A 57,671-nucleotide genomic window follows, 5' to 3' on the forward strand; every position below is an offset into this window, starting at 1 on the left:
TGGGTGAAGACATTCAATTTATAAAAGTTGGCAATGGTAGATTGAGGATATTAATGTGGTCGCAAATGCATGGCAATGAAAGTACAACAACTAAGGCCTTGTTTGATTTGCTAAACGTTTTGTCAGATAATCAAGATGTGTTTGTTGAAGATTTACTAAATAAGATCACGATTGGAATCATTCCGATGTTGAACCCTGACGGATCAAGAGCGTATACACGGCTTAATGCCAATCACGTCGATTTGAATAGAGATGCCCAGGATTTGACTCAGCCAGAAAGCAGAGTGTTAAGATCATGTTTTAACAGTTTTAAGCCTGATTATTGTTTTAATCTTCACGGTCAACGCACCATTTTTAGTGCTGGTATACGAAACAAGCCAGCAACTGTGTCTTTCTTATCGCCCGCACAGGATAAAGAGCGTAGTGTAACTGTCACTCGAAGAAGGGCTATGGATGTCATTGTCAAGATGAATAGTACGCTTCAGGAGGTCATACCGGGACAGGTGGGGATTTATGATGATGCGTTCAATATTAATTGTGTTGGAGACACGTTTCAGTCGATGAATGTGCCTACAGTGTTGTTTGAGGCTGGCCATTATGAGAATGATTATAATAGGGAAGTGGTTAGAGGCTTGATGTTTCAGTCTTTATGGACGTCGATAGTTCAGCTTGGTTTTGAAGCTATTCCTGGAAACCTTGAAAGTGCCTATTCTGCAATCCCTAAAAACGAAAAATTGTTTTATGATATCATCATCAGAAATGTAAAGTTAGAAATTGCAGGAAATGAGAAAATTTTAGATTTAGGCATTCAATATGAAGAACGATTGGAGCAAAATCAGATTGTTTTCGTGCCTCGAATAATAAAAATTGCCGACTTGTCTAATTTCTATGGACATAGAGAATTGGATGCACAACAAAAGACCGTTGAGATTGGTAAATTTAAAGCGATAAAAGAGGGTGTCGAAATCGATTTCGTAATCCTAAATAACGAAAAACACTCACTAAATGTGGAAATAAAGTAGAATTTGGTGTATTATCTTTAATAAATTTCTATTATTTTTGTAAAAAATATAATAATACACTAAAAATGGGAAAGTTCAAATTAGATGAAATAGATCATCAAATTTTAGACATGTTAATAGATAATACCCGAATTCCATTTACGGATATTGCTAAAAAATTAGTAATTTCTGCTGGAACAGTCCATGTAAGGGTTAAAAAGATGGAAGAAGCGGGCATTATTCAAGGGTCATCATTAACTTTAGATTATAAAAAGCTTGGTTATTCATTTATTGCGTATGTTGGGGTTTTTCTGAATAATACCTCACAAACAAAATTTGTTTTAGAGCGCATCAACGAAATTCCGTTTGTTACTGTGGCTCATATCACCACTGGCAAGTTTAATATATTTTGCAAGGTAAGAGCTAGAAACACTTCTCATGCAAAGGATATTATTTTCATGTTAGACGATATTGAAGGTATTTACAGAACTGAAACTATGATTTCTTTGGAAGAAAGTATCAACGATAAAAAACGATTGATGCATTCTATATTTAACGAATTGTAGAATCATATATTTTATAAGGAAATACCCTTTGTTGAGAGCTCAATAAAGGGTATTTTTATGATGTTTATTGATATGACAAGAATGATTAGTACAGATTTAAGTGCCAGTGAATACAGTCCCTATTATCAGCCCTATATTGACCGGGTTGGCGCTGGGGATGTACTAGAAATTCTTAAGGTCAACTGTGAAGCAATTGATGCGTTCATGAGGACTATCCCTGATGATAGGCTTAGTTTTCAATACGTTGAAGGCAAATGGACTATCAAGCAAATTTTGCTTCATATGATTGATACAGAGCGCGTAATGTGTTATAGGGCGCTATGTATTGCAAGAATGGATCAGATAGAACTGTTAGGATTTGATCATGATGCTTATGTGGATTCTAGTCACGCTAAGAAGAGAAGCATGAAAAGTCTACTTAACGAATATAAAGCCGTTAGATCAGCTACGGTTGCGCTGTATGCAAGTTTTAATGAACAGGCTTGGTTGCGCAAGGGTAAGGCGAGTGGCTCCTCTGTTTCGGTCCGTGCCTTAGCGTTTATTATCGCAGGGCATGAAAAGCACCATGTTGAACTTATCAGATCTCTTTATTTATGATTGATAATAATCGAATGCTTTGATTATCAAGTTGTTTTCGACTAAACAATCAATTTTAGGTTTCCCAATGTCTTCCAAAAGCACAAAATTTATATTGCCATGCTCATTCTTTTTGTCATATTTTAATAACTCCATTATGGCGCCGTGGTCTGAATCGTCAATGGATACCTTGTCAAAAATATTGAGGAAGGTTTGTTTGATCACTTCTAATTGATCTTTTGGAAACCCTAATAATTCTGACGATATATAAGTTTCCATAATCATTCCTATAGCAATGGCTTCTCCATGCAACAATTCTTCCTTATTTGCGTGACTTAGAAAATAGGATTCAATGGCGTGCCCCAGGGTGTGTCCAAAATTTAATGTTTTACGTAATCCGTTTTCATTTGGATCTTCTGTAACAATGGCATTTTTAATTTCAACTGATTGATGAATCAAAATGTCTAAATCATTTAAGGTTAAGGTGTTTAAGTTTAAAAATTTTCCCCAATATGAGGGGTCATAAATTAGACCATGTTTTAACATTTCTGCCAATCCACTTTTCAATTGGTTTGTAGGAAGTGTCTCTAAATAGTCAGTGTCCACTAAAACCATATCACCAGAAGAGATCACACCAACTTGGTTTTTTAGTGCGCCTAAATCAACACCGGTTTTCCCACCAACAGAGGCGTCTACCATAGCCAAGAGTGAAGTTGGTACATTTACATATTTCAACCCCCGCTTGAAGGTGCATGCTACAAATCCCCCAAGATCAGTCACTACACCACCCCCAAGATTGATTACAAGACCTTTTCTGTCGGCTTCCAACTCTGATAATGCGTTCCATACACCTACACATGTATCAATATTCTTGTGGCTTTCCCCAGCTTCTATCTCTATGATTTCGTATGCCAAATCAGTCTCTAACTTTGACATGAATTTGGGTAAACAATAGGTGTGTGTATTGGTATCTACAACAATAAATAATTTTGAAAAAGAATTGGTTTTAAGGTAGTTATTAAGTTTTGTATAACCGTCAGCATTGAAATGGACGGTGTATGTATCGTTGGTAATTGAGGTCATTATAACAAAGGCTTTTAATAAAGGATGAAAATTAGCAGTTTTTAATCAAATTATAGCGAATGAATAAATATATTTGCCATTATTTTTCCACAATGACTACATCAAACATTTTTGAAAACACAGAAGTTGCTTTTAGTCTTAAAAGTGATTCAGAGTTAGAGCGTGCATATTTTTTGTTTAAGATGATATCTTATGAACCTTTGGTTAGAATAGGTACTGCAGCTACCAATTTTGCTTTAAAAGCGCACTTGCCTGTTGAAGGCTTAATACGATCCACTGTATTTGATCATTTTTGTGGAGGGGTAAGTGAAGAGGATTGCCTACCTGTGATTGACAGAATGTATGACAAACATGTGAGTTCTGTATTAGACTTTTCGGTTGAAGGGAAAGAGACTGAATCGCATTTTGATGCAGCCATGGAAAAAACACTTAAAATCATAAACTTCGCAGATGAAAAAAAGTCAATGCCAATAGCTGTATTTAAGCCTACGGGATTTGGTCGTTTTCATCTTTATCAGAAAAAGGGAGAGGGAAAACCATTCACTGACAAGGAACAAGAAGAATGGGATAGAGTGGTGGCACGTTTTGATGCTGTCTGTAAATTGGCAAAACAAAAGGATGTAGAAATATTAATTGACGCCGAAGAAAGCTGGATGCAAGATGCTGCTGACGAACTCTGTGAAGACATGATGCGAAAATACAATACAAGTATTCCTGTTGTGTATAATACGCTACAGCTTTATAGATGGGATCGACTAGATTATCTCAAAAAATTACATCAACGCGCGAATGAAGAAGGATTTACCATAGGCGTTAAAATTGTACGTGGGGCTTACATGGAAAAAGAACGCGAAAGAGCTGAAGAAAAAGGTTATGAATCTCCAATTTGTGCAACAAAGGAAGCCACGGATGTGAACTTTGACGAGACTTTAGAATATATACTGAATAATTTAGACACCATTTCATTATTTATAGGCACTCATAACGAACGAAGCAGTTATTTGGCTATGCAGATGATGAAAGATTTAAAAATAGATAAAAGTGACAACCGTGTTTGGTTTGGGCAATTATATGGCATGAGTGATCATATTAGTTTTAATTTAGCTGCCAACGGTTACAATGTAGCTAAATATGTGCCATTTGGGCCCGTAAAGGATGTGATGCCTTATTTAATTAGACGAGCGGAAGAAAATACCTCTGTTGCTGGGCAAACGAGCAGGGAACTTATGCTGATAAAGGCAGAAAGAAAACGGCGGAAATTATAAATTTATTTGTAGATTCAAATAAACAACTTATTCATGAAATCTAATCCATTTACTAGTGCGATCTACGAAAATATTTGGTTAAAGCATTATGGTAAAGGCCAAAAAGCATCAAAGTTTAATTTTCTAAATGGTGTTAAATTTATTGAGGGAAAGTTGCCTAGATACTATACGAACATCGGTGAAAATTATACTAGTGGATTATTCTATCGCATAGATCAAAGCAAGTCAGATTATGAAGGTAAGGTTTGTGTTATCTTTGATGTACCAGAATATTTGCACAGTAAACTCAATTTAGATTGTTCGAATCTCAAAATTCTTAAAATACAACAATATAAGGGGTTGTACGTAAATTTGAAAAATTACAAATCCCTTGATGAAGTAATTTTTAACTGTTATAATTCTGGCAAAAGCAGGTATAATTTTAGAAGGTCACTTAAACAACTTCATAAAAATCATGATATCAGTAAAAAAATGTTTTTTGGTCAGATTTCAGAAGATGAATATATTGGTTTAATCCATGAGTTCAAAAGAATTCTTGAAACGAGATTTACTGCACTGAATACTCACAATACGGTGCTTCCGATGTGGGACTTTTACAAGGAAGTTCTTTTTCCATTAATTAATGATAAACACGTGGCTCTTTTTGTTATCTACGATGCTGAGCAGCCTATTGCTATGTCATTTAATTTTGTATATGGTGATAACTTAGTTGTAGCTCTAAGAACTTTTGATATTAAATATAATAGAATTGGACTAGGGAATATTGAAATATACTATTTAATTGAATGGTGTCTCGAAAATAATATAAACATATTAGATTTTTCTAAAGGCGAAAGTGATTACAAGGAGCGTTGGTGTGATACCGAATACCGCTATCAACATCATATAATTTATGATTCTAAATCTGGAAAAGCTACTGCAGTTGCCATATTTATGGCATATTATTACAGGTTAAAACAATTTTTAAGAGATCAAAATATAAATTCACGAGTTACCAAATTGCAGTTTAGACTTAAAAAATGGAATGTGTCCGATTGAGAATATAAAACCTCATGAATTGATATTGGAAAAATTTTCATTTCCATAGCGAAAAAGAATTAAATCTCAATTTTTTATTTTAATATACATTATAATAAAAACGGTAAATTTTATTTCAATTAGATTCTCAGTATTTGAACGTAAACAGTGTTCCATTAATAAAATTAATTTAAATATAGTTATTTGATGATGGAACACACCTAGTTAGCTTTTGTCCAAAATTGCATCGACACTACCCCTAGAGAGCAAAATGTTATATTTTCAGGAAACTATACCATTTTTTATTTTTTAAAGGTTCTTTACCATATCCATACCCGTAACCATACCCTTTTTTATCGAAGTTTGTACCATTTAACAACAAATTTAACTTGGGTAGTCTACCGTCTTCAAATAATGGTTTGGCTATAGCAACTAAATGTCTTTTATCAATATTGTTTGCGCTCACTACATATATGAACATATCAGCATATTTTGATACGAGAAGGGTATCACTTACCAGCCCTACTGCTGAGGCGTCAACTATTATGTAGTCATATTTATCTTCAAAATATTTAAAAAGCTCTTCTACTTTTGGGCTCATCAATAGTTCAGAAGGGTTAGGAGGTATTGTGCCTGAAGGAATAATATCTAGGAATTTATTATATGGCAGTTTGGTTAAAATGTCATCAGGTTTCAATTCTTTATCAGCCAAATAATCTGATAAACCAGCGTTAGTTGATGGTTGTTCGTTCAACGATTTAAGTACAGTGGGAACACGAATATCCATTTCTATTAACAATACTTTTTTTTCAGAAAATGAAATAGAGGATGCTAGGTTGGTACTAGTGTGTGATTTGCCTTCCTGTGCTCTTGTTGAAGTAATAAAGATTTTTTTAGTAGTTGATCTTTGATCTTTTAATATAAAATCTATATTGGAACGAATAATTCTGAAAGCTTCAGCTTTAGGCGAATAATCAACACGATTAATTAGTTTTGTTTTTTTACTAGTTAAAGGAATGTCCCCAATATATGGTATTTCTAGCAGATTGATTAAGTCGTTTTTATCATAAACTTTTGTATCGAGCAAATCTGTTACGTAAATTAAACCGATAGGTAGCATTAGTCCTAATATTAAGGCCGCTAAATATGTTATTGATTTTTTAGGTGCTACAGGTGAATAATTTGAATAGGCTGTGTCAATTATCTTAGCATTTGGCGAAAACATTCCCAGGCTAATAGCAGATTCTTCACGTTTTTCCAATAAATATAAATAAAGAGACTCCTTAATACTTTGTTGTCGCTCAATATCTCGCAATTGCCTTTGTTTTGTTGGTGCCGAATAGAGTTGCCCCCTAATTCTTGCATCTTCTCTAGTGAGATTGTTTAGAGTGATCTGACTTGTCTTTTTCATATTCTCCAATGAATTCTCCAAATTGGCTTTTAAGGAATTAATTTCATTATTGAGGCTAATAACCACAGGGTTGATTTCAGTGGAATTTTTTAAGATTCGATCACGTTGTGCTACCAGTTCATTATAGTTTTTAGTAACCTGATTAACATTAGGATCTGCAATACCCAGGTTTGAAGGCAAATAGTCAGAGCTCTTGCTTTCATCTTTTATTTCTTGTTGTAAGTAATCGATTAACTGAATTGTATTTGCAGTATTGTTGATCTGAATCTCATTTTGTTTTTCACTTTCTAGATAGATGTTGGCTTGAGAACCTAATGCTGTTAAATTATTTTTTTTCTGAATTTGTTCGGCGGAAAAGTCCACCTCTTCTAATTCTTTAAACACAAGTTCAAGACGGTTGTTTATAAAATCAGAAGTCACCCTAACAACCTCTTCCTTATCTTTGATTACGTCGTTATTATATTCCCGAATCACTTGGTTTAAAATATCAATGGCTTTATGGGGAATGTTATCTCTAAGTGACATTTTTACGACACTCGACCCTTCATCTAAATAAGTTTGGATGCTCGATTGATATTTATTAACTACTGAGGTTACTGGGCTGATTTTAGCTTTTAAATTGCTGCCAACGATTGGTGCATATTCACCAACATTAGGAACTATCATGATATCTCCAAAACTTGTTTTTATTCGATCGCCAAATGAAAGTAATTTCCCTTCATTTTCGTCTCTATTGATAATGGATTTACCATCGTCTTTAAACATTAAAAATTTTGAAGGAGAGGTGACTTTGATGTAAAGAGTTGTGTCAATATTGTATATAATTGAGTCTCTAGTGAAGAAGTTTATTCGAATCGGTGGGTTTTCATAAATTTCTTGTTCCTTAATCTTGCCTTGTTCGAAGTAACTTACATTAAGTTTTAAGTTTTTAACAATATTGGAAATTATCGTCCGAGAAGTCATAACTGCAATTTCATCCTTTATTTTGTTTCCTCCGTCTGAAAAAAGCCCACCTTTACCCATGTCAGCTATGGTCGGTAATTTTTGCGATTGTTTCTCATCTTTAATCTTAATGGTTGCAAAGGCTTCATACTGATAAGTTGAATAGCGAAGATAACCATAGGCGATAATCAAGGCAACTATAGCAGATAATACGATCAATTTCCATTTTGACAGATATAAGTCAAAAATCTTTCTAATTTCATTGGTTGATGTCGTATCCATGGGATTTAAAAGAAATTTAATTAACACTTCTTATTTAATTAAAAATACAGCGACTATTGTAGTTAGCGTACCAATAGCTGAAATCAGAATAGCGTTATTTTCATTGTAATTAGATGAGCGAATTCTGGAATTATTCGGTTCAACAACCAGTACGTCATTCTGTTGCAAATAATAAAGAGGAGAACTTATGGAGTTAACTGAAGTCAAATCTATCTTAGCAAATCTCTTTTTACCATCAACTTCTCGTATTAACAGGACATTATTTCTATGACCATAAATGGTAAGATCGTTTGCAAGACCTAAAGCCTCCAATAAACTGACACGTTCGTTTTGTATTGTAAATGTTCCAGGATTTGACACCTCGCCCAAAATTGTAACTGTAAAATTTACCAGCCTAATATTTATTATAGGGTCTTTTGCATAGGCGCTAATTTTCTCTTTTAACATTTCCGTTAGTTGAATTCTTGTCATACCCGCAATGTGCAAAGTTCCTAAAACAGGGAATTCTATATTGCCATTATAATCAATAAGATAACTCTGAATTCTTCTATTATTATTGGTCATTACCAAATCTTCAGTATCAGATACAATTGCGAGATTAAAAGGTTGGGCAGCTATGGGGTCGGCAGCTGTTACTGTAATTGTTAAGATATCGTTTGGTTTGTAAGTTAATTGTTCAGGTGAAGAGTCAATATAGCCACCGCTCAGTGGTTCATCTTGAAAATATATAAAGTCTTTTCGAGAAGCACAGGACGACACCATAGTTAAGGCTATTATTAAAATAATTAAAAAACGTATATTCATCTATATTGATTTTAAGTTAAAATTTTCGAGTAATTAGTTTTTTTTATCCAAAACCTCATATGTAGAGTTGTTCGATTTATATTCTGGAATTAGTAATTTGAGGGATGATACAATTACAAGAGGTTGCGTACTGGAATTTAACGTGGTGATATTGTTTATAGCATTTTCTACATGTTCCATATCGATATGTCGTGATTTTGCAATCATGATTTTTTCATGATACGTTTTTTTCGTGTTTTCACCATCCGCCAATAGTTCTTCATAAATTTTCTCTCCTGGCCTTAATCCAGTAATTTTTATATCAATATCTTCAGGGTAGCGTAAACCAGATAGCATGATCATGTTTGTGGCAAGATTAAATATTTTAATTGGCTCACCCATGTCAAAAACAAATATCTCACCGCCATTACCCATTGCTGCTGCCTCTAAAACCAACTGGCAAGCTTCTGGAATCGTCATGAAATAGCGTGTAATATCTTTGTGTGTCACTGTAATGGGGCCCCCTTTTTCAATTTGTTTTTTAAATAATGGAATTACGGACCCATTTGACCCCAACACATTACCAAACCTTGTGGTAATGAACTTGGTTTTACCTTTTTCTTTAAGGCAAGTTACGTAAAGCTCTGCCACGCGTTTCGTGGCCCCCATTACATTTGTTGGATTTACTGCCTTATCTGTAGATATAAAGACAAATTTCTCTACACCATGTTTTACAGAAATATCGGTGACGTTTTTCGTGCCTCCAACATTTACACTAACGGCTTCATAAGGGTTGTTTTCCATTAATGGAACATGCTTATAGGCAGCAGCGTGAAAAACTATTTTTGGTTTATGCAAATTGAAAACTTGGTCCATCCTAGTCCTATTTCGAACATCCGCAACAATAATTTCAATGTTTTCAAGGCCCTGAGATTTGAACTCTTGCTGAATATCATATAACGCAGATTCTGAGTTGTCTAAAAGGACCAATTTTTTGTATTTATATATCCCAATTTTTCTACATATTTCACTACCTATAGATCCTGCAGCACCTGTAATTAGAATAACTTTATTCTCATATTCATTAACTAGGGTCGGGTTGATAATGGAAATAGGTTCTCTGCCTAGTAAATCCTCGATTTTAATATTCTTGATTTGGCCTATACTTAGATCGCCATCAATCCAGTTTTGTATTGGAGGAACAATTTTAACATGAAGACCTAAATCAAAGAGGTGGCCAGTAATATTAAGTAAGCGTGTTGGATCAATATTTTGAATTGAAACGATAACCTCTTCAAGCTTATTTTTTTCAATCAGTTCTGCAGTTATATGTTTAAGGTTATAAACTGGCAGAAGGTCAATCTTTTTTCCTACTTTGCCTTCATTGTCGTCAATAAACCCAGTCACAATATAGCTGTTTTTAGGGTCATTACTAATGGCGTCATAGGTAATCATACCGTAATTTCCCGCACCAAAAATTAGCACTTTTTTAGTTGGTACAAAGTCGTTGGTAAGCGTATTATACATTGATTTAATGAATAATTTAAAACCTATCAGCAAGAATATGTTAAGTAAAAGGTGTATGTAAATAATAGAGCCGGGAATATCAAAAACTTCATTAAACTCGTATTTTCTGCTAAAGTATGTGGATATTATTAATAATGTGGCCATAATGTTGGCTCCAATGATGATGTTAATAACATCTTTAAAACCCGTAAAACGAACCACACCTTTATGAGAACCAACAGCTAAAAAGCTTAAGATGGCCGCAGCCATTACAAAAGGAATTTGGATTAACATGGCGCTAATGTCAAATTCAAATTGAAAATTGTATCTTATTATATAAGCTAAGAAAAAGGTAAATCCAACAATAATCAAATCAACCAGCAGTACCAACCATTTGGAGGCATATTTTTGTGATATATTATGTAAAATTTTATAATACATTAATTAAAAAATTGCTTTACAGTTGTAATAACTCTTTTAATTTGCTCTTCCGTCAAATTAGAACCACTTGGGAGGCATAATCCCCTGTCAAACAAGTCATCAGAAATCCCATTGACATAGCGGGGAGCACTCTTGAAAATTGGTTGTTGATGCATCGGTTTCCATAAGGGGCGAGACTCTATATTTTCTTTTTCTAGGGCAGTTCTTAAATGCTCCCGAGTTTTTATAGAATCCAACAGGATACAAGTTAACCATCGGTTTGAAAAATATCCCTCTGGCTCTTGTAAAAATTTGATAGAATTTATATCATTAAAAGCGGTTTCATATATTTTATAATTTTTTCGTCGTTTGATTACATGATCATCCAAAACAGTCATTTGTCCTCTGCCAATTCCAGCCAGAATATTAGACATTCGGTAGTTGTATCCAATATTGGAATGCTGATAGTAAGGTGTATCATCTCTGGCTTGTGTTGCCAAAAACACTGCTTTATTCTTGTTTTTTTCGGATCTTGACACCAAAGCACCTCCTCCGGAAGTTGTTATAATTTTGTTGCCATTAAAGGATAATATCGAATAGTCTCCAAAAGCACCACACTTTTGTCCTTCAAATTCACTTCCTAATGCTTCAGCACTATCTTCAATAACGGGGATGCCATATCTTGCACTTAATTCTTTTACTCTTGAAACGTTGTAAGGCATGCCATATAAATGGACAGCAATAATAGCCTTAGGTTTAACGCCTTTAGTTATTCTATCTTTAATTGCAATTTCTAGTTGAATCGGACACATATTCCATGTTTCTGATTCACTATCTACAAAAACTGGAGTAGCCCCAAGATACACGATTGGGTTTGCGGATGCCGAAAATGTTTTACTTTGGCAAATCACTTCATCACCTTGACTGACATTTAATAAAACAAGGGCTAAATGAATAGCAGCAGTTCCAGAACTTAATACGGCCACATGGGAATCAACACCAAGATAACCTTGAATATCGTCTTCAAATCCAGTAACATTCGGGCCTAAGGGGGCCACCCAATTTGAGTCGAAAGCGTCTTTTATGTAGGATTGTTCATGACCACTCATGTGTGGTGATGATAGCCATATTTTCGGTTTCATAAGTAACAATAATTTGCAGTTAAGTTAGTATACTATAATATTCCATGTAAATAGTGGGGTCTACTATACTTGCCAAAGTACAGTTAAATATGCGGTAATAAGAGATAAAACCCCAATTAAAACGATGAGAAGCAAATATTTACGTTGTTGTTTGTGATGATAAGTTTTAATGTCCTCAACTTCTAATCAATATATCGGTTGGTTATTTTAAGAACTCACCATAATGTTAGTATATCTTACTTATGTTTAATTTCTGCCTTAGGTCCCTTGAGTTTCTAGGCATCGTACGTCCCTAATTTTAGCATTCTACCGTACACATTGCGAATAGAACATTATTTTTAATAAATTAGAAGCTTAAATTGGTTAAATGAACATTTTAATTACTTCTGCAGGACGCAGGGTTTCTCTTGTAAGATCCTTCCAAAAAGAATTTAAAAATGCGGGTATAGAAGCTAGGGTTTTTGCTTCTGATTCCAATCCAAATCTTTCAGCAGCATGTCATGTTGCCGATGCTTTTTTAAAAGTCCCTAAATTAAATGAGTCACACTATTTTGATGAATTGATTAAACTTTGTAAAATCCATGACATAGGTTTGATTATACCAACCATTGATACAGAATTATTAGCCCTGGCACAGTATAAACCGCATTTGGAGATGCTTGGGATCAAAGTTGTCATATCGTCTGTAGATTTCATAGAAACATGTAGAGACAAAAGATTAATACACCAATTCTTTAAGGCTCTAAATGTTAACGTAGCAAAGGAATACGCTAAAGACAACTATAAACTTCCACTTTATATAAAACCAGTTGATGGGAGTAGGAGTGTTGATAATTATATTATTTGTGCTGAGGAAGAGTTGACGGATTATCATTTAAATAACCCAAAACTAATGTTCTTGGAATATTTAGATCATAATCAGTATGATGAGTTCACTTGTGATTTATATTATGACAAAGCCCATAATTTAAAATGTGTGGTGCCAAGAAAAAGATTAGAGGTAAGAGATGGTGAGGTTTATAAAGCAGTGACTGTCAATAACTATTTGGCCTCTTACGTTAAGGAAAACTTCAATTATATTAAGGGTGCTGTTGGGTGCTTAACCGCGCAGTTTTTTGTCAATAATATGGATGATAAACAACTCTACGGTATAGAAATTAATCCGCGATTTGGTGGTGGATATCCATTGTCATATTTGGCTGGAGCCAATTTTTCTAAATGGATTATCGACGAGTATGTATTGGGAGAAACCATTCAGGATAATTTTGATGTCTGGGAAAATAATTTATTAATGATTCGATATGATGATGAAATTTTAGTACATGGATATAAAGGTTGATAGAAACACTGTAGTAGTTTTTGATTTAGATGATACACTTTATAATGAATTGGACTTTTTAAAATCAGCGTACAAATCCATTGCGCAGCATTTAGAACCAAAACAATGGAAACCTTTATATTCAAAGATGTTTTCATTATATCGGTGTAAACTAAATGTCTTTGAATTTCTTTCGAAGATGTATAACATTGACCTGTCTAGCTTAATTGAAATGTATCAACACCATCAACCAGATATTCAGGTATTTGATGGTGTCTTGAAGTTGTTTGAAGAGATAAAGAATAAGAAGGGAAGGATTGGTATTGTTACCGATGGGAGAACACTAACACAACGGGCAAAACTTGAAAGTTTAGGGGTGTTAGAATATATAGATAAAATTATTATTTCTGAGGAGTTTGGGTCTGAAAAACCGAACATCGCAAATTTTAAGGCTATCGAATCTTTTTTACCAGCAACATTATACTATTATATTGCAGACAATCTGAAGAAAGATTTTATTGGACCGCATGCACTTGGTTGGCGAAGTATTGCATTAATAGATAATGGGAAGAATATTCATTATGAGAGCCATATCTATATGGAGAAGCAATCTGAGCCTAACAATTTCATTATTGATTTTAATGATATAAAGATCGCATAATATACATGCTCGAATTTTTAATTTTTCAGTTTTCTATATTCTTCCCCTAACTTTTGCATCGTTATGCTTTCAAAATTATACTGCTTTCTTAAAGTTGAATAATGTTCAAGAATTTCTGAAAAATTTTTAAAATTTTCGTTAATATTATTAGCAAAATTATGAGGATGCCACCAGAGGTGATACACTTCATTTCGTTTCGCTGCTTTTGTCATTGCGTTTTTTATCCTATTTATTTTCAATGGCTCTAAAAACCCCAATTGTGGAGTGTATGGCCTTAAAAACCTACTTGCAGGGATATTAATCAGTTTTGATCTTTTTAAATTATAATCTTCTAATTTAAAACTATTAGATCCTGTAAGATTTAAATAAGAGTCTATCATCCGCGAAGTTTTGAGAAAATATTCAATCAACTTGAGTTTTCGTGGATTGTTATTAAAATTAAACCAACAATTTCCTCTATACGTTTCGATTCCTAATTCTTCGCAAATTTTTAAGTAGCTACTATTTACTTGGTTTCTTGGAAACACAATACTTTTTAGAGAAATATCTAAATGGGATGCAATAGCTACTGCAGAGGTGAGGTCTGCATAAAAATCTGCGTCGGTCTGCCCATTTTCCTGACAATAATAATGTGAGAACGTATGTGTGGCCATTTCGTGCAATGTATCATTCTTGATTTGGCTTACTAAATCCTGACCGAAATAAAATTTCTCATCATTTACCGCCATATTTTGTAACAACTTATAGGCGTCAAGACTTGTATTGGAATAGTTGGGTTTTAGATTAGGAATGAATTTATAGATTTCAGCTTTACTCTTTGCGAACAATATCCCTACTGTGGCAAAAGTTATACACACATTGTGTTGTCTTGACTGTTCCAAAAATTGATTAATGACAATATCAACGTTTGATAATTGAGATTTGCATTCTGAAAGGTGTCTGTTGTCAAAAAAACCCCAATGTTTCTCAAAATCTAGTGATATTACAAATTTCCCATTAGTCATTGTATGTTATTATATAAGTGATTAGTTGCAAATTAATTTAAGTTAACTGAGAGTTTCATGATATCTATGCATTAGAATTTTAACAGATACTTGAATAAAGTGTTATTTACTCTTCAGTGTTATTAGTTCCCTTAAACAAGGCCATATCTACTGATTCCGAGCTGTTGATGTTGCTTTTTTTAACAACCTTGTATAAGGTGAGCCAAAAGATTTTTAAGTCTAACAGGAATGAAAGATGATCAACATAATAGACATCATATTCAAATTTTTGTTCCCAGGTAATAGCATTTCGACCATTTATTTGTGCCCATCCGGTAATTCCCGGCATAACTTCATGTCTTCTATTTTGAAATTTATTATAATACTCGACATATTCGGGCAATAATGGGCGTGGTCCTATTAAACTCATGTCTCCTTTGAGAATGTTTAATAGTTGAGGGATTTCATCTAATGAATACTTCCGACAAATATTTCCTATTACAGTAACCCTATCTAGTGCTGGTAACAAATTTCCATATGAATCAGTGTTATCATTCATAGTTTTCAATTTGATTATTCGAAAAAGTTTGCCATTTTTGCCAGTTCTCAATTGATAAAAAAAAGGTTTTCCACGGTTTATAATACTTAGTATAACAATTAAAATCAATAACAAAGGAGATATTAATACTAGCCCGATTGCAGCAATAACATAGTCAAATATGGGTTTGAGAATTTTGGAATACATAAATTAGAATTCTAATGATCTGTACAAGTTTAATAACGAGTCCCAAATAATTTCCTTCTTATACTTCGCAATTATATTGTCTCTTGCATTTGATGAAAATACAGCTAAATCTGCTGGATTATCGATTAAATATTGCATCGCATTTTGTAATTCTTTCTTTGATTTAGGAGCAATTATAAGTCCATTATTTTTATGGGATATAATTTCATTACATCCATTGATATCAGTTACGATGCATGCCAATTCCATGGCGCCGGCTTGCATGACAACATTTGGAAAGCCTTCGCGATAACTTGGAAATACTAAGGCATTAGAGATGGCAAAATAGGGTCGCACGTCAGATTGCCATTCTACATAAATAATATTATTATTTTGTTCAATTTCTTTTAACGTTTCAGTATTAAGAGGATCTAAGTTGGATTCAAATATTCCAACTAACAATAGTTTTGTTTTTTTATTGGCATTTGAAACTGAGTTAAAAGCGTGTACTAACTCATTAATTCCTTTATCGGCAACTAATCGACCTACATAAATAAACACGAATTCGTCATTAGAAATATTTAATTGAGTTTTTAGATTTTCTTGTTGATTGATGTCTATATTGGCCTTATTAAAATATTCGGTATCAATGCCATTAGAGCTTCCATTTCCTATAATTTTTAATTTATTATCTGAAGCAAACTTGTTTTTTTTTATAATTTCCTGTAAACCGGTAGAATTTGGTATAATTAAAGTGGCATTGGCATACGTAATTTTTTCTACCACATTTAAAAGATTGCGTTTCCGGCCAGTGGCCTCTAAAAGCGGTAAACCAGCAACGGTATGCAACCTGTTGGGAACACCGGCCAATCGCGCTGCAAGCATCCCAAGAGTTCCTGCTTTTGGAGTGTGTGTATGTACTAAAAAAGGTTTTTCTCTTTTTAAATATTTATACAATTGATATGCTGACTTTAAATCCTTTAACGGAGAAATGTTGCGCGTCATATTAATTGCATGGGTCCTAATATTTTCTTGATCTTCCAATTTTGAGAGATATGGGTCTTGACTGGAGACTCCTATAATTTCATAGAATTCACTCATATATTTGAGTTGTCCCTTTAAAAGAGTTAACATGGAACCAGGAATCGTAGTTATTCGAATAATCTTTTTCTTTTCCATTTGGCAGTTAAATTACTGAATATGTATTTAAATACCATTTCTGAAAGGCATAAAAGCACCATACACGTAAACTGTTATCTTCTTTTCCTGAAATGTGATTTTTGACTAATTCACTGATATAATCTTTATTAAAAATGCTTTGAGTTTCTAAAAATTTCTGATCAATGTAGAATTCCAATTCTGGTTTTAAACTACCTTTTAACCAATCTCCAACCGGCACGCCAAATCCTTGTTTTGATTTTTCTAGAAATTTTTGTGGAAACTTATCTGCAAATGCTTCTTTTAATATGTATTTTTTATTCCAACCTTTCAATAAGTATTCTTCTGGTAAAGAATTAGTTAAATTCCATATGTCCTTATTTAGAAATGGTGCTCGACATTCTAATGAATTAAGCATGCTGGTTCTATCAACCTTTACCAACATATCACCTTCCAAACTAATATTTTTGTCCACCAATCTGAAGTCTGTTAAGGTGTTAGGATTCTCTTGATTATATTCCGATTTCAATTGAGCAAAAGTATCTACAATTAGATTGTTTTCCTTTAATAGAAGGTTTTTCTCCTGTTCTGTAAAAGCCAAGGAGATAATGTTCCAATATTGATTTCCTTCATAATTAAAGGCTTTTAATAACCGATTTAATCGGAAACGCATTCCTCTATTGTCATTTTTAGTATGCAATAATCCTGAAGATAAATTTAGAACTTGTTTATGTACCATTTGAGGCATAATTGAGGTGTACTTATTGTTCAATTTACCCATATAGTACTTATTGTAACCCCCAAACATTTCGTCCCCACCATCTCCAGTTAATGCTACTTTTACATAATCACTTGCATGTTTGGAAACCAAATAGGTAGGTAGGGCAGAAGAATCTGCAAAAGGTTCGTCAAAATTTAATAGAATTTCGTCTAGTCTATTTTTAAAATCGTCCTCTTTAACAATGAATTCATGATGATTGCTGTTGATGAGTTTTGCAACAATTTTTGATTTATCTGTTTCATCATACTCTTGTCTTTCAAAACCAATTGAAAACGTTTCAATTTTTTCACTCGAAATTTCAGCTAGGCAGTGTGAAACAATAGAAGAATCAACTCCTCCGGATAGAAAAGCACCTAAGGATACATCTGCAATTGATCGGCTTTCTACACTTTTTATGACCTCATCATATACTTCTTTTTTGGCATTATCAAACGAAATCTCTCTTTTGTAAATTGGTTCTTGTTTTTGAATTTCATGAATCTTAAAGCTGTCTAAGTTTAAGTCAAAGTCGATATAGTGATTCGAGGATAATTTATGGATACCCTCATAAATAGAGTAGGGCGCAGGTATATATGTGAGTCTGAAATAGAGGTTTAAGGCTTCTAGACTAATGTCTGGTTTGCAAGCTAAACAGTTAATTACAGATTTGAGTTCAGAACCAAAAATAAAATCTGTTTTTGTTTTAGTGTAATACAGCGGTTTTTCACCAAAAAAATCGCGTGCTATGAAAACTTTATTCTTAGACTTATCATGTATGCTCAGTGCGAACATGCCATCTAATTCTTTAAATGCAGATGGACCTTTTTGTTCGTAAAGTTTTAGAACCACTTCAGTGTCGCTGGTGGTTTTAAAATTTACGCCAGAGGCCTCTAGCTGTTGTTTTAATATTTTATAGTTATAGATTTCGCCGTTAAAAACAATACTGATTAGATTGTTTTCTGTGTACATGGGTTGTTGGCCGGTACTTAAATCTATAATAGATAGTCGACGCATGGCCATAGCAACAGAAACCGAATCAGATGTTGAGATATAAAATCCATCCTCATCCGGACCCCGATGGAATATTAACTTATTCATCTTAGTTAAATTCTTTCGTAGATGGCTTTCGTCATTAATGACGGTACTAATTATTCCGTTGATTCCACACATTTGATCTAGCCTTCTATAAGTTCTGTTACTTGATTGTAAATAATTTTTAAATCGTTTCGTTTAGCCCGTTCAAAGCCTGCTAGACTATATTTCTGTCTTACTACCGGGTGGGCTTTGAGATAGGTCAATGCTTTCGCTAAAGCAATAGTATCATCAACATTTATAAGTATACCATATTTGCATTGTACAAATTCACCATCTTTGATATTGACGGGCTCATTATCATTTAGTAATTCTAAAGGTCCTGACATACAATTTGTAGCAATTACGGGCAAACCAACGGACATGGCTTCTAATACAACATTCGGAAACCCTTCCGTTCTAGACGATAGAACAAAGCAATCATTCTTGATTAACGCTTGTCTTACGTGGCTTATCTTTCCTAAAAATGTAACTTGTTCTTCAACTTCCAATTCTTTTAAAGATTTGCGTATCTCACTTTCCATTTCACCAACACCTGCATGTTCAAATTGAAAATTATTTTTTTCCAATAGAGGTAAGGTTTTGATAATCATCATTTGATTTTTAGCATGATATAAGCTACCGACATTAATAAATCTGAAAATTTTAGTGGTTACTATCTCTTCTGGGAGCTTTCTTAAATTTTCATCCACGCTAATAGGGTTGTAAATTACTGACATTGGCATATTCACGTTAAAATGGTCCTTCAAATCCTTGTTGATATGAATTGAATTTGAAAATAGATGATCATTCTTTGAATAAAAATATGGAAACATATAGTTAGCTAAAAGACGAGATGAAATATTTGCTTTGTACATAATAGAAGGATAACAACGCTCACTTATAATTGTTCTCAAATCTTTATTCCACATGGCCATAATACCATTAATGATATTTGGCAAGGCTAAAAACGCTAAGGATACATCTATTTTTTTCCGTCTGATTAGTCGATGGTATTTAAAAGTAACAGCTAGCGTATCTTTAGCTTTCCTAAATAGCGTATTCTCTCTACTCATAGAAGATGACAAAATTTCTAATTCTACACCATCAGGAATTTCATAATCTATATAATTATAGAAAAGCACTAAAGTAACGTTATAATCATTAACTAAGTGTTGTAATAACAAACTAATAACCCGCTCAGTACCACCTGCACCGTAATCAATGGATAAAATACTAATATTCTTTTTAGTTTTCATTAGTACAGGTTAATTTAAGAATATATAGATTATGCGCATTTATTTTATTTTAATTTACACCATTCGTTCAGTGTATATTTTTAATTATACACACGATGGACATTGAGTTAATTTTATATGAATTGTTTAGCTCTGTCCTTGACCTAAACGTGAAAATAAATTTTCATATTTCTCTATAATATCCCATTTATTAAATTTTTTAAATACAGTCTCTCGTACCTGTTTTGGCAAAAATTCATTCTTTTTATAAAACAAGTTAATATAGTAGATAAACTCTTCTTCGTCAGAAGCGAGGTACCCATTTATGCCATGTTCTATAATTTCGCTAGTACCACCAGGAGCATGAAATGCTATCACAGGTGTCCCTACCGCACAGCTTTCCAAAACAGCGTTAGGAAATCCTTCAGCATAGGAGCCTTGTAAAAATACGTCGTGGGTACTTAAATATTCTGATATTACAGTAGAATAGGGGATGTATGTGACTTGCGATTCTAGTTTTAATGATTTTATCAATTTTGAAATAGTCTCCAATTCATTTCCTGTACCAATTATGGTGTAATGAAATGGGAATTCTAATTTTGATAAAATCCTTAAGATGCGTTCATGTCCTTTTTCAGCATGTAAACGTCCAACAGTAATAAAGGATAAAATATTAGATTTTTGGGTCGCATCTTTTAATGTAAACCCGTCTGATATAGGATTATTAATGACGACTAATTTCTTTTTATCGATTTGATAATACTGTTCCATTTCACTAGCCATGTCTTCCGATTGACAAATGAACACCGTGGTGCGTTTATGCGCCCTGTTCACCATTTGTCTATAAAACCACGAGTCTGTTTGATTTTCAACTATATCACTGATACTTTTTATATTGGCTTGTCTGGTAACTAACTTTGTATTGGGTAACAATGATAATATAAAAGCTACAGGTATCGTAACATGATCCATGCAGCTCACTACTATTTGCGGTTTGTTTTCTAATAAATACGTAGCGAGTTTAGGGATACTAGATAGAACTCTTGATTTATTGAAATAGTCCACCTTGAGTCCTTCTGTATCATAAGCATTGTCTTTTTCAAAGCCAAAAACAACTAGGCTAACCTCAAAGACTTTTTTGTTAAGATTAGCAGCTACAAAAGACAATACTCTTTCAGCTCCGCCAGCATTTAGAGAAGGAAGAATAAAGATTACACTAGTTTTTTGTGGTTGCATTTTATTTGATTGGAATGTTCTTACAATTTGTATTCAACCACTGTTTAAGCACTAATAAGCTCCATATTAATGGATAACGATCCCATGTACCATCCATATGTTGCTTAATACGAAATTTCACCTCTTCAATATCTATACATGGTATGGATTTCAGGCTGTTGTCATCTAACTCAGATAATACATAATCTTTCAAGTCTTCACGGAACCATCTTGAAAAAGGCATAGTGAAACCTGCTTTTGGCCTGTCGAATATTTCTTTGGGAACGGACTCATAAAGAATGTCCTTCAATATTCGTTTTTGGTTTCCATTATGCATTTTGTATTCGGAAGGAAGAGCGCGTGCAAAATCAACTACACGATGATCCATAAGTGGAGCACGTGCTTCGAGTGAATACGCCATAGTAGCGCGATCTACCTTTGTGTTGATATCCCAATTTAAGTAGGTTTTTATATCAAAATCAGAAACCCGCTCTAATAAGTTTTTATTGTTGTGAAAAAGGTATTTAAGCTCTTCTACATCTTTATAATCTATGTCTGTTTTTAAATACGACAAATCAACCCCTGTCATAGCAGCTAAATACGTGTCATCAATAGTTTTGAATTTTAGCGCTTTGGCAATGACTCTGTGTCTATAATTAGGTGACAATTCAAGAACTTTAGAACCTAATTGCCTCAAAGGCAATGGTAAATAATGAATTCTTTTCCCTTTCATAATCCAACTATAGCGATGATATCCAATAAAGCTTTCATCACCACCATCACCGGATAGTGCTACAGTAACTTGCTTACGGGTATGTTTGGCCAATAACATGGAAGGAATTGCGGATGAATCTGCAAAAGGTTCATCATAGTAATGATTGAAATTTTTAATAAGATCGATGCCCTCATCATAATTACATTCTATGACGTGATGATCGGTTTTTAAATGATCAGCAACTTGCTGTGCGTATTTACTTTCATCAAACCCCTTTTCATTAAATTTTACTGAAAACGTCTTTACCTTCTCGGATGTACTCTGGGTTGCGATTGCTGAAATTAGAGAAGAATCCACGCCACCAGACAAAAACACACCTACAGAAACATCGGCAAATAAACGTGTTGACACGGCGTCATTTAATATGTTTTTCAATTCTGTTTTGGCCTCTTCGTAACTGCCACTAAATTGACTCTTGCCCTGATAATCAATATCCCAATAGCAGCGGTCCTTAAATTCACCAGTGGCTAATTGAAAGGTAAAAGAATGGCCAGGTAAAAGCTTTTTAACCTCATTAAATATGGTCTTAGGATCAGGAATTGCTCCCCATGCGAGATAGTGCGCAATGGCTTCCGAAGAAATGGTCAAATCATGATGATGCAATTGAATTGAAGAAATTTGGCTAGCAAATTCAAAATTCTTACCATTGTGATAATAATAAAATGGTTTCTTACCTAATCGATCTCGCGCTCCAAAAAATAATTGCTTCTTTGTATCAAATATTACAAATGAAAACATGCCATTAAAATGTTCTACACATTCTTCGCCATATTCTAAATATGCGGCACACATAACCTCAGTATCACTTGTAGTACGGAATTGATAACCTTTGGTGGATAACGATTCCTTTAGTGTTTTGAAGTTATATATTTCACCATTAAAAACAATATGAATATGTTCAAAATATGTGAAAGGTTGATCTGACCGTGGGTCTAAATCAATAATAGAAAGTCTATTATGTCCAAAAATTACAGGGTAATTAGCTGAATAATATTTCCAGCCCATTTTATCTGGACCTCTAAAAGCTGTCCTTTGTAATTTTTCTTTTATTTGGACTTCGTTATATTGAAGTGTGGTTCCGTATATGCCGCACATAAGATTGATATTATATAGAGGATAGGGGCTGAATGCCACTATTGACGTTATTAGTAATACTCGCGAAAAGCCACATGGAAGTGAATATGATAACATAATTATCAAAATAATTATGCATAGTCATTAAAATGGCTATTAATACAATGGACAACATTAATTTATGACTAGCGATGTGTAAGTATTTAATACTACTTAATAGTAGGTATAGATAGATAGTAACAATTAATAAAAATGGGATGATACCAGATTCTCCCAACACCATTAAGAATGTATTATGTACACCTTGTTTCCTAGAATCTAAACCACTCATTACTTGATACCCGTTTCCGAGTAATGGACGATCTAAAATCATACTATAATATTGAGACCACGTATCCATTCTTGAATCTTCTTGTATAATTGCCTGTGCTGTGGAGTTTGTATCTGAGTTAAGTAAATTTTCGAAGGCGTTAAACCTTGTAGTATTCAATTGCATAAATGTTGCGAGACTATATGCAATTACAATAGCCCCTAATCCGAAGACAAAATTTAAAGTGTTTTTTCTGTTAGCTAAAATCGAAATAGTACTTACCAATAACCATAATATAATGAATGTTCTTGAAAAAGTAGTGATTCCAGCTAAAGTGAAAATAAATTGCCCCAAAATTTGCAAATTTCGTTTAGTGATGTCGAAACTTAAGCAGTATCCTATAATGCATATAAACCCAGCGCCATTCGGATTTAGATATAATCCACTATATCGTCCAAAACCATCCTGAAAAAGCATCGCATGAATAAGAATGCTGCAAGCTCCTAACATTAACATTACAAAAAACTCATTGATTGTAGTCTTTCTCACAATCTCGCCCCCAGCCAATATTAAAATAATATATTTTATTAATTCAGTAATATAATTGAGCGAGTTGTCAACATAACTCAATGCGCTTATAGCAAAATATAATAGACCCAATATTAAAAAAGGTAGTATTAATTTATTTTTCGCACTTAAGAAATAGTATAATAGCAGTAAGCCATAGGTGAGAAAACTCAATTTACTGCCAATGGAAACATCGTAAGAAAAAAAACTTGGAATCCCCCAGAGCAACATTATCAAAATAAGATATTTTAAAATCTTCATAAAAATTTTTTGACTAATCGAATTGGAGAAACTATTGTAAATATAATGCTACACGTAAAGGTTTTAATAAACGACAGTTTCAAATTTGGGTCATTAAAGTAAAATTTAGATTTAATATATTCAAATGCAAGAATCCGATAATATTTATAGCTTATTATATCAGTCAAACTTCTATTTTCCATTGCATAATATGAACTATAATAGTATCCGATTGCAACTTGCTTCGCTGTTTTAGAAGAATTTATTAAACTTCCTTCAGTGACAAAGGCTTTTAGGTAGGCAATGTTAATACATAAAAAATCATAAGTTTCGTTAATTCTATTCCAGGTGTGACTTTCTCCAATGTGACAATTATTTTGAGTGTATAAGGGATGTTTCCTTAATACTTCTGTTTTCCAACAATGCCACTTGTCCCCATCGATAGGTTTTTTTAGAGATAATATTCGTTCTTTAAAATTTGCCTGCCAGAAATCCTTTGGAAATGGATCTCCCTTAACTTTGCCATTTTCATCTTTGACTAATGTCCAAATAGCACCAATATTCCCATTGGTAAGGTCTATAATATTCCAAAATCGCCTCAAATCTGATAAAGTTTTGTACGAAAAGGAGTCGTCGCTATCTGCAATGATAGTATAATCTTCCATACATCGATTTAGACCATAATTAACAGCATATGGTTTACCCTGATTTTTTAATAATTTGTGATATTCTATTTTTATTATATTTTCAGTTATCCAGTTATTTACAACTTCTTCAGTACTATCACTACTGCAATCATCTACAATTATCCACGTAAATTGTTTTTCTCTCTGATTTATAAGTGAATCATAAACTCTATTTAGAGTATGGGCTCTATTATATGTGGGTGTTATTATGTTAAACATTTTTTCATAGAATTATAATTGTTTTCTAAAATGCCATAAAGCGACGATAAGCACGCGATATGTTCTAGAATCGATAACCTTTACATAATCTGATAGTCTATAATCTAGATATATTGAACTTTTTAAAATAAAATAAATGCATTTAAAAAAATAGAGGGGCGTTTTCAATTTATAATCTTTGTAAAACCAATTTAAATTACAAATGTTGTAAATCACTGTACCTAAGGCATTGTTTTTTATTCCTGATGAAGTTATGGAATTTTCGACATTTAAATAATATTTTCTCAGATTCACATTTATATATTTTGTGATAAATCCTTCCTTTGCTAGAAGATTCCAAATTAACCCTTCTGGTATTAATCCTTTTTGAAATAAATCATCATGTAATTGAACACCTTTTAATATACTCGTTTTTGTGAATCCCCATTTTTCACCATTTATTTTATTAATATTATTAGAAATGAAAGTATTGCTATAAAAAGGGGTTGAAGGAAATTTGTCACCTACCTGATGTCCATATTGATCAATACATAGTCCTGTGACTGCAATGCAGTTTTTTGCAAATTGACTATCAATTGAGGCATATTCAGTGGCAAAAATATCAAGAGCGTCATACATACATTCATCATCAGCATCGAATGGAAGAAAATATTCACCTCGAGCGACTTGTACAGCTTGCATTAGACAAGACATTTTATGCTTATTCACTGTATTATTTATGTAATTTACAGGAAATGTTGCCGTTTTAATTAATGCAAGTGCTACATCGTGCGAATTATCAGTAGAGCCATCGTTAATAAGAATCAATTCGAAATCTCGATAGGTTTGTTTATTTAGAGACCTAAATACTCTATACAAAGTTTTCTCACTATTGTATAAAGGTGTAAATACTGTAAACTTACATGTAGGACTAAATGGATGAGAGGTTTTATAAATCGGTATCAATTCTTTGAGCTTCATATCAAAAATCTTTAGAATTAAGTTTTCTAATATAAATATATAAAACGATACTATTAATTAAAGAAACCACTGAGGTTGCCAATGCTAGCCCAAATACCTCCATATATTTAATAAAGATATAATTAAGAATAATATTTAAGGTTAAACTTATAAGTGATGCAAAAACCATAAAATTATTTTTGTTAATAGAAGTCAAGAATTTAACCATTACCAAGCCTGAAATATAAGAAGGAATCTGTAATAAATACATTTGTTGAATTTTAGAGACAACCAAAGTGTCTGCTGCTTCGAAGGCACCTCGTTCAAAGAGAAGCTCAATAATTGGTTTTGATAATACTACTGAAAAGATTAATAGTACTATACTACCACATATAATATATTTTAAAATTTCATTCAGCTTATTAAAAGCATCCTTTTTATTATCAACAGCATGTTTTGAAAAGTAAGGAAGAATCACAGTTCCAATTCCCATCCCAATTATCCCTATTGTAAAAGAGGGAATCTTATTGCCATAATTTAAGGCTGTAATGGAACCAATAAAAAGTTGTGCCGAAAAAAACTGATCTACAATAGGATTTACGCCTGATATTAGTCCAGAAGAAATTTTTGCAGGAACTTGTCTAAACATAATTACAGCATTCTGACTAAAAAAATCAGGTTTATCAATTTGAATTACATTTTTAGTTAAAGCAATGCTCAGTAATATAAGGAACTGTAAAACGCTTCCAATTAGCGTTCCAGTTGCTAGGACTGCATCTTTTAGTTCAACATGAAAAAACATCAGACATGTTATTATAGACAAAGGGATGACAACTGAAGAAAAAGAAGTATATAAAAATTCGTCATAGATATTTAATAAGCCAGTTAAAAGTGATGATAGTCCCCAAAATAAGATACAAGGTAGTAATGTATAAAATTGCAATTTGACTAAATCATAATAATCCTGAGTATGCCCACTGAAAAAAGCTTTCAAGTAAATATCTAAAAATAAGAATGAAAGAATTATAAAAATAAGGGCTACTGAGATTGTTATTAAACCACTGGTAGTCTGAAAAGATCCAATGTTTCTTGTTGTTTTTTGTTCCGTGATATAGTTAGGAATAAAAACCGAATTGAATGAATTTAAAAATACTTCACTGACTAATCCGGGTATGAGCATTGCAATGAAAAAAGTGTCGAGTAGTTCTGAGAGCCCAAAAGTTTCAGCTATAACTATTTCTTTATAAAACCCAACAGTTTTTATTATTAAAGCTATTGCTCCAACAGTAATCATGTTGAGAAATGTAGGACTGTCCTTAATTTTAATAATAAGGAATCTAATTACCGACTTTATCATTTTTACTAGGATTATTTAAAAGTGATTCTATAGCCGATCTCCACTGATTTATTATAATTTCCTCTTTCAACAAATTGCATTGGAATGAAGAATTTATTGAAAATTTATCTCTCAACACTTTGCTGTTTATAAGTTTGTCTAAGCATATTTCCATTCGGTTCTGATCGCCCACAGGTATTAGAAACCCATTAAAATTATTTATAATAAGTTCTGATGGCCCTGATGGGCAATCTGTGGCAATACAAGGTAATTCGAAATATAACGCCTCCATCAAGGCGTTTGGGAATCCTTCGTAGCGCGAAGAAAACGCAAATATCGAGGCACGATTGTAATAATCGGCAACGTTATCAACCTTTCCAAGCAATAATATTTTGTCTTCCAAACCTAACGATTTGATAAGTCGCTCATAGTTTCCTCTATTTTTTCCTTCGCCAATAATAATAAGTTTCCAACCTTCATGATTTATAGATGCAAACGCCTTAATTAATAAGTCTTGATTTTTTTGATTATCTAATCGCCCGATATTTAAAATTACCAATTCTTTACTTATGGATTTATTTTTCAAAACACTCAACTCATTACTAATTGGGTTTTTGATGATCAGCAATGAATTCTCTCGCATGAATTTTGAAAAGTAATTTAAAATCTCCTTTGTTTGAATTATTAGTAAGGAGCTAAAAGGATAAAGAAATATTCTTAGTTTGAACATTAAATTACTAATATCACTGTATTTAGGATGTATTCTTTCACTAATAATACTTGGTATTCTCAATAATTTTGAAATTATAATTGCAAATAAATTCGGTGTCGTCATAAATCCAATAATCACATCTGATCTATGTTTTTTCGAATAGCAAAAAACATTTTTAAACAAAATGAGATGATGATAAATTGAATGAAAAAAGGTTTTATTTCTAACAAAATCTTCTGTGCAGTAATTTATTTTAACTTTAGAGTTAACTCTATAGAAAGGCGAGCCTTTAAAAAATACAATTATTTGAACATCATAATATTTAACTAAATGATTTGCCAATATTGTTAAAACTCGCTCGGCACCACCATTTTGAAGGTCGGGAATAATAAATGTTATCTTTTTCTTTTCCAAATTGATTTTTTAATACGAGTTAGTTGTGAGCGAAGATTACGGACTAAAAGTATTCAATTATTTTTTATTTCATTCGTACAATAACTAAAAATAGTTGGAAGTCAATTTTCTCAGGATAAAATGATTAGGTGTATTGAGAACATTCAGTTCCAATGTAGATTTAATCGGATAAAAGTATAAATTTAATCGATGAAACGTCTAAAATTAAATTTTGTACGTACATACAGATGTGTTCTTGAAAAGAGGTAAAACTGTTGTTAATTCATAATAATTGTAGGATAATTATTTCAATAATTATTATTACGTCGATTTTTGGAGCATTTTAACGTTATTAATCATTCTATTCTTTAGATTAGTTGTCTAAATTATTGCCCTAAATGTTCAATTGTAAATGAAATCCCCAAATTGCTTTCGTGTTTACATAGGTCAGTCCTATGATTATTTTTTATTAGTTCTTATTTTTTTATTCAATTGCATTCTTGGTTTTGGCCAGGAATATCCTAAAGATGAGGCGATAAATTCTGTTGATTGGAGTATTTACAAATCACCATCCAATCTTCCTGGATATTTGATACCTTTTAACGATCCTGTAACGGGTAATAAGGTTACGAGAATTAGCGATATAAACACCTTTGGATGTGATTGTTCCCAATTGAGACATCGATACGCCAAAAATCAACCATGGAACTCTGACGGTACGTTAATAATGACTTCCGGCTCACCCTCTAAAATTTTAGATGGTTCTACTTTTAAGGTGCTGTACGAAAGCCATACGAAGGCGTTATGGAGTAATACCCATCCACATTATACCTATGACACTTCTAGTAATTCCACTTTTGTGAAGAAAAATATCATTACAGGTGTTATTACAGTTTTACATACATTTTCAAAGTATTCAGCTGTTAGTATCGGTAATGATGAAGGCAATCTCTCAAATGACGATAGATATGTAGCACTGATAGGAACAAGTGGATCTAATAAATCAGTAATTGTTTATGATATACTAAATGATGTCATAATTAGTGAGAAATCCTTGGGAACCGTCGAAATTGATTGGGTATCAGTTTCTCAATCTGGAAATTTTGTAGTTATAAGTGGTTACTCGGATGGTTCCGGACCATTTCAAGGAATAAAGTCTTATGATAAATTTATGAATAATGAGGTGCATTTATATAGCGGACGACCTCATGGGGATATTGGTTTTGATACTCAAGGGAATGAAGTATACGTGGCATATCAAGGACCTAGTGGTTATAGTCTGTCATACGCGAGACTCGATAATGGTGCTATACAAGGACTTTTTCCTTATTCGGGGGCAGAGGGTGATCGAGGTTTATGGGGTGGGCACATTAGTACAAGAAATTTGGAACGACCAGGTTGGGCTTATGTGAGTGACCAAGGACATCCCACTGATGTCAATAAACATGAGGCTACACGAGAAAATTTTGCGATTAAATTAGACGATACGCAAACAATTGAACGATTTGGAAAGCATCATTCTAATTTAAATGTAAATTCGAGTTATTATCACCAAGCTCAAGCGGTTCCTAATCGGAATGGTACAAAAATGTTATTTGCCAGCAATTGGGACGATAGTAGTTTAAAAAATTCAACTTATCCAGTTATGTTTGTTGTAGAAGCCACGCAATCCAAAACAAGCATTACAGCCAACGCAGGAACCGATGTATCTATTTGCGAAGGTAATGACACTAAACTTACGGCCACTGGAGGATCAAGCTATCTTTGGAGTACTGGAGAAACCACAGCTAGTATCACAGTTAAACCAGAAGCTACTACTACATATACAGTTACTGCTTACGATAGTTCAGGAAATAATTCTGATACAGATGATGTCGTGGTAACAGTTAATCCCTTGCCAACTGTAAGTGCAGGTCCTGATGTAAATCTCAACTTAGGAGAGGCTATCACCTTAACTGCATCTGGAGCAGATTCCTATTTATGGAGCACTGGAGCAACGACTGCGAGCATTGAAGTAAGTCCAAATAGCACTACCACTTATACAGTAACAGGAACGACAAATAATTGCGAAGCTTCAGATGCAGTCACCGTTTTTTCGGTAGAAGCCAGCGTTAACGCCAACGCTGGCGAAGACACCATAATCTGCCAAGGCTCTACCGCCACCTTAACCGCCACCGGAGGTACTTCCTACCTATGGAATACAGGTGCCACCACAGCAAGTATTGAGGTGTCGCCAATTGAGACCACTACATATACGGTGACAGCGTATGATGCTACAGGTGACAAATCTGATACTGATGAGGTCTTAGTTGCTGTCAATCCTCTACCAACCGTTGATGCAGGCAAGGATGTCACTATCAACTCAGGGGAGAGTGTTGTTTTAACAGCTACAGGTACTGAATCCTTTAAATGGGATACAGGTGCTACAGAGGCGAGCATAACGGTGAGTCCAACTGCAACAAAAACATATACGGTTACAGGAACAACTAAAGGTTGTGAGGTGACAGACACCATCATAGTAACGGTTCTGAATAAGTCTGAAATTACAGCAAATGCTGGTAAAGACCAAACCATTTGTGAAGGTGCAAGTGCCACCTTAACCGCCACCGGAGGTACTTCCTACCTATGGAACACAGGTGCCACCACAGCAAGCATTGAAGTTTCTCCAATTGAGACCACTACATATTCTGTTACAGCGTATGATGCTAAAGGTGACAAATCTGATACTGATGAGGTCTTAGTTACTGTTAATCCACTACCAACTGTTGATGCTGGAAAAGATGTCACCATTAATTCTGGGGAGAATATCACCCTAACTGCAATAGGTACTAAAACGTTTAAATGGGATACAGGTGCTACAGAGGCGAGCATCACAGTCAGTCCATCTGCAACAAAAACATATACGGTTACAGGAACAACTAACGGTTGTGAGGTGACAGACACCGTTACTGTAACTGTATTAAACTCTACACAAACTACTGCTGATGCAGGAATGGATCAAACCATTTGCGAAGGTGCAAGCGTAACTTTAACGGCCACTGGAGGTGATTCGTTTCTTTGGAACACAGGTGCCACTACGCCAACTATAAAAGTGTCACCTAGCCAGACAACAACTTATACTGTAACAGTCAGTGATACCTCAGGTAATACATCTGATACTGATGATGTGGTGGTTACTGTCAATCCATTACCAACAGTTGATGCTGGAAAAAACAAAGTCATCAAAATTGGGGAGAGCATCACTTTAACTGCAACAGGGGCACAATCCTATATATGGAATACTGGCGCTACAGAAGCAAGTATTACAGTGAGCCCGTCTACAACAACGACCTATACAGTAATTGGTTCTACAAATGGCTGCGACGCTACTGACACGATAACCGTAAGAGTGCAAGGCTCGAATGAGGTTGTAGTGGATGCGGGAAAAGATCAATCAATTTGTGAAGGTGGAAGTGTTATTCTAACGGCCACCGGAGGAGAAACATACCTTTGGAATACAGGAATCACCACAGCAAGTATTGAAGTATCGCCAAGTGAGACCACAACTTACACGGTTACAGCGTACGATTCAAAAGGAAACCCCTCAGATTCCGATGATGTGATTGTCACCGTTAATCCTATTCCAATTGTTGATGCAGGTAAGGACGTTACGATCAATTTAGGCGAAAGTGTGGTGCTATCAGCAACGGGAAGCAATAACTACCAATGGAGTACAGGTGTTTCAGGGCCTTCAATTAATGTTAGTCCTACATCAACTCAAACTTATACCGTTACGGGTACATCTAATACTTGTGAAGCAACTGATTCTGTAACCGTAACTGTGCTAAATACTGACACAACTGCTGTAAAAGCAAATGCTGGTTTAGATCAAATTATATGTTATGGTACGAGTACTACACTTACGGCTACTGGGGGTGATACTTATTTATGGAATACCGGAGAAACGACGTCAAGTATCAATGTAAGTCCTACGGCTACGACAAAATTCACTGTCACAGCTTATAAAGGAGATGTTTCTAGCACTGATGAGGTTGTTGTGTATGTAGATGCGAAACCCAATGTGACCATAACGAATGGAGCAGAAGCTGCCATCCTTGAAGGCGAATTTATTACCCTTTCAGCCACTGGTGCAGATTCTTACTTATGGAGTAATGGCGCAACTGAACCCAATATTGCTGTGAGCCCGAGAGCTACCAAAACTTATAGTGTGACAGGGACTATCAACAATTGTGAGGCTCAAAAATCGGTTGTTGTTAATGTATTTGAGAAAGTGGTTGCTAATGCAGGGTCGGATGTAACACTGTGTAGAAACGAAAAAACTGTACTGACTGCTGATGGTCCTAAAAATAGCAGTTACTTATGGAGTACAGGTGAAACAACAAAAAGTATTACTGTAGAGCCAAAAAGCGATACAGAATACTCGGTTATGGTTTATCATGAATTAGATTCGGACACGGATAATGTCATGGTTAAAGTTGTAAACTGTAACAGCCCTCAAGGTTCTGGACAATCTGGACAACTTGTACAAACGTTAGAACCGTCTAGAGAACTTAATGATGGGTTGACAGAATTGGAATTTGTAGTATATCCAAACCCTACATATGGCGATGTCAATATCAAAATTTCTGGACTTACAAACCTGTCTAGTATTCATTTATATGATCTTTCAGGTAAAGCATTATACAATGAAACGATTAACGATGGGGAGATTCAAAGTTATACTAAAACCCTAGACCTTTCACAGTACACGTCTGGGATCTATTTATTACAATTGGTTGATGATAATCGGGTTGTTACCAAAAAGATAATTTTGAAGTAACAAGCTTGAAATTTATAAAAGCAGACAGGAGCCACAGTTGTAAAACTGTGGCTCATTTATTTTAATTTAAAAGGATAGATTCTATAGTAGCTAGGGAATCACAATTCTTAATCTGGAATCTGAAATCTTGATCTTTAAAACTGTTTTCAATAATGTATGTTTTGCAAGGTTCTGTTTTTGTGTTACTTTCAGAAAAATTTACGGATCCATGTTTTATCATATCAGCTACAATTAAGGTATCCATTTGAAATGTGCGCATGGTTGCTAGGGCATCTTCTGAATATGATTTCTTTTTTTGCGATATAACCTTTATTGTTCTAGCATTAGGGCCGTAAGCACATGATGTTTTTTTTCCGCTTAAAAAGAAGGCTAGAATTATCAAACCGATGGAGAAGCCACCTAAATAATAACCCAAACGATGTATGAATTTCATTTTAAAAAATTAAGAGATTGACGTCACTGTATTTCAAATCGAACCAATTGGCCACCGATTTGTTTGTTAAAATACCGTGGTAAAAGTACAATCCATTTTTTAAACCTCTATCAAATCGGAGTGCATTTTCAATACCGCCGTCTTCAGCAATTTTTAAAAGATAAGGAGTAAACATATTACTAATTGATACAGAGGCTGATCGGGAATAGCGTGCGGGAATATTTGGTACACAATAATGAACTATGCCATTGTGCTCAAAAGTGGGCTTATCGTGAGAGGTAACCTCGCTGGTTTCAAAACAGCCACCCATATCAATACTGACGTCAATTATAACAGCGCCAGATTTCATACAGTCTACCATCGATTCCGTTACCACAATGGGCGCTCTATTGGCGCCACGAACAGCTCCAATTGCAACATCACAACGTTTCAATGCTTTTAATAAATTTTTGGGTTGTAATGTTGAAGTGTAAAGCGTTCTTCCCAAATTTGATTGAACAGTTCTTAACTTGGTTATGGAATTATCGAAAATTTTCACATTGGCGCCTAAGCCAATTGCTGAACGTGCGGCAAATTCGCCAACAGTGCCGGCACCAATGATGACCACTTCCGTTGGCGGTACACCACTGATGTTTCCAAACATCAATCCGTTGCCGCCGTTCATGTTAGATAATAATTCTGCGGCAATAAGAATAGAAGCAGTTCCAGCAATTTCACTCAATGATCTGACCGCAGGGTAGGAGCCGTCATCATCTTTAATAAATTCGAAGGCCAAAGCAGTAATCCGTTTAGCAGCTAAAGTTTCAAAATATTTTTTATGTTGGGTTTTTAATTGAAGTGCAGAGATTAATAACGTTTGCGGATTAATCATCTTTATTTCATCTAATGATGGCGGTTCGACCTTTAATATTATGGGACAAGAATATACTTTTGCAGTATCTTTAGTGATTTCCGCACCAGCTTCACTATAGGTTTTATCTTTAAAATTTGCGCCAGCACCGGCACCTGCTTCAATCATAACCCGGTGGCCATTGGATACTATCGCTGAAACCGCATCAGGAGTAAGGCAAACGCGTTTTTCCTGAAAATATGTTTCTTTGGGAATGCCAATAAATAGGCTACCTTTTTTTTTATAAATCTCCAGAATCTCTTCTTGAGGAAGTAATTGGGCTCTGGTAAAAGGGGAGATTGATTTGCTCATTTAAGTTTAAAATAAGCAGTCAAATTACAAATATTTTTTTTAATTTTTAAGATCTAAACTTAGAAGTAATCACTTAACTTTTCAATAACGCCTTTAGGTTTAATTTTAAATTCTTCTTCAAGCTCCTGTAACGTCTTATCTGCATCGTTAATTTTATTAAATACCTTAGCTCTAATTAGATATATAGAGGGTATTATAATGGCCATCACTGGTAATAAATATATAAGATCAAAATCATCAACTGATGTAACAGTGTCTTGTAGAACGGCACCAATAATTTGATAAATGAACATTGCTATAGGGGCAAGTAAGGCATGATACCACCAATGTCGACAGGTGAAGAACCAAATAATGAGAAAGAATAGGGTTATGAGCTTCCCAGTAAGCATCCACATCGCGGTTTGGGCATTTTCATAAAATCCACTATTATATGTAAATAAAAAGGTCTCCCATTCAGGTGTAGGAGGTACATAATTATACAGATAAAACAAAAAGGGAGATCCTGCAATTAATGTTGCAAGGATGCTCCCTAATAAAAATTTCTTTTTTGTACTCTTATTACCCGTTTCTTGGGATTTTAATCGTAGATTTTTCAATGTTTGTTGTTGTTTGTCCATTTAGGTCAATAAGATTTGTTGCTTGTGCAGTGAACAATGCACCTCCAAAAATTGCTAATGCAATTACGTACTTTTTTGTTTTCATAATTCAAGGGATTTAATTAATTAATTGATTCAAATTTAAGTTTAACACATTTGAAAAAGTGTTAAATAAATGTTAAAACTAATCGCTTAACCCTTGTGAACGTTACGGTTTTCCCGTACTCTTCAAAATTGACGGGAGGTGTGCCTGCTAATTATTTTCAATTTTTTTATTCATTTTATCAACGTAGAGGTCCAAAAAAAAGATTTTAAACCATTTTTAATGATCTAGTACCGTCTAAATTCAAGGTAATGTCAATTTTTTGTACATCTTTCGGTAACAGTTCTGCAATTTTATCAGGCCATTCAATTAATATCCAATGATTGGAAAACAAATAGTCCTCTATACCAAAATTTAATGCTTCCTCTGCATTCTTAATTCTATACAAATCAAAATGATATATTAGTCCGCTGTTGGTTTCGTATTCATTAACAATTGAAAACGTAGGACTATTTACATTTGACGTACTTCCTAATAGCTTGGACAACGCTTTAATTAAGGTTGTTTTGCCAACACCCATATCTCCATAAAACAATAATGTCTTAAAGGTCGCATGCTGAATAATAGCTTTCGCCACAGATTCAATGTCGTTTAAAGCATAAGTGATTTCCATCAAATACGTAATAAAGTTTACTTATTATTAGGCAATATTAAGAATTATAACTGTAAAAAACTAATAATATGTGTATTTCATCGGAGTTTTTATACACTACATGGAGTTATTTGGGGTTTAATACGACAAATGGTATGATCATTTCTTCCAATGAAACGCCACCATGTTGGTAGGTGTTTCTAAAATAACTGACATAATGATTGTAGTTATTTGGGTAGGCTAGAAACATATCCCCTTTAGCAAAAATGAAAGAGCTACTCATGGTTATGGTAGGTAGATGAATGTCTTTTGGATCTTTAACTACAAATACATCTTTAGCTTCGTAGGTCAGGCTTCTCCCAGTTTTGTACCGAAGATTTAAACTTGTCTCTCTATCTCCAATTACTTTAGTTGGATTATTTACGTTGATGGTACCGTGATCCGTTGTCAGAATCAGTTTAAAGCCCATATGCTGTGCTTTTTGTATCATTTCTAACAGTGGGGAGTTTTTAAACCAGCTTAAGGTAAGTGATCGATAAGCCTTATCATTTGAAGCCAACTCCTTAACCACCTCCATTTCTGTCTTAGAGTGGGAAAGCATATCTACAAAATTATAAACTACAACCGATAGGTTATTGTTTTTTAAAGATTTGAAATTATCAACCAGTTTCTTGCCTGTTTGTAGATTGGTAATTTTATGATATTCAGTTTTTAAATTTTGTAGACCCAACCGTTTTAACTGGGCTTCCATAAATTCCGCTTCAAACAAGTTCTTACCTCCGTCATCCACATCATTTTTCCAATATTCCGGATGGCGTTTCTCCATCTCACTGGGCATCAAACCAGAAAAAATGGCATTACGGGCGTACTGTGTTGCCGTTGGTAAAATACTGTAAAATGAACTCTCGCTGTTTTTCTTATAATAGTTGCTTACTACGGGTTCAAATGCTTTCCATTGATCATACCGTAAATTATCAATTACAATCAGCAATGTGGGCTGCTTGTCTGACAGTTCCGGAACCACTTTGTCTTTGAAAAGATTATGAGACATAATTGGTGCGTCGGCGTTTTTCTCAAACCAACTGGAATAATTTTTTTCAATAAATTTTCCAAATTGAGCATTTGCTTCTGTTTTTTGGGATTCTAAAATCTCAGTCATCCCCACATCCTCAATATCCTCTAACTGAAGCTCCCAATAAATTAATTTCTGATACAAGTCTGCCCATTCTTCATAGCTGTTCACCATAGACATATCCATGGCAATCTTTCTGAATTCCTGTTGGTAATTGGAAGTCGTTTTTTCTGAAATCAATCGCGAATGGTCTAAATTCTTCTTTAAGCTTAATAAGATTTGATTTGGGTTGACAGGCTTTATAAGGTAATCCGCTATTTTATTACCTATAGCTTCTTCCATAATATATTCTTCTTCGCTTTTGGTAATCATCACCACAGGAAGATTGGCCCTTCGCTCCTTAATTTCATTTAAGGTTTCCAACCCCGTCAACCCTGGCATGTTTTCGTCCAAAAAAACAATGTCAAAATTAGTATCATCTATAATTTCCAACGCTTCGGTGCCGCTTTTACAGGTGGTCACTTTATAGTTCTTTTTTTCTAAAAAAATGATATGGGGCTTTAGCAAATCAATTTCATCGTCAACCCAAAGAATATTTATATGGTTCATGTATATTTGTTTATAATTTAATGATTAAACTCTCAAGATTGAATAAAGTAAACAAACTGAAAATTTTTAACGACCCAATTTACGGATTTATTACGATACCGAATTCGTTAATATTCGATTTGATTGCGCATAAGTATTTTCAAAGGTTGCGTCGTATTTCTCAAATGGGAATGTCATATCTAGTTTATCCGGGAGCGCATCACACTAGGTTTCATCACGCCATGGGAAGCATGCACTTGATGCAAAAAGCAATCAATGTGCTTCGTTTTAAGGGCGTTGAGATTTCTAAGGAGGAGGAAAATGGATTATTGATAGCAATATTGTTACATGATATTGGTCACGGCCCATTTAGTCATGCCATGGAGCACAGCATCGTTACAGGTGTATCTCATGAAGCTATTTCCTTGCTTTTTATGCAGCAATTGAACATTGAATTTAACGGAAGTTTAACGCTAGCTATAGAGATCTTTAAGGGTGTATATCACAGAAATTTTATGTGTCAGTTAATTTCTGGACAATTGGATATGGATCGCGCCGATTATTTGAAGCGTGATAGTTTTTATACGGGAGTGGCTGAAGGTAATATTAATGCTGAACGCTTGATTACTATGCTCAATGTTGTAGATGACGAATTGGTGGTGGAAGAGAAGGGTATTTATAGTGTAGAGAAGTTTTTAGTGGCTAGAAGACTTATGTATTGGCAAGTTTATTTACACAAGACAAGTGTGGTTGCTGAACAATTATTGATGAGGGTTTTGAAACGCGCAAAGGAATTAACGATTAAAGGTGTCCAATTGAACGCTAGCAGGGCGCTGACTTATTTCTTAAAGAATGAAATAAGCACTTCTAATTTTAATAATGAAACCTTAGATGTTTTTGCTCATTTAGACGATTATGACATTGTTTCCGCAATGAAAGAATGGCAATACCATGAAGACTTTGTATTGAAGAACTTATGCGATATGATAATCAATCGGGACCTTCTGAAAGTAAAAGTGAAAGATAAAAAAAGCCAATTAAAGAACATTCAGGAATACAAAAATAATTTGATGCAGCGCTATGATATCTCTGCACAAGAAGCAGACTATTTTGTCTTTACTGGGCAAATTTCCAATCAGGCATATCAGCTTAAATCACAGAATATTAATATATTGCACAAATCTGGAAAGATTGAAGATATCGTAAAAGCGTCAGACCAGTTGAATTTAAAAGCATTGTCAAAACCGGTTACCAAATACTATGTTTGTTATCCTAAACCGGAGTCCATTTCTTGAACAACCAATATTTATAGTAACTTTATAAGGAGTTCTCATTTTCTGAACCGTTAATAACTCCATTATAAACAACTCTCCAACAAACAAGAATATATGGGACATTTTTTCTATTTTTGCGTTTGATGAAATTTACAGCATTACAAATAGCAGAAATTTTAGATGGCGATATCGTGGGCAATCCCGATGTTGAAGTTTCTAAACTTTCAAAGATAGAAGAGGGTACTGAAGGCTCATTGACCTTTTTAGCTAACCCTAAGTATAAACCTTATATCTATAATACTAAAGCCTCTATAACTATAGTGGGCAAATCTTTTGAAGCCGAAAGCGTAATCAGCACCACGCTGATTAAAGTGGAAGATGCCTACAAATCCTTTTCGAAATTGTTGGAGTACTATAATCAGGCTAAACTTAATAAATTTGGTGTTGAGCAACCTTCATTTATAGCCGAATCCAGTACTTACGGGACTGATGTGTACATTGGTGCATTTACCTATATTGGAGAAAATGTGAAAATTGGAAATAATGTAAAGATTTTTCCAAATTCATACATTGGCGATAATGTAAAAATTGGAGACAACTCCATATTGTATGCTGGGGCTAAAATATATTTTGATTGCATAATAGGAAAGGACTGTGTCATCAATTCAGGGGCTATAATTGGAGCGGACGGGTTTGGTTTTGCGCCCAATGAAAATGGAGAGTACACCAAGGTGCCACAAACTGGAAATGTTATCTTAGAAGATTTTGTTGATATTGGTGCAGCCACTACCATTGATAGAGCTACTTTAGGTTCTACAATTATTAGAAAAGGGGTGAAACTGGACAATCAGATTCAAATTGCCCATAATGTAGAAATAGGTAAAAATACCGTTATTGCAGCGCAAACCGGTGTTGCTGGATCTACTAAGATTGGCGAAAATTGTATTATTGGAGGACAGGTAGGTATTGCCGGCCATATTGCTATTGGTAATAATGTAAAAATACAAGCACAATCTGGAGTGGGGAGGAACGTTAAAGATGATGAAGCAATTCAGGGTTCGCCTGCATTTTCTTATGCTGATTTTAATAAATCTTACGTGTATTTCAAAAATCTACCTAAGATCATGAAAGAAATTAATGTTATTGATAAAAAAGTAAATGGGAATAGTTAAAACAAACTTTAAACAGAAAACCATTCGAGAGAGCGTATCTCTTACGGGTGTGGGGTTGCATACAGGTAAAGATGTAACCATGACGTTTTTGCCTGCGCCAGTTAATTCAGGCTTTTCATTTAAACGTTTAGATCTTGAAGGTACACCTATAATTGAGGCCGATGCAACATATGTTACAAATACACAACGTGGCACATGTTTAGAAAAGAATGGTGTGCTAATTCAAACTTCAGAACATGTATTGGCGGCTTTAGTAGGAATGGATCTTGATAACGTGACCATTGAACTGAATGCTTCTGAACCTCCAATTATGGATGGATCTTCCAAATTTTTTGTGGAAGCCCTTGAGAAAGCTGGTGTTGAGGAACAGGAGGATTTTAGGGAAGAATATGTTGTGACCGACGTCGTTTCTTATATGGATGAAAATTCTGGGAGTGAAATTATTATCATGCCCGCAAAAGAATACCAAGTAACGACAATGGTCGATTTTGGAACCAAAGTTTTAGGGACACAAAATGCCACTTTAAACACCATTCACGATTTTAAGGAAGATATTTCGGATTCCAGAACGTTTAGTTTCTTGCACGAAATTGAAATGCTTTTAGAACATGGACTTATAAAAGGCGGCGATTTGAACAACGCCATTGTTTATGTAGATAAGGAATTATCGCCTGAAACAATGGAAAAATTAAAAGTTGCCTTTAAAAAAGATACCATTGCAGTGAAACCTAATGGTATTTTAGATAATTTGACACTGCACCATCCCAATGAGGCTGCACGACATAAATTGCTTGATGTTATTGGCGATTTGGCGCTTGTGGGCATCCGATTAAAAGGTAAAGTCATTGCGAACAAGCCAGGTCATTTTATCAATACACAGTTTGCAAAAAAAATGTCCAAATTGATTAAAATTGAAAGGAGGAGCAATGTGCCTGTAATCGATCTGAACCAGGAGCCTCTAATGGATATTAATCAAATTATGGATATGTTGCCACACAGGCAACCGTTCTTATTGATAGACAAAATTTTCGAATTAACGGATACTGGTGTTATCGGGGTAAAGAATGTTACCATGAATGAACCGTTTTTCGCTGGACATTTTCCTGGAGCTCCAGTGATGCCAGGTGTATTGATTGTGGAGGCCATGGCACAAACTGGTGGGATTTTGGTGTTAAGCACTGTTCCTGATCCAGAAAATTATTTAACCTTCTTTATGAAGATAGACAAGGTTAAATTCAAACAAAAAGTAGTTCCGGGAGATACACTAATCTTTAAGTGTGACTTAATTACACCTATTAGAAGGGGTATTTGTCATATGCAAGGCTACGCATATGCCAATGGAAAACTTTGTGCAGAAGCAGAGTTGATGGCACAAATATCAAAAGTTAAATAAGACTAATCACCTAAGTTCTTTAAGTGACTATATTGTGTCCATTTTAAGAGCAGTAAATAAATAGAAAAGTAAATGAACCAGCCACTCGCATATGTGCACCCTGGAGCAAAAATTGCAAAAAATGTTGTAATTGATCCTTTTACAACCATACACAACAATGTGGTGATTGGAGAAGGAACTTGGATAGGGAGTAACGTGACTATTATGGAAGGCGCGCGCATTGGTAAAAATTGTAATATTTTTCCTGGCGCTGTAATTTCAGCCGTTCCACAAGATTTAAAGTTTAAAGACGAAGATACTACTACTGAAATTGGTAATAACGTAACCATCAGAGAATGTGTAACTATTAATAGAGGAACAACAGACAGAATGAAAACCATAATTGGTGACAACTGTCTGATTATGGCTTATTGCCATATTGCACACGACTGTATTGTGGGAAACAATTGTATATTCTCAAATAACAGTACATTAGCAGGCCACATTACTGTGGGTGATTATGTGGTATTGGCAGGGATGACCGCGGTTCATCAATTTTGTTCCATCGGTAATCATGCCTTCGTTACAGGAGGCTCTTTGGTACGCAAAGATGTGCCGCCCTTTGTAAAGGCAGCTAGAGAACCATTATCCTATGTAGGAATTAATTCAGTAGGTCTTAGAAGACGCGGATTTTCTTCAGACAAAATCAGAGAGGTACAGGACATTTACCGAATTCTTTATCAAAAAAATTATAACAATACTCAAGCATCAGAAATTATAGAGGCAGAAATGGAAGCCACGCCTGAGCGTGATGAAATTTTACAATTTATTAAAAATTCGCATCGCGGCATTATGAAGGGCTATTTCAAGTCTAATTAAGCAATCAAAAATAATCAAACCATAATAACAAATTAAATACAGAATGGCAACTACATCAGATATAAGAAATGGAATGTGCATTAGGTACAACAATGATATTTATAAGATTACCGAATTTTTGCATGTTAAACCGGGTAAGGGTCCAGCGTTTGTTAGAACAAAAATGAAAAGTGTTACCAACGGAAAAGTTTTGGACAATACATTTTCAGCAGGACATAAAATTGATGAAGTTAGAGTAGAAACTCACAAATTTCAATATTTATATAATGATGGTGAATTTTACCATTTCATGAACCAGGAAGATTATACGCAAATTAGGCTGATGGAAGCTGCATTGGATAGACCTGAATTAATGAAGGAAGGAGAAGTGGTCACAATTCAAATCAATACAGAAGATAATATGCCGCTGTCAGTAGAGTTGCCTGCTACGGTAACTTTGGAAGTTACTGCTACTGAACCAGGAGTTAAAGGTAATACGGCTACAAATGCTACAAAGCCAGCCACTGTAGAGACTGGAGCTGAAGTCAATGTGCCTTTATTTATTAATGAAGGTGATAAAATTAAAGTTGAAACAGAAAAAGGTACTTATAAAGAGCGGGTTAAGGAATAAGTTTGAGAAGTTTAGGAGTCTATAAAGTTTAGATGTTTATAATGTTAAACCTTTCAAATTTAAAGCTTCCATCACATTTAACCACTAAAACCCTAAACTAATAAACTCTTCAACTCATCAACTTAGCAATACATCAAGTAAATAAAATGAAATTCCCAAAACCTCATACTTTAAAACAAATTTCCGAAATTATCAATACCAGCTATGTTGGTAATGCTGATTTCCCGGTTTTGGGCATGAATGAGATTCATGTAGTGGAACCCGGAGATATTGTATTTGTAGATCACCCTAAGTATTATGACAAAGCATTAAAATCAGCTGCCACAATTGTTTTGATTAATAAGGAAGTAGATTGTCCTGAGGGCAAAGCATTACTCATCAGTAATGATCCGTTTAGGGATTTCAATAAATTGACCCAACATTTTAAACCATTTAGAAGTGCGAATCAAAGTATTTCTGACTCGGCTCAGATTGGAGACAACACAATACTTCAACCAAATTGCTTTATAGGTCACAATGTGGTGATTGGAGAGAATTGTTTGATACACTCCAATGTGGTCATTTATGATGATACAGTTATTGGAGACAATGTCACAATTCACGCAGGTACGGTGTTGGGTGCAAGTGCATTCTATTATAAAAAACGACCTGAAGGATTTGATCAATTAATTTCTGGTGGTCGAGTTGTAATTAAGGATAATGTGCATATTGGCGCACTATGTACTATTGATCGTGGGGTTACCGGAGATACAATCATTGGTGAAGGTTCAAAATTGGACAATCAGATTCAGATTGGGCATGACACTGTTATTGGTAAAAAATGTTTGATTGCCTCTCAAGCGGGAATTGCAGGATGCGTGGTAATAGAAGATGAAGTTACCATTTGGGGGCAAGTGGGCAGTACCAGCGGTATTACAATTGGCAGTAAGGCAATTGTTCATGCACAAGCTGGTATCAGTAAGTCTTTAGAAGGGGGCAAAACCTATTGGGGGAGACCAGCTCAAGAAGCCAAGTCTGAATTGAAAGACAAGATCTATATTAAGCGAATTCCAGAAATAATAGAACAATTAAAGCACAAATAATGTCTGCAAAAGAAATTGTCAAATCCTTTTATGATTCAAATTTAGCGAATGGCTTAGACCTTATTCCTGAATATATCCATCCAGATTGTCAATTACATTGGAATAGCTCTTCGGGCTACAATGTGATGGATTATGATGGATTGGTTCGGTTTTTTAAGGGTATTAAGGCATCTTACCACTCGTTAAGAACTCAAATAAGTCATTTGCTCGAAGATGAAAATTTTGTAACCATCAGGTATACCATGTTTGCAAGTACTATTGAGGATCCTGATAATGAGCAGCCTTTGGCTAATTTTATTAGTATCTGGGAATTAAAAGACAATAAACTTTACAAGCGCTATGAAATAAGCCAAATGGCCGACGATAATTTAGAAAGTTACAAATCATTTTCAGAAATAAAAGTTTAACAAAGACTTCATAAGTGCTTTTAAATAGATTACTTTTGCGAAGTCTTAAAATTTAAAAAATAATATAAATGAGCGTTTTAGTAAATAAAGATTCAAAAATAATTGTTCAAGGTTTTACAGGCAGTGAAGGCACTTTTCACGCTGAACAAATGATAGAATACGGAACAAATGTGGTTGGAGGTGTTACACCTGGTAAAGGTGGGCAAACCCATTTAGACAGACCTGTTTTCAATACTGTTGAAGACGCAGTTAAAGAAGCCAAGGCAGATACGTCTATTATTTTTGTACCGCCAGCGTTTGCTGCAGATGCCATTATGGAAGCTGCTGATGCGGGTATTAAAGTGATTATCTGTATTACGGAAGGAATTCCTGTAGCAGATATGATTAAGGCTTCAAATTATATTAAGAATAAGAATTGCCGATTAATTGGTCCTAACTGCCCGGGTGTTATTACTCCAGGTGAAGCTAAAGTTGGTATTATGCCAGGTTTCGTATTTAAAAAAGGTACTGTAGGTATTGTTTCTAAATCTGGAACATTAACTTATGAGGCGGCCGATCAAGTAGTTAAACAAGGTTTAGGTATTACAACTGCAATCGGTATTGGGGGCGATCCAATTATTGGAACGACAACTAAGGAAGCTGTTGAATTGTTAATCAACGATCCAGAAACTGAATGTGTAGTTATGATTGGTGAAATTGGCGGACAATTGGAAGCAGATGCTGCTAATTGGTATAAGGCAAGTGGTAGTAAAAAGCCAATTATTGGTTTTATTGCAGGCGAAACTGCACCTGCAGGTCGTACAATGGGTCATGCTGGGGCTATTGTTGGTGGAAGTGATGACACTGCTCAGGCCAAAAAGGAAATTATGAGAGCTTGTGGAATTCATGTTGTGAATTCTCCAGCTGAAATTGGTAAAAAAGTAGCCGAAGTTATGGCGTAATTACCGACTATAAATTTTAAGAAACCTCACAATTTTGTGGGGTTTTTTTATTTGATACAGCTTCTAATCCTTATATTTGATTTGAGAATTATCAACCTAGTGAGGATGTTTAAACAGAAGTAGGTTAGCATTCACTACTAAATTTATATTTATGAAATTACTACAAGGAAAAACAGCAATTATAACCGGTGCAAGTAGAGGTATTGGTAAAGGCATCGCTCAATCATTTGCCGAACATGGTGCAAATGTCGCATTTACGTATAGTTCTTCTGCAGAGTCCGCTAAAGCGCTTGAAGATGAGTTAAACACCTTAGGCATTAAGGCTAAAGGCTACCAAAGTAATGCGGCAGACTTTAATGCGGCACAACAACTAGCAGAAGATGTATTAGCTGAATTTGGAAGCATTGATATTCTGGTAAATAATGCTGGAATTACAAAAGATAATCTCTTAATGAGAATGGGTGAGGAAGATTTTGATAAAGTGATTGAGGTCAACCTTAAATCTGTTTTCAATATGACTAAAGCTGTACAACGCACCATGCTTAAACAACGCAAAGGTTCTATTATTAATATGAGTTCTGTGGTGGGAGTTAAAGGAAATGCCGGGCAGGCAAATTACGCTGCATCAAAGGCCGGAATCATAGGTTTTTCTAAATCTGTAGCTTTAGAGTTGGGGTCTCGAAATATTAGAAGCAACGTTATTGCACCAGGGTTTATTGAAACAGAGATGACTGCAAAGTTAGATGAAAACACGGTTAAATCGTGGAGAGATGCTATTCCGTTAAAACGCGGGGGGTCTCCTGAAGATATTGCTAATGTTTGCGTGTTTTTAGCTAGTGATATGAGTGCTTATGTAACAGGTCAGACAATAAATGTTGATGGAGGTATGCTCACCTAATAGTTATTTCATTGAATTGCGAATTATGATTTTGCGACTCTTAATTTTCGTAAATTGTAATTCGTAATTCATAATTTATAATGCAAACAGAAATAATCCTATACATTATATTGGCTGGAATTTTAGCGCTTTCATTAGCGCTTTTTCAATATATATATAGGTCAAAAAAACGGGATAAGTTATCGTGGAGTCTAACGTTTTTACGCTTTACCACCTTATTTTCGGTACTTTTATTATTGATCAATCCCAAATTCAATAAGACATCCTATTATACCGAAAAACCAAATCTCATTGTAGCCATTGACAATTCTGAATCTGTTGGGTTTTTAGAACAAACAGACAACTCCAACAACTTTGTAGCACTGCTTAAATCAAATGAGGCACTTAACGATAGATTTGATATTGAATATTATAAGTTTGGAAAAGATGTAGGCGTTTTGGATCAATTGAGCTTTAATGAAAAGCAAACCAACCCCACAGTACTTTTTGATCGTTTTTCGCAAGTTTATGGTAATTCAATTGCACCGCTTTTAATGGTTACAGATGGCAATCAAACCTATGGTAATGATTATGAGTTTGGGTTTCAAAAATTTAAACAACCCGTTTTTCCAATAATTTTGGGTGATACCATTAACTATATTGACCTTAAGATAGAACAACTTAATGTCAATAAATATGCGTACTCCAAAAATAAATTTCCCGTTGAAATAATTGTAAATTACAATGGGAATGAGGATGTAACTTCCCAGTTAATACTTACCTCAGGGAATTCTACTGTGTATTCACAGTCTGTAAAATTTTCCAAAGAAGCAACAAGTAGGATTATCACACTGACACTTCCCGCCAACACTCCTGGTGTGCATAGCTATAAAGCTACTTTAAAGCCAATTTCTAATGAGAAAAACACGATCAATAATGTCAAGAATTTTGCAGTTGAAGTAATTGATAGAAAAACAAGTGTGGCCATTGTTTCAGATCTTTTACATCCAGATATGGGAGCTTTAAAAAAGGCTATAGAAAGCAATGAACAACGGTTAGCTACAATTCTAAGTCCATCAGAATTTTTAAATCATACTGTTGATTTTCAGCAGGTTATATTGTATCAGCCGAATGATAAATTTAAGTCTGTTTATAAGGCATTAGAAACCATGCAAATAAACATATTTACCATCTTAGGGACGAAAACCAAATGGTCTGATTTGAATGATTTACAAAACGATTTTAAACAATCGATCACCAATCAATTTGAGGATTATCAATCTGAATTGAACTTAAATTACAATTCATTTATTGTTGAAGATCTGGGTTTCTCTGATTTTCCGCCTTTGTCAACTGAATTCGGACCCCTCAAGTTTTCTGTGCCCATTGATGTAATATTATATAAAAAGGTTAATGGTATACAACTAAAAGAACCTTTACTACTAACATATGAAGTTGGCCAGAAGAGGGCAGTAGTAATGAATGGTGAAGGCATTTGGCGTTGGAGGGCGCAAAGTTATTTAAATGATAAATCATTTAATGGTTTTGACAATTTCATTGGTAAAATTATTCAATATCTAGATTCCGAACAACGGAAAAGCCGTTTGAACATGTCCTATGATTCATTTTATGACGGCAACGATAATGTAGTGATGACAGCTCAATTCTTTAATAAAAATTATGAATTTGATACTTCTGAAACACTTGAAATAACTGTAACGAATAAAGACAATAAACAATCGCAAACACTTCCATTCATCTTGAAACAAAACAATTATCAAGTAGATTTGAGTGGCTTGCCGGCAGCCGATTATCAGTTTACCGTCAGATCTAAAAATGAAAATATCTCTAAGTCAGGAGAATTTAAAATTTTAGACTACAATGTTGAACAGCAGTTTTTAAACGCGAATGTTTCTAAACTTAAGGGCTTAGCAACGAAGAGTCAAGGAACAGCTCATTTTATTAAGGATAGCGAAGAAATCGTGGCACAACTTTTAAAGGACGAAAGGTTTGCAACCATCCAAAAAAGCACTAAAAATGTTGTACCTTTGATTGATTGGAAATTTCTACTCGCATTAATCGCGTTAAGCCTCTCCTTAGAGTGGTTCATTAGAAAATACAACGGATTAATTTAAAAAACTATTTAATTATTTATGGAAAAATTACCTAAAATCGCACTACCTGTTATCATTGGTGCAATTATCTTAATTATTATCATTGCTAAATCAGCCATAACTGTCGATTCTGGACAGGCCGGGGTGTTATATAAAACATTTGGGGGTGGTGTTGTTACAGATGAACCCGCACTAGGTGAAGGGTTTCATATTGTAGCACCATGGAATAAAGTATTTATTTATGAAGTAAGACAGCAAGAGATATTTGAAAAAATGAGCGCTTTATCTTCAAATGGTTTAGATATCAAATTGGATGCATCCATCTGGTTTCAACCTGAATATGAAAATCTAGGAAAATTACATCAAGAAAAAAGTGAGATGTATAAAGAACGCATTCTATTGCCTGCTGTAAGATCAGCAGCAAGAAGTGTTGTTGGTCGTTATACGCCAGAACAGTTGTACTCTAGTAAGAGAGATGCGATTCAATCAGAAATTTTTGAAGAAACTAAAAATTACGTAGATGATCAGTACATTCAACTTATAGATATATTAGTACGTGATGTAACATTGCCGCCTACTATTAAAGATGCTATTGAACGTAAATTAAAACAGGAGCAAGAATCTTTAGAATATGAGTTCAGGTTGGTGACAGCAGCTAAAGAAGCTGAAAAGGTAATTATTGAAGCTCAAGGTAAAGCAGATGCGAATAAGATTTTGAGTGCCTCTTTAACAGATAAAATTCTTCAGGATAAAGGAATAGAAGCTACCGTTAAACTGTCTCAGTCTAGTAATAGTAAGGTTATTGTTATTGGATCAGGAGATTCAGGATTACCAATTATACTTGGTAATCAATAGTTTAACTCCATGTATTGCTATAAATTAAAAATTATTTTAAATTTTTTAATTTCATCCTTGGGATTTATAAAATAATTTTTACGACATTTGTAACATACAATAAGAGCATGAAGTTTATTCAATCACATCATCACCATCATCATATTTGCACTCAAGCGAACTGAAGATGTATTGAATAAAGTCAACATATTTTAAAAACCGTTTGAGTAAATCAAGCGGTTTTTTTTGTTTTTATTCACCTCAAAACCTTACTAAGCTAGATTTACTCAAATATCATCTAAGTCAAATTAAAAGCTACCCACAGTATGGGCCACAACAATGAGTAAATTAAGAATAGCAGTACAGAAATCAGGTCGTTTACACGACGATTCCATGAAACTCCTCAACGATGTTGGTGTTTCTATAGACAATGGTAAAGATCAGCTTAAGGCGTCGGCCAAGAATTTCCCTTTAGAAGTGTTTTATCTTCGAAATGGAGACATACCTCAATATTTAAGAGATGGTGTTGTTGATGCTGCCATCATAGGTGAAAATATTTTAGTAGAAAAAGGAAAAGATATTTCTATTATAGAAAAATTAGGATTTTCATCATGTAAAGTTTCTATAGCTGTTCCTAAATCATTTAAATATAAAGGTATTAAAGATTTGGAAGGCAAACGAATAGCAACATCTTATCCAAATACTGTAACTCAGTTTTTAGAGACCAACAATGTATCTGCTCAACTGCATATAATTAATGGATCAGTAGAAATAGCACCAAATATTGGTCTGGCAGATGCTATTGTAGATATTGTTTCAAGCGGCAGTACGTTGTTTAAGAATAATTTAAAGGAAGTTGAAATCTTATTAAGTTCTGAAGCTGTTTTAGCCGCATCACCGATGATTTCTGCTGCAAATGAAACTATTTTAAGGCGTTTGCAATTTAGGTTTCAATCCGTATTAAAAGGAAGACAGTCAAAGTATGTGCTTTTAAATGCACCAAATGACAAGTTGGATAAAATTATAAATGTACTGCCAGGAATGCGTAGTCCCACTGTTTTGCCTTTGGCACAAGAAGGATGGAGTTCTATCCATTCTGTAATAACAAAAAATGAATTTTGGGATGTTATTGATGAGCTAAAAGCTAATGGAGCTGAAGGAATTTTAGTCTGTCCTATTGAAAACATGGTCATTTAATTGTAAAACTTAACTTCGAGATAAGGACAAATAAACGCTACACTATGGAAATCATAAAAAATCCAAAAAGAAATACATGGTCAGAATTAATTAAGAGACCAACCCAATCGGTGGATAGTATTGAAGCCACTGTCATCCAAATTTTTGATGATGTCAGCAGAAATGGGGATATAGCCGTCCAGAAGTATACTGCGCTTTTTGATGGAACTGAATCTAAAATTGCCCAAGTTTCTGAATCAGAAATAAAATCAGCTTGCCAAAATGTTCCTGAAAATTTAAAAAATGCCATTCAAATGGCAAAAGATAATATTGAACGCTTTCACAAGGCTCAAAAAACAGCACCAATTAAGGTTGAAACGATGCCAGGGGTAATGTGTTGGCAAGAGAAACGCCCAATTGAGAAGGTGGGTTTGTATATACCAGGAGGTACAGCACCACTATTTTCAACTGTGTTAATGTTGGCAATTCCGGCACATATTGCAGGTTGTGAAAGCATAGTACTTTGCACACCGCCAAATAGAAATGGCGCAATTGCCAATGAAATTTTATATGCCGCACAGCTATGTGGGGTTACTACAATATATAAAGTGGGAGGGATTCAAGCTATTGCAGCTATGACGTTTGGAACGGAGAGCATAGCACAGGTTTATAAAATTTTCGGTCCTGGAAACCAATTTGTTACAGTGGCTAAACAATTAGCTACAAAGTATGGTGTGTCTATAGATATGCCAGCAGGCCCTAGTGAGCTTTTGGTTGTAGCTGATGATAGTGCAAATGCTGGATTTGTAGCATCTGATTTATTAAGTCAGGCTGAACATGGTGCAGATAGTCAAGTGATTCTTGTGTCAAATTCGGAATCATTTATCAAGTCTGTTGCCGTCGAATTGCGTGTGCAATTGGATATTTTACCTAGAAAAGATATGGCAGAAAAGGCTATTGAGAATTCAAAATTTATTCTTTTAGATAATCATATTGATGCCTTAGACTTTATAAATGCGTATGGGCCTGAACATTTTATAGTGTGCGCAAAAAACGAGGCCTTATATCTCGACGGTATTAGAAATGCCGGCTCTGTCTTTGTTGGAAATTACACTCCTGAAAGCGCGGGCGATTATGCCTCTGGAACCAATCATACACTACCTACAAACGGCTATAGCAGGGCCTATTCTGGTGTAAACTTAGATAGTTTTCTAAAAAGTATGACCTTTCAAAAAATCACTAAAGTAGGCTTGCAAAATATAGGAAAGACCGTTGAGCTCATGGCGTCAGCAGAGGGGTTGGAAGCACACAAAAATGCGGTATCAATTCGATTAAAAGATCTAAACTAATGAGTATTCAGCACTTAATACGCACCACCATAAAGGCTTTAAAACCTTATTCTTCAGCGCGAGATGAATTTAAGGGCCTAAAAGACAACTTGATTTTTCTGGATGCCAATGAAAATCCATTTGAAAATGGTGTCAATCGGTATCCAGATCCTCAACAGCAAAGGTTAAAACTTTTGTTGTCTGAGATGAAAAATGTACAACCAGAACAAATTCTCTTGGGCAATGGCAGTGATGAAGTTTTGGATTTATTAATAAGAATGTTCTGTGAGCCCAATCAAGACAATATTATCATACTACCACCAACCTATGGAATGTATGAGGTTTTGGCAGATATTAATGCCGTTAAAACCATTAAAGTCAATTTATCAGCCAGCTCTTTTCAACCGCAACTATCTGACATATTAGAGCGTGCAAATGAATATAGTAAAATTTTGTTTTTGTGCTCTCCTAATAATCCAACTGGAAATAGTTTTGAAGCTTCAACAATAGAGAGTTTGTTAAGAACATTTAAGGGTATCGTAGTTATCGATGAAGCTTATATTGACTTTTCAAATAAAGAAAGCTGGTTGTCTCAGCTGCATAACTTTCCAAATCTTGTCATTACGCAAACCCTGTCTAAAGCATATGGCATGGCTGGGATACGGTTGGGAATGTGTTTTGCTTCCACTGAAATAATTTCTACTCTAAATAAAATAAAGGCGCCTTATAATATTAATGAACTCACGCAAAAAAAGGCACTTGAAGGGCTCCGTAAACACTCAGCCCTAAAAGAGCAAATTGCATCTATTTTAACTGAAAGAAGTACCTTGGCTGAAGCATTGGACCATCTGCCGTATGTTGAAAAAATATTTCCTACTGACGCCAATTTTATAATGGCTAAAGTTGATGATGCCAACCAGCGTTATCAGCAATTAATTGAGAAAGGCGTTGTAATTCGGAATAGAACTTCACAACCATTATGTGAAAATTGTTTGCGATTTACAATAGGCACTAATGAAGAAAATAGGCGCTTGGTGCAAATATTAAAAACCTTATAAGAGTTAATAAAATGAAGAAAAAAGTATTATTTATAGATCGTGATGGCACTATAATTATAGAGCCAGAAGATTATCAAATTGACGGTTTTGACAAGTTGCAATTTTACCCTAAAGTATTTCAATATTTAGGGAAGATAGCGCGAGAGTTGGATTATGAACTAGTGATGGTTACAAATCAGGACGGACTAGGTACAGATTCATTCCCTGAAAACACATTCTGGCCGGTTCATAATTTTATGGTGCAAACATTCCAATCTGAAGGTATTGTTTTTAATGAGCAATTCATTGATCGAACATTTGATGAGGACAATGCCCCTACAAGGAAGCCAAGAACAGGGTTGTTAACGCCATATTTTTCTGATACTTATGATTTGGAAAACTCATTTGTAATTGGAGACCGTTTAACTGATGTCGAATTGGCCAAAAACCTTGGAGCAAAAGGGATTTTCATAAATAAGTCCAATAAAAATGAACCCTCAACGGACAAATTACGTAAGTACATTGCACTTGAGTCTACAGATTGGGAAGAAATCTATAATTTTCTTAAAACAGAAGATCGCACTGCAGGTTTAAATAGAAATACGAATGAAACGAAAATTGCTATCCATCTAAATCTCGATGGATCTGGAAAAAGCAATATTGGTACAGGTATAGCTTTTTTTGACCATATGTTAGATCAAATTGCGCGTCATGGTCAATTGGATTTAGACATTAAGGTCAATGGTGATTTGGAAGTGGATGAGCATCATACAATTGAGGATACGGGAATTGCCTTAGGAGAAGTTTTTTCGAAGGCTTTAGGAAATAAATTAGGTGTTGAGCGTTATGGGTTCTGTTTGCCTATGGACGATTGTCTCGCTCAAGTGGCTATAGATTTTGGTGGGCGAAATTGGTTGGTGTGGGATGCCGAATTTAAACGGGAAATGATAGGGAAAATGCCTACCGAAATGTTCTTTCATTTCTTTAAATCCTTTACAGACGGGGCAAAGTGTAATTTGAATATTAAAGCAGAGGGCGTGAATGAACATCATAAAATTGAAGCTATTTTTAAGGCCTTCGCCAAATCCATTAAGATGGCTATTAAACGCGATTTGGACAAAATGATTCTCCCGTCCACAAAAGGTGTTTTATAAAATAATGATCAGCTAAATTTAACTCTATAAAAAATTTCCATTTAAAGCGGATTCAGATCAATAAAAAGACATTATGAATATAGTAATAATAGATTACGGAGCCGGTAATACCAAGAGTGTACAATTTGCTTGTCATCGGTTGGGTTTTAGTCCCGTGCTCAGTAATGATAAAGATGTTATACGCTTAGCTGATAAAGTCATTTTTCCGGGAGTAGGCCAGGCCAGTAATGCTATGCAAATGCTAAAGAAAAGTGGTTTGGATAGTGTTATACCTACACTTACTCAACCAGTATTAGGCATCTGTTTGGGGATGCAATTATTGTGTAATACTACAGAAGAAGGCCATACACAGGGCTTGGGGGTTTTTGATGTAGCGGTGAAGCGGTTTTCAAACACACTCAAGGTACCTCAAATGGGTTGGAATACCATTTTCAGTTTGGAATCTAATCTTTTTCTAGGCTTAAAAAATGATGCTTATATGTATCTTGTACACAGTTATTATGCAGAAATCTGTGAGCACACCATATCACAGACAAATTACGGCCTAAACTATAGTTCTGCCCTAAAACGTGACAATTTTTATGGTGTACAATTTCATCCTGAAAAGAGTAGTACTGAGGGTGCTCAAATATTGAATAATTTTTTAACGTTATAAGATGAGAATAATACCAGCAATAGATATTATAGATGGGAAATGTGTACGCCTAACAAAAGGAGATTATACGACTAAAAAAATATATAATGAAAACCCATTGGAGGTTGCCAAACAGTTTGAAGCTTCAGGTATTGAATATTTACATTTAGTCGATTTAGATGGCGCCAAGGCTAAACATATAGTGAATTATAAGGTCTTGGAGCAAATTGCTTCAAAAACAAAACTAAAAATTGATTTTGGCGGTGGACTCAAATCTAATGAAGATCTCCATATTGCCTTTAATTCTGGCGCTAGACAAGTTACAGGTGGCAGTATTGCAGTAAATGACCATAATACATTTGAATCTTGGTTGGCAAAATATGGTTCGGCTAAAATTATTTTGGGTGCTGATTGCAATAATGGTAAAATTGCTATTAGCGGTTGGCAGGAGGAAAGTACTTTGGAAGTGATTCCATTTATAAAAAATTACCAGCGCAAAAAAGTACAATATGTTGTCTGTACAGATATCGCTAAAGATGGCATGTTAGAAGGTCCTTCCTTCGATTTGTATAAAGACATTATTGAAGAATGTTCCAATAGCAGTACAGATCAATCTATCAAATTAATTGCCTCTGGAGGTATTTCACATATTGACGAACTGCCAAAGTTGGAGGCGTTGGGCTGTGAGGGAGTCATCATCGGGAAAGCTATTTATGAAAACAAGATTAGTTTACAAGATTTAGAACGATTTTGTTAATGCAACCAAAATTAGAAACCAATAGTTTAATAAATGCTTACAAAACGAATTATTCCCTGTTTGGACATTAAAGATGGGCGCACCGTAAAGGGTGTCAATTTTATCAATTTAATTGACGCTGGAGACCCTGTGGTCTTGGCGAAGGAATACGCTGAAAAAGGTGCTGACGAATTAGTTTTTCTCGACATTTCTGCAACTTTAGAAGGACGTAAGACGACATTGGAAATGGTTTTGAAAGTGGCAGAGCAAGTTAATATTCCGTTCACCGTTGGCGGCGGTATTAGCTCAATTAAAGATGTTGATTCATTATTAAAATCTGGTGCAGATAAAGTTTCTATAAATTCCTCAGCCATCAAACGTCCTGAGCTCATTAATGAATTATCTGCAAAATTTGGAAGTCAATGCGTGGTAGTGGCTATAGATGCCAAACAAATTGACGGACAGTGGATGGTGCACTTGGCTGGTGGCAGTATTCCCACTGAATTAAATCTTTTTAATTGGGCCAAGGAGGTGGAAATGCGAGGTGCGGGAGAAATCTTGTTTACTTCTATGGATCATGATGGTACTAAAGACGGGTTTGCTAATGAAGCGCTGTCGCGATTATCCACTGAATTACATATTCCAATCATTGCTTCGGGTGGTGCAGGTACAATTCAACATTTTGTCGATACATTTCAAATAGGGAAATCTGACGCTGCACTTGCGGCCAGTGTTTTTCATTTTGGCGAAATTAAAATTCATGAATTGAAAGAAAATTTAAGGAAGAATAATATTAATGTTAGACTTTAATATAGATATTATAATAATTTGTAAATCAAAAAATTGAATATTTCAATAAGTGCTTTTTTCAGTGGAGGTTCTTTTGTCAAATAAATAATTACTATGAATTTAAAATATACTTCAGACGGGTTGATTCCTGCAATCATACAAGATGGTATTACCAAAAATGTATTAATGCTAGGCTATATGAATGAAGCCTCCTTTAAAATAACTCAGGACTCTAAAAGAGTGACGTTTTATAGTAGGAGCAAGCAACGCCTATGGACTAAAGGAGAAGAGAGTGGCAATTTTTTACATGTTTTAGATATCAAACTCGATTGTGATAATGACACCTTATTGATTCAAGTCAAGCCAGAAGGTCCGACTTGTCACACTGGTTCGGACACCTGTTGGAACGAATCCAACACCTCTAATTTTGGGTTTCTATCACAATTGGAGCAAAAGATCGATGAGCGTCGCACCAATGCTGATCCAAACAATTCTTATGTGGCCTCGCTATTTGCCAAAGGAATAAATAAATTGGCACAAAAAGTAGGTGAAGAAGCTGTAGAGGTGGTTATTGAAGCAAAGGATGATAATCATGCATTATTTTTAAATGAAAGTGCTGATTTGCTCTTCCATTATCTGATGCTGTTACAGGCTAAAGGTTTTAAGTTGGAAGATATTGAGCGTGTACTTAAAAATCGAGAGAAATAGGAGCATGACTCATTTTTACCTTATCAATATTCAATATTTGGGATTCCGTTATCATGGGTGGCAAAAACAGCCAAAGCTCAAAACGGTTCATTTGATGATTGATAAAACATTGAATTATGTTTTTGGAGGTGACTTTCGATATAAAACTCTAGCGGCTGGAAGAACAGATGCCATGGTGTCAGCCAATAACGCAGCCTTCGAGCTTTTTTTGGAAAAGCCTATTTCAGATTATGCAGAATTTTTGACCCAGTTCAACTATTACCTTCCACAAGATATTAGAGCCTTATCTATAACAGAAGTTGATAAGGATTTTAATGTTATACAAAATGCCAAACTTAAGGAATACCTTTATTTGTTTGCCCACGGACAAAAAGCACACCCTTTTTGCGCGCCCATAATGACCACTTTTAGAGATGTTCTTGATATAGAACTAATGGTAATTGGGGCAAAGCTATTTGAAGGATTGCATAACTTTAAGGGGTATTGTTCTGATGTTACCGAAAAAGGTTTGTATCAGAGAGAAGTGCTGTCTTGCCAACTAATTGTCAATACAGAATTTTCAGCCAGTTTTTTTCCAGAGGACACCTTTATACTTAGAGTGAAAGGCGAAGGTTTTGGATATAACCAAATCAGAATTATGATGGGGGCACTAGTTCAATTGGGAAGGTATGAAATAACCCTAGAGGACATTTCAAATAGTTTAAAGCCAAAAAGTGGCATCACTATGAATTTTGTCGCACCTGCTTCTGGATTAATCCTTAATTCTGTGG

The 57,671-nt window shown here is 34.6% G+C and carries 50 protein-coding genes (2 of these 50 cut by a window edge); 28 read left to right on the forward strand and 22 right to left on the reverse strand.

Annotation, left to right across the window (positions count from 1 at the left end):
* The 3 genes from BXY82_RS09910 to BXY82_RS09920 all read left to right on the forward strand — a co-directional run.
* Positions 1-1,022, forward strand: partial view of a M14 family metallopeptidase gene (locus tag BXY82_RS09910; RefSeq protein WP_243835775.1) — the 3' portion only. Its footprint begins 139 nt before the window's first position; the window shows 1,022 of its 1,161 coding nt (coding positions 140-1,161); its start codon lies off the left edge, out of view; it ends in the stop codon at positions 1,020-1,022.
* Positions 1,023-1,087: 65 nt separating this feature from the next.
* On the forward strand, positions 1,088-1,567 hold the full coding sequence (locus BXY82_RS09915; RefSeq protein ID WP_133758037.1) for an Lrp/AsnC family transcriptional regulator: 480 nt from the start codon (positions 1,088-1,090) through the stop codon (positions 1,565-1,567).
* An 81-nt stretch (positions 1,568-1,648) separates the two neighbouring features.
* Entirely contained in the window at positions 1,649-2,164 is a 516-nt protein-coding gene (locus BXY82_RS09920) for a DinB family protein (protein WP_166643288.1), read from the forward strand.
* On the opposite strand, the gene aroB is transcribed toward BXY82_RS09920, so the two are convergent.
* Entirely contained in the window at positions 2,159-3,226 is a 1,068-nt protein-coding gene (aroB, locus tag BXY82_RS09925) for a 3-dehydroquinate synthase (protein WP_133758039.1), read from the reverse strand. The genes BXY82_RS09920 and aroB overlap by 6 nt on opposite strands.
* Before the next feature lie 92 nt (positions 3,227-3,318).
* On the opposite strand from aroB, the gene BXY82_RS09930 reads away from it, so the two are divergent.
* Together BXY82_RS09930 and BXY82_RS09935 are read left to right on the forward strand one after the other, a co-directional pair.
* Positions 3,319-4,491, forward strand: coding sequence for a proline dehydrogenase family protein (locus BXY82_RS09930; protein ID WP_133758640.1), 1,173 nt, complete (start codon positions 3,319-3,321; stop codon positions 4,489-4,491).
* Positions 4,492-4,524: 33 nt separating this feature from the next.
* Entirely contained in the window at positions 4,525-5,529 is a 1,005-nt protein-coding gene (locus BXY82_RS09935) for a GNAT family N-acetyltransferase (RefSeq protein ID WP_133758040.1), read from the forward strand.
* Positions 5,530-5,782: 253 nt separating this feature from the next.
* Here BXY82_RS09935 and BXY82_RS09940 read toward each other — a convergent pair whose 3' ends face one another.
* From BXY82_RS09940 to BXY82_RS09955, 4 genes are read right to left on the reverse strand one after another with little or no spacing between them, the layout of a single operon-like run.
* On the reverse strand, positions 5,783-8,143 hold the full coding sequence (locus tag BXY82_RS09940; RefSeq protein WP_133758041.1) for a GumC family protein: 2,361 nt from the start codon (positions 8,141-8,143) through the stop codon (positions 5,783-5,785).
* Positions 8,144-8,173: 30 nt separating this feature from the next.
* Entirely contained in the window at positions 8,174-8,947 is a 774-nt protein-coding gene (locus tag BXY82_RS09945) for a polysaccharide biosynthesis/export family protein (RefSeq protein WP_133758042.1), read from the reverse strand.
* Positions 8,948-8,980: 33 nt separating this feature from the next.
* Positions 8,981-10,873, reverse strand: coding sequence for a polysaccharide biosynthesis protein (locus tag BXY82_RS09950; protein ID WP_133758043.1), 1,893 nt, complete (start codon positions 10,871-10,873; stop codon positions 8,981-8,983).
* A complete protein-coding gene (locus tag BXY82_RS09955; protein WP_133758044.1) occupies positions 10,873-11,994 on the reverse strand; it encodes a DegT/DnrJ/EryC1/StrS family aminotransferase in 1,122 nt (373 codons plus the stop codon). The genes BXY82_RS09950 and BXY82_RS09955 overlap by 1 nt, the downstream gene beginning before the upstream one ends.
* Positions 11,995-12,361: 367 nt before the next feature.
* Between BXY82_RS09955 and BXY82_RS09960 the strand changes: the two genes are divergently transcribed.
* Together BXY82_RS09960 and BXY82_RS09965 are read left to right on the forward strand one after the other, a co-directional pair.
* Positions 12,362-13,333, forward strand: coding sequence for an ATP-grasp domain-containing protein (locus BXY82_RS09960; protein ID WP_133758045.1), 972 nt, complete (start codon positions 12,362-12,364; stop codon positions 13,331-13,333).
* Positions 13,317-13,973 (forward strand): HAD family hydrolase, encoded by a 657-nt coding sequence (locus BXY82_RS09965; RefSeq protein ID WP_133758046.1) that lies wholly within the window; start codon positions 13,317-13,319, stop codon positions 13,971-13,973. Before BXY82_RS09960 ends, BXY82_RS09965 begins: the two co-directional genes overlap by 17 nt.
* A 17-nt stretch (positions 13,974-13,990) precedes the next feature.
* On the opposite strand, the gene BXY82_RS09970 is transcribed toward BXY82_RS09965, so the two are convergent.
* The 12 genes from BXY82_RS09970 to BXY82_RS10025 all read right to left on the reverse strand — a co-directional run bounded on the left by BXY82_RS09970 (position 13,991) and on the right by BXY82_RS10025 (position 28,394).
* On the reverse strand, positions 13,991-14,977 hold the full coding sequence (locus tag BXY82_RS09970) for a polysaccharide deacetylase family protein (protein ID WP_133758047.1): 987 nt from the start codon (positions 14,975-14,977) through the stop codon (positions 13,991-13,993).
* 106 nt (positions 14,978-15,083) lie between these two features.
* Entirely contained in the window at positions 15,084-15,701 is a 618-nt protein-coding gene (locus tag BXY82_RS09975; protein WP_133758048.1) for a sugar transferase, read from the reverse strand.
* Positions 15,702-15,704: 3 nt separating this feature from the next.
* Positions 15,705-16,781: a glycosyltransferase family 4 protein gene (locus BXY82_RS09980; protein WP_317128579.1), complete on the reverse strand. Its 1,077-nt coding sequence runs from the start codon at positions 16,779-16,781 to the stop codon at positions 15,705-15,707.
* A gap of 85 nt (positions 16,782-16,866) precedes the next feature.
* A complete protein-coding gene (gene asnB, locus BXY82_RS09985) occupies positions 16,867-18,768 on the reverse strand; it encodes an asparagine synthase (glutamine-hydrolyzing) (protein ID WP_133758050.1) in 1,902 nt (633 codons plus the stop codon).
* Between the two features lie 5 nt (positions 18,769-18,773).
* Positions 18,774-19,928 (reverse strand): glycosyltransferase, encoded by a 1,155-nt coding sequence (locus BXY82_RS09990; protein WP_133758051.1) that lies wholly within the window; start codon positions 19,926-19,928, stop codon positions 18,774-18,776.
* A gap of 126 nt (positions 19,929-20,054) precedes the next feature.
* Positions 20,055-21,143, reverse strand: coding sequence for a glycosyltransferase (locus BXY82_RS09995; protein WP_133758052.1), 1,089 nt, complete (start codon positions 21,141-21,143; stop codon positions 20,055-20,057).
* 1 nt (position 21,144) lies between these two features.
* Positions 21,145-22,992 (reverse strand): asparagine synthase (glutamine-hydrolyzing), encoded by a 1,848-nt coding sequence (asnB, locus tag BXY82_RS10000; RefSeq protein ID WP_133758053.1) that lies wholly within the window; start codon positions 22,990-22,992, stop codon positions 21,145-21,147.
* 10 nt (positions 22,993-23,002) lie between these two features.
* A complete protein-coding gene (locus BXY82_RS10005) occupies positions 23,003-24,109 on the reverse strand; it encodes an O-antigen ligase family protein (RefSeq protein WP_133758054.1) in 1,107 nt (368 codons plus the stop codon).
* Positions 24,106-24,993: a glycosyltransferase family 2 protein gene (locus BXY82_RS10010; protein ID WP_133758055.1), complete on the reverse strand. Its 888-nt coding sequence runs from the start codon at positions 24,991-24,993 to the stop codon at positions 24,106-24,108. Before BXY82_RS10010 ends, BXY82_RS10005 begins: the two co-directional genes overlap by 4 nt.
* A gap of 12 nt (positions 24,994-25,005) precedes the next feature.
* Positions 25,006-25,953: a glycosyltransferase family 2 protein gene (locus BXY82_RS10015; protein WP_133758056.1), complete on the reverse strand. Its 948-nt coding sequence runs from the start codon at positions 25,951-25,953 to the stop codon at positions 25,006-25,008.
* Between the two features lies 1 nt (position 25,954).
* A complete protein-coding gene (murJ, locus tag BXY82_RS10020) occupies positions 25,955-27,226 on the reverse strand; it encodes a murein biosynthesis integral membrane protein MurJ (protein ID WP_243835776.1) in 1,272 nt (423 codons plus the stop codon).
* Positions 27,227-27,269: 43 nt separating this feature from the next.
* Positions 27,270-28,394 carry a glycosyltransferase family 4 protein gene (locus BXY82_RS10025; RefSeq protein ID WP_133758058.1) on the reverse strand — a complete coding sequence of 375 codons (1,125 nt, stop codon included), beginning with the start codon at positions 28,392-28,394 and terminating at the stop codon, positions 27,270-27,272.
* 391 nt (positions 28,395-28,785) lie between these two features.
* On the opposite strand from BXY82_RS10025, the gene BXY82_RS10030 reads away from it, so the two are divergent.
* Positions 28,786-33,192, forward strand: coding sequence for a T9SS type A sorting domain-containing protein (locus BXY82_RS10030; RefSeq protein ID WP_133758059.1), 4,407 nt, complete (start codon positions 28,786-28,788; stop codon positions 33,190-33,192).
* Positions 33,193-33,253: 61 nt separating this feature from the next.
* On the opposite strand, the gene BXY82_RS10035 is transcribed toward BXY82_RS10030, so the two are convergent.
* The 5 genes from BXY82_RS10035 to porX form a co-directional block, all read right to left on the reverse strand.
* A complete protein-coding gene (locus BXY82_RS10035) occupies positions 33,254-33,625 on the reverse strand; it encodes a hypothetical protein (RefSeq protein ID WP_133758060.1) in 372 nt (123 codons plus the stop codon).
* Between the two features lies 1 nt (position 33,626).
* Entirely contained in the window at positions 33,627-34,826 is a 1,200-nt protein-coding gene (locus tag BXY82_RS10040) for an alanine dehydrogenase (protein WP_133758061.1), read from the reverse strand.
* A gap of 59 nt (positions 34,827-34,885) precedes the next feature.
* Positions 34,886-35,443 (reverse strand): hypothetical protein, encoded by a 558-nt coding sequence (locus BXY82_RS10045; RefSeq protein ID WP_133758062.1) that lies wholly within the window; start codon positions 35,441-35,443, stop codon positions 34,886-34,888.
* Between the two features lie 290 nt (positions 35,444-35,733).
* Complete coding sequence (gene tsaE, locus BXY82_RS10050) at positions 35,734-36,138, reverse strand: tRNA (adenosine(37)-N6)-threonylcarbamoyltransferase complex ATPase subunit type 1 TsaE (protein ID WP_133758063.1); 405 nt, start codon at positions 36,136-36,138, stop codon at positions 35,734-35,736.
* A gap of 106 nt (positions 36,139-36,244) precedes the next feature.
* On the reverse strand, positions 36,245-37,798 hold the full coding sequence (porX, locus tag BXY82_RS10055; protein WP_133758064.1) for a T9SS response regulator signal transducer PorX: 1,554 nt from the start codon (positions 37,796-37,798) through the stop codon (positions 36,245-36,247).
* A gap of 38 nt (positions 37,799-37,836) precedes the next feature.
* Here porX and BXY82_RS10060 point away from each other — a divergent pair, with 38 nt between their 5' ends.
* The 20 genes from BXY82_RS10060 to BXY82_RS10155 form a co-directional block, all read left to right on the forward strand.
* On the forward strand, positions 37,837-39,072 hold the full coding sequence (locus BXY82_RS10060; protein ID WP_133758065.1) for an HD domain-containing protein: 1,236 nt from the start codon (positions 37,837-37,839) through the stop codon (positions 39,070-39,072).
* A gap of 122 nt (positions 39,073-39,194) precedes the next feature.
* A complete protein-coding gene (gene lpxD / locus BXY82_RS10065; RefSeq protein WP_133758066.1) occupies positions 39,195-40,223 on the forward strand; it encodes a UDP-3-O-(3-hydroxymyristoyl)glucosamine N-acyltransferase in 1,029 nt (342 codons plus the stop codon).
* A complete protein-coding gene (locus BXY82_RS10070) occupies positions 40,210-41,616 on the forward strand; it encodes a bifunctional UDP-3-O-[3-hydroxymyristoyl] N-acetylglucosamine deacetylase/3-hydroxyacyl-ACP dehydratase (protein ID WP_133758067.1) in 1,407 nt (468 codons plus the stop codon). The genes lpxD and BXY82_RS10070 overlap by 14 nt, the downstream gene beginning before the upstream one ends.
* 72 nt (positions 41,617-41,688) lie before the next feature.
* Positions 41,689-42,474 (forward strand): acyl-ACP--UDP-N-acetylglucosamine O-acyltransferase, encoded by a 786-nt coding sequence (lpxA, locus tag BXY82_RS10075; protein ID WP_133758068.1) that lies wholly within the window; start codon positions 41,689-41,691, stop codon positions 42,472-42,474.
* Between the two features lie 43 nt (positions 42,475-42,517).
* Positions 42,518-43,084, forward strand: coding sequence for an elongation factor P (efp, locus tag BXY82_RS10080; RefSeq protein WP_133758069.1), 567 nt, complete (start codon positions 42,518-42,520; stop codon positions 43,082-43,084).
* A gap of 146 nt (positions 43,085-43,230) precedes the next feature.
* Complete coding sequence (locus tag BXY82_RS10085; protein ID WP_133758070.1) at positions 43,231-44,166, forward strand: UDP-3-O-(3-hydroxymyristoyl)glucosamine N-acyltransferase; 936 nt, start codon at positions 43,231-43,233, stop codon at positions 44,164-44,166.
* The gene (locus BXY82_RS10090) at positions 44,166-44,573 is read left to right on the forward strand and encodes a nuclear transport factor 2 family protein (RefSeq protein ID WP_133758071.1); all 408 of its coding nucleotides are present in this window, start codon (positions 44,166-44,168) and stop codon (positions 44,571-44,573) included. The genes BXY82_RS10085 and BXY82_RS10090 overlap by 1 nt, the downstream gene beginning before the upstream one ends.
* 68 nt (positions 44,574-44,641) lie before the next feature.
* A complete protein-coding gene (sucD, locus tag BXY82_RS10095) occupies positions 44,642-45,514 on the forward strand; it encodes a succinate--CoA ligase subunit alpha (protein WP_133758072.1) in 873 nt (290 codons plus the stop codon).
* A gap of 151 nt (positions 45,515-45,665) precedes the next feature.
* Positions 45,666-46,412, forward strand: a complete 747-nt coding sequence (gene fabG, locus BXY82_RS10100; protein ID WP_133758073.1) for a 3-oxoacyl-[acyl-carrier-protein] reductase — start codon at positions 45,666-45,668, stop codon at positions 46,410-46,412.
* An 80-nt stretch (positions 46,413-46,492) separates the two neighbouring features.
* Positions 46,493-48,526 (forward strand): VWA domain-containing protein, encoded by a 2,034-nt coding sequence (locus BXY82_RS10105; protein WP_133758074.1) that lies wholly within the window; start codon positions 46,493-46,495, stop codon positions 48,524-48,526.
* Between the two features lie 18 nt (positions 48,527-48,544).
* Entirely contained in the window at positions 48,545-49,360 is an 816-nt protein-coding gene (locus BXY82_RS10110; RefSeq protein ID WP_133758075.1) for a prohibitin family protein, read from the forward strand.
* 318 nt (positions 49,361-49,678) lie between these two features.
* Entirely contained in the window at positions 49,679-50,536 is an 858-nt protein-coding gene (hisG, locus tag BXY82_RS10115) for an ATP phosphoribosyltransferase (protein WP_133758076.1), read from the forward strand.
* Between the two features lie 44 nt (positions 50,537-50,580).
* Positions 50,581-51,864: a histidinol dehydrogenase gene (gene hisD, locus BXY82_RS10120; RefSeq protein ID WP_133758077.1), complete on the forward strand. Its 1,284-nt coding sequence runs from the start codon at positions 50,581-50,583 to the stop codon at positions 51,862-51,864.
* Positions 51,864-52,901: a histidinol-phosphate transaminase gene (hisC, locus tag BXY82_RS10125; protein WP_133758078.1), complete on the forward strand. Its 1,038-nt coding sequence runs from the start codon at positions 51,864-51,866 to the stop codon at positions 52,899-52,901. The genes hisD and hisC overlap by 1 nt, the downstream gene beginning before the upstream one ends.
* 11 nt (positions 52,902-52,912) lie before the next feature.
* A complete protein-coding gene (gene hisB, locus BXY82_RS10130) occupies positions 52,913-54,034 on the forward strand; it encodes a bifunctional histidinol-phosphatase/imidazoleglycerol-phosphate dehydratase HisB (protein ID WP_133758079.1) in 1,122 nt (373 codons plus the stop codon).
* 73 nt (positions 54,035-54,107) lie between these two features.
* The gene (gene hisH, locus BXY82_RS10135; RefSeq protein ID WP_133758080.1) at positions 54,108-54,689 is read left to right on the forward strand and encodes an imidazole glycerol phosphate synthase subunit HisH; all 582 of its coding nucleotides are present in this window, start codon (positions 54,108-54,110) and stop codon (positions 54,687-54,689) included.
* Between the two features lies 1 nt (position 54,690).
* Positions 54,691-55,425: a 1-(5-phosphoribosyl)-5-[(5-phosphoribosylamino)methylideneamino]imidazole-4-carboxamide isomerase gene (gene hisA / locus BXY82_RS10140; RefSeq protein WP_133758081.1), complete on the forward strand. Its 735-nt coding sequence runs from the start codon at positions 54,691-54,693 to the stop codon at positions 55,423-55,425.
* Positions 55,426-55,458: 33 nt separating this feature from the next.
* Positions 55,459-56,214, forward strand: a complete 756-nt coding sequence (gene hisF / locus BXY82_RS10145) for an imidazole glycerol phosphate synthase subunit HisF (RefSeq protein WP_133758082.1) — start codon at positions 55,459-55,461, stop codon at positions 56,212-56,214.
* A gap of 93 nt (positions 56,215-56,307) precedes the next feature.
* Positions 56,308-56,901 carry a bifunctional phosphoribosyl-AMP cyclohydrolase/phosphoribosyl-ATP diphosphatase HisIE gene (gene hisIE, locus BXY82_RS10150; RefSeq protein ID WP_133758083.1) on the forward strand — a complete coding sequence of 198 codons (594 nt, stop codon included), beginning with the start codon at positions 56,308-56,310 and terminating at the stop codon, positions 56,899-56,901.
* A gap of 94 nt (positions 56,902-56,995) precedes the next feature.
* On the forward strand, positions 56,996-57,671 hold the 5' portion of the coding sequence (locus tag BXY82_RS10155) for a tRNA pseudouridine synthase A (protein WP_317128581.1). It continues 11 nt past the right edge of the window; 676 of the gene's 687 nt are visible here — the first part of the coding sequence; its start codon is at positions 56,996-56,998; the stop codon falls past the right edge of the window.

Source organism: Gelidibacter sediminis, assembly GCF_004364975.1.
GTDB classification, from domain to species: domain Bacteria; phylum Bacteroidota; class Bacteroidia; order Flavobacteriales; family Flavobacteriaceae; genus Gelidibacter; species Gelidibacter sediminis.

Coding starts and splice junctions, on each gene's coding strand:
- BXY82_RS09990 (WP_133758051.1), bottom strand. CDS start 19,928: ATGAAAACTAAAAAGAATATTAGTATTTTATCCATTGATTACGGTGCA.
- BXY82_RS09960 (WP_133758045.1), top strand. CDS start 12,362: ATGAACATTTTAATTACTTCTGCAGGACGCAGGGTTTCTCTTGTAAGA.
- BXY82_RS09995 (WP_133758052.1), bottom strand. CDS start 21,143: ATGCAACCACAAAAAACTAGTGTAATCTTTATTCTTCCTTCTCTAAAT.
- hisC (WP_133758078.1), top strand. CDS start 51,864: ATGAGTATTCAGCACTTAATACGCACCACCATAAAGGCTTTAAAACCT.
- hisG (WP_133758076.1), top strand. CDS start 49,679: ATGAGTAAATTAAGAATAGCAGTACAGAAATCAGGTCGTTTACACGAC.
- BXY82_RS09950 (WP_133758043.1), bottom strand. CDS start 10,873: ATGTATTATAAAATTTTACATAATATATCACAAAAATATGCCTCCAAA.
- BXY82_RS09975 (WP_133758048.1), bottom strand. CDS start 15,701: ATGTATTCCAAAATTCTCAAACCCATATTTGACTATGTTATTGCTGCA.
- BXY82_RS10085 (WP_133758070.1), top strand. CDS start 43,231: ATGAAATTCCCAAAACCTCATACTTTAAAACAAATTTCCGAAATTATC.
- BXY82_RS09920 (WP_166643288.1), top strand. CDS start 1,649: ATGATTAGTACAGATTTAAGTGCCAGTGAATACAGTCCCTATTATCAG.
- hisA (WP_133758081.1), top strand. CDS start 54,691: ATGAGAATAATACCAGCAATAGATATTATAGATGGGAAATGTGTACGC.
- BXY82_RS09965 (WP_133758046.1), top strand. CDS start 13,317: ATGGATATAAAGGTTGATAGAAACACTGTAGTAGTTTTTGATTTAGAT.
- BXY82_RS10010 (WP_133758055.1), bottom strand. CDS start 24,993: ATGTTTAACATAATAACACCCACATATAATAGAGCCCATACTCTAAAT.
- BXY82_RS10035 (WP_133758060.1), bottom strand. CDS start 33,625: ATGAAATTCATACATCGTTTGGGTTATTATTTAGGTGGCTTCTCCATC.
- asnB (WP_133758050.1), bottom strand. CDS start 18,768: ATGTGTGGAATCAACGGAATAATTAGTACCGTCATTAATGACGAAAGC.
- BXY82_RS10005 (WP_133758054.1), bottom strand. CDS start 24,109: ATGAAGATTTTAAAATATCTTATTTTGATAATGTTGCTCTGGGGGATT.
- fabG (WP_133758073.1), top strand. CDS start 45,666: ATGAAATTACTACAAGGAAAAACAGCAATTATAACCGGTGCAAGTAGA.
- hisIE (WP_133758083.1), top strand. CDS start 56,308: ATGAATTTAAAATATACTTCAGACGGGTTGATTCCTGCAATCATACAA.
- BXY82_RS09930 (WP_133758640.1), top strand. CDS start 3,319: ATGACTACATCAAACATTTTTGAAAACACAGAAGTTGCTTTTAGTCTT.
- BXY82_RS09945 (WP_133758042.1), bottom strand. CDS start 8,947: ATGAATATACGTTTTTTAATTATTTTAATAATAGCCTTAACTATGGTG.
- BXY82_RS10090 (WP_133758071.1), top strand. CDS start 44,166: ATGTCTGCAAAAGAAATTGTCAAATCCTTTTATGATTCAAATTTAGCG.
- BXY82_RS10070 (WP_133758067.1), top strand. CDS start 40,210: ATGGGAATAGTTAAAACAAACTTTAAACAGAAAACCATTCGAGAGAGC.
- hisD (WP_133758077.1), top strand. CDS start 50,581: ATGGAAATCATAAAAAATCCAAAAAGAAATACATGGTCAGAATTAATT.
- murJ (WP_243835776.1), bottom strand. CDS start 27,226: ATGATTACTGTTGGAGCAATAGCTTTAATAATAAAAACTGTTGGGTTT.
- BXY82_RS10045 (WP_133758062.1), bottom strand. CDS start 35,443: ATGGACAAACAACAACAAACATTGAAAAATCTACGATTAAAATCCCAA.
- tsaE (WP_133758063.1), bottom strand. CDS start 36,138: ATGGAAATCACTTATGCTTTAAACGACATTGAATCTGTGGCGAAAGCT.
- BXY82_RS09915 (WP_133758037.1), top strand. CDS start 1,088: ATGGGAAAGTTCAAATTAGATGAAATAGATCATCAAATTTTAGACATG.
- BXY82_RS10030 (WP_133758059.1), top strand. CDS start 28,786: ATGAAATCCCCAAATTGCTTTCGTGTTTACATAGGTCAGTCCTATGAT.
- hisF (WP_133758082.1), top strand. CDS start 55,459: ATGCTTACAAAACGAATTATTCCCTGTTTGGACATTAAAGATGGGCGC.
- porX (WP_133758064.1), bottom strand. CDS start 37,798: ATGAACCATATAAATATTCTTTGGGTTGACGATGAAATTGATTTGCTA.
- BXY82_RS09935 (WP_133758040.1), top strand. CDS start 4,525: ATGAAATCTAATCCATTTACTAGTGCGATCTACGAAAATATTTGGTTA.
- BXY82_RS10105 (WP_133758074.1), top strand. CDS start 46,493: ATGCAAACAGAAATAATCCTATACATTATATTGGCTGGAATTTTAGCG.
- BXY82_RS10110 (WP_133758075.1), top strand. CDS start 48,545: ATGGAAAAATTACCTAAAATCGCACTACCTGTTATCATTGGTGCAATT.
- sucD (WP_133758072.1), top strand. CDS start 44,642: ATGAGCGTTTTAGTAAATAAAGATTCAAAAATAATTGTTCAAGGTTTT.
- BXY82_RS09955 (WP_133758044.1), bottom strand. CDS start 11,994: ATGAAACCGAAAATATGGCTATCATCACCACACATGAGTGGTCATGAA.
- BXY82_RS09980 (WP_317128579.1), bottom strand. CDS start 16,781: ATGAGTGAATTCTATGAAATTATAGGAGTCTCCAGTCAAGACCCATAT.
- BXY82_RS09940 (WP_133758041.1), bottom strand. CDS start 8,143: ATGGATACGACATCAACCAATGAAATTAGAAAGATTTTTGACTTATAT.
- BXY82_RS10040 (WP_133758061.1), bottom strand. CDS start 34,826: ATGAGCAAATCAATCTCCCCTTTTACCAGAGCCCAATTACTTCCTCAA.
- lpxD (WP_133758066.1), top strand. CDS start 39,195: ATGAAATTTACAGCATTACAAATAGCAGAAATTTTAGATGGCGATATC.
- BXY82_RS10015 (WP_133758056.1), bottom strand. CDS start 25,953: ATGAAGCTCAAAGAATTGATACCGATTTATAAAACCTCTCATCCATTT.
- BXY82_RS09970 (WP_133758047.1), bottom strand. CDS start 14,977: ATGACTAATGGGAAATTTGTAATATCACTAGATTTTGAGAAACATTGG.
- efp (WP_133758069.1), top strand. CDS start 42,518: ATGGCAACTACATCAGATATAAGAAATGGAATGTGCATTAGGTACAAC.
- lpxA (WP_133758068.1), top strand. CDS start 41,689: ATGAACCAGCCACTCGCATATGTGCACCCTGGAGCAAAAATTGCAAAA.
- hisH (WP_133758080.1), top strand. CDS start 54,108: ATGAATATAGTAATAATAGATTACGGAGCCGGTAATACCAAGAGTGTA.
- aroB (WP_133758039.1), bottom strand. CDS start 3,226: ATGACCTCAATTACCAACGATACATACACCGTCCATTTCAATGCTGAC.
- asnB (WP_133758053.1), bottom strand. CDS start 22,992: ATGTGCGGCATATACGGAACCACACTTCAATATAACGAAGTCCAAATA.
- hisB (WP_133758079.1), top strand. CDS start 52,913: ATGAAGAAAAAAGTATTATTTATAGATCGTGATGGCACTATAATTATA.